Below are 57,671 nucleotides of genomic sequence, written 5' to 3' on the forward strand. Positions count from 1 at the left end.
GGCAATTCACTGCCGAGGATGCCAGGATAAAACTACGCCGCCTCTATCCGACAATTGATGGTTGACGAGACACTAGTGAACAACAGCGTTAAGATTTTCCATTCCGCAAAATTAAAAGATATCACCAAAGGACCGAAGGCCTTGACCGTCACACTGGAATTTGCCGAAAACCGCACCAAAAGGCTCCAGGTGGATGCAGTTCTTGTTTCAGTCGGCCGCACGCCCAATCTTGCGCCGCTCAATTTGCAGAATCTGTCGCTTTCACCCGATAGCCAGGGAGAACTGCCCACCGACCATCATTGTCGTGTCCGGCAGAACATCTATGCTGCCGGCGACGTGACGCAACACCCCGATCTGGTAAACATTGCCGAAATGGAAGGCCGCTATGCGGTCAAACACATGTTCAATATCCAGCAGCGTCCGCTGAGCTACCACAATATGTCTACCGTCATGTTTTTTTACCCGGCCGTGGCTGCCGTCGGTCTGAACGAAAGAAACTGCCAGGAGCAGAAAATACCCTACCGAGTGGCCAACTACGCCAATGCCTTGCTGCCTAGAGCCATAGCCATGCGGGCACTGAACGGATTTGTTAAAATCATCGTCAGCAATGATGGCGACCAACTGATTCTGGGCATGCGGGCCGCCGGACCTCAGGTTTCCCATACCATCATGTCCATTGCTTTCCTGATGGATCTGGGCCAGGGCATCCAAGATGTGTTGAAAACCCTCCATCCCCACCCCACCATGTCGGAAGGAATACAGGAGTGTATCCGATTGCTCTTGGGAGAATCGATTTTCAAGCCCCACACCTTTCCACAATACCTGAAAATCAAGAACTGGCACCCCGAAAGGGGTTTTGAAAAAGACTGAAAGGTTCTTCTATCAACACCCATAACCCCCTGATAGGGGGCCGGTTAGGTTTAAAAGCCTTGACCTGTAGTAGCTATCGTGCTATTCTTATTGAGAAAAATTAAAGGTTTGGCCATGGATTTTTTAAGAAAAATCGCCGATTCTTCCCCGCTTCCGGCCGGAGGTGCGGCGGTTGCTTATACCTTGGGACTGGCCATCGGGCTGCTCAATAAAATTATCCTGCTGGAAATACACCGGCAGGCCGATCAGCCGGAACTTGAAAAAAATCTCATGACCGCCAAGAAAGAACTTGAACAGTTATTGAAGGATGTCGAACTGCTGGTGAAACAGGATGCTGAAACCTTTGAAAGATTCCGCCATTCCCGGCGAACGGGCGACCGGGTTATAATCGAACAGGAGTTTAACGGTGTCATCGAAGTGAGCATGAAAGTCATGCAAAATTCAGACGCCGCCTTTGAATGGATCCGGCGGTTATACCCCATCGTTCCGAATCGGATGCTCCCCCATCTGCTGGTTGCATCTGAATTGATTATGGGTTCCATCAACGGCAGCGCCCATGTGGTGCGCGCCAATCTTCAAGGGATCAAATCATCACAAAAGAAAAATAATTATTTGAAAATGCTGGCTAATCTGCAGACGGACTATCAACAAAAGTATAGCGATATTTTAGATAAGCTGTTGCCAGAGTCTTGATAATTGAACGGATCCGTCTGTCCATCAATAATTTCAACAAAAGAAAAGGTTGATGAAAGTGGCCAAAGAAAAAAAAGAAAAAAAAGGGACCGATTCCACTGCTGATTCCATTAATGCCAAAGTCAAATTCGAAATTTACGGCGAAGAAATGATCGAAAAGATGGTTAAACTCAGCGGCAACAGCGGCAGGGTTTACCTGCCGCCCGACTGGGTCGGGCATCAGGTCAAAATAATCCGGATTGATTAATAATTTATTAACAAAGGAGCCTGTCCGTGCAAAAAGTCCTTATCAGAAGACTAAAAAAAGAGGATGTCCAGGATATTCGTAAAATTCATGCTGCTATTACAAAAACTTCCGTTAAGGCGGATTTTACGCGAACCGTTAAAGAACAGGCCATGCAGAAGGAGGGCGCCAGTTTTGCCGCCGAAATCAACGGCAAGGTGGTGGGTTATATGGTCAGCTATATCCTTTCCGGCGGATTCGGGATCGGTAAAAGCGCCTGGATTGCCATGCTGGGAGTAGACCCCCAATACATGGGCCAGGGCATCGGCGCGAGCCTGGCCGAGGAAATTATCAAATTCTATAAGAAAAAAGGAATCAAGGATATCTATACTTCCGTAAGGTGGGACTCGGCGGACCTGTTGTCATTTTTCAAAACGCTTGGGTTCGACCGCAGCAACTTTATCAATCTCCGCCTCCGAAAAAACATAAAATAACTTACTTATATTATATTGTATTTTACCATATACCCGTGTGGGAAAAGGTTGAAATGGGGTGACCGGATGGTACGCTTTCCCCTCATTATCCCACGGCTTGACCCGGGGCGGAAATTTAAGGCACTGACGGTGGCAAAGCCGTTTCCAGCGCCCTCGTTATTTTTTTCATTCTATTTTTTTACTTCGTCAACAAAAACCCTGATGTATCTCAAGCTTGACAATATCAGCGCCAATCCGATGCCGGTGTACAAAATGGCCAGATAGCGCTTTGGAATCGCTGAATGACGAAGCCATATCCCCGCCGTGGCCATCACCATAATGACCAGGTAACTTTTCCAGGTAATAAAAGAGAACAGGCATTTCTTCTCAACCATCGGAAGTATGCGCTCGATATTTTTATCGACAATCTTGAGAAATCCAAGATGATGTATCAACAACGCCAACACGACTCCGAAACCGAAAAACACAAAAGCGATTGTTCCGGGGGATTCCGACAGCCATGAATAGGCGAAAACCAAAAGCATTGCGCCGACACAGAGCCAGATAAAGCCTGCCAGAAACAACAGGACCCCTTTCGTCACAGCAGGTTTAAATATGTCTCTTTTTCTCAAGTTGCCTTATTTCTCTGAAACCTTGCATTATACACGATGAAGAATTCTGCCTTCTTGCTAGCGTCAAGTTTGAAATCAAATCTTCAGATCCGTGTCAGGTACCGTTTTTTTTAAATACCACACGCACATCTGACATTGCAACATGCCATGAGATCATGCAACCTTTATAGCGGTTGTCAAAAAAACGTTCCGTTATTCCAACGTTTTTTTCTACAACCGCTTATACCGCAATTCATTTTTTCGGAACTTTATTATGGAAAGCGGTATAAAGTCCGGAAAGTGCAAATGAGAGCATTCAAGAGGCCAGCGCACATTATCTTAAGATGCTGCCGAGCGCCCGTGCAATCGCGTTCTCGATTAAGAGCAGAAAATTTCGATCGGTATTATCTGAAATGCCGCTGACTGTTTTTTCCTTGACACTCTTTGGCCTTTGGTTTAGTTATTTTATAGCTATAATGTAGTCAATTCGGCCATCAAGCCAAGACAGTCGAATCGATCAACACTCGAATAAAACATTTGAAAATCCGTCGCATTTAGGCTAGAGGGTGATGATAGCGCTCAGGGGCTTAAATGTGACCGAACCAAAGCTAAATAAAGGATCAGGAGGGCAACTTGAAAATTCTCACAACAGTAAAAAAAGTAGTTGATGTGGAGTTGAACATCCACGTAGAGAACGGGGCCATAGTTGAAAAAGGGCTGCAGTATGTCATGAATGCCTGGGATGAAAATGCTGTGGAATCCTCTGTCCAACTTAAGGAAAAAAACGGAGCGGAAACGACCCTGGTGAGCATCGGAGGCGGCGACAACACCGACATCATCCGTAAAGGATACGCCATGGGTATTGAAAACGGAATTCATATCGATGATCCGTCGCTGGTCAAAGCAGATTCCTTTGCGTATGCCAGGGTATTGCAGAAGGTGTATGAAAAGGGAAATTATGATCTTGTTATCGCCGGCAAACAAGCCCAGGATACGGATAATGGTCAGACCGGAATTATTTTGGCCGAGTACCTGGGATTGCCTTGTGTCAGCAATGTGATTGCCATCGAAGTGATGGACGATAAGCACATTAAAGTATCCCGGTTGGGGGACACCGGAACCGAAACAGTCGAACTGGCGCTGCCGGCTGTCGTCACGGTTGATGTTACGATTAATGAACCGCGACTGCCCCAAATGCGCGGTATCATGATGGCAAAGAAAAAAGCCATCAATGTGATGGACCTGGCGGCTCTCGGTCTGTCGCCTGATGAAGTCGGAGGCGCTGCACCAAAATCGGAGATTGTTGAATTTATCGCACCGGAATCGCGCAAAGGCGGGCAAAAATTTGAAGGCGAAGCCGCCCAAATTACCGCCCAGGTCGTGGCGCTTTTGGCCAATGAAGCAAAGGTGATATAACGAAATCAAAATATCATTTACGATTATCTTTGGATACTAACCGAATCTATAAAAGGAAAACAATATTATGGCTAAAGTACTCGTAATTGCAGACATCAAACAAGGTGAGCTAAAGGGCAGCACCGCTGAACTTTTGTCAAAGGCCAAAGCCATGGGGGCGGAAACGGCAGTGGTGGCGATTGGCAGTAATATCGAATCGTTGATTCCCGGCCTGGTAAACGCCGGCTCCGATACGCAATATGTCGCCGATGACCCCGGACTGGAGCTGTTTTCAGCCGGTCCATACGCATCCTGTGTAGTCGACGCTGCCAAACAATTTGACGCCAATCTGATCTGGTTCGGTTTTTCCGAAAGCGGCAAAGCCGTCGCCCCGAGGGTTGCGGCTCAGATGGATGCCGCCTGTGCCACCGATATTACCGACGTGACGCTCCAGGGAGATCAAATCGAAGTCAAAAGACCCGCCATCACAAATAAAGTGATTCAACGCGTCAAGGTCAATACCGGGCAACTGGTGGCAGTCGTCAGAGCGGGCGCATTCGAAGCCACGGAAGGAACCACCGGAACCGAAAACGTCATCAAGCTCTCCCCCCCGGCGCCTGATCTAAAGGCCGTTATCAAGGAAATCGTATCGGAAGCAAGCGGTGAAATCGATCTTACGGATGCCAATGTCGTCATCTCAGTGGGCAGAGGCGCAAAGGACCAAACCGGTGTCGATATCGTAAAAGATCTGGCCAACGATTTAAACGCCGGTTTTGGCTCTTCCCGTGCGATGGTGGATGCGGGGTTCATGCCCCATTATAAGCAAGTCGGACAAACCGGTAAAATTGTAGCGCCCGCCCTATATATGGCAATCGGTATTTCTGGGTCCATCCAGCACCTCGCGGGCATGAAAGGCTCTAAAGTGATTCTGGCTGTTAATAAAGACCCAGAAGCTCCCATATTCAATGTGGCTGACTATGGTATCGTCGGAGACCTCTTCGAGGTGGTTCCGATTCTCCGCGAAGAGATTAAAAAGGTTAGAACAACCGGTTAATTTCGATATTGCAAACATGCCCCTCAGGTCCAGGGCCCCAATGAATACCCGTGTCGGAAAAAACGCCATGGGGCGTTGGAATAGTGGAATGTTGGAACAATGGGTTGAACGGGTTAACTATAGTTGATGAGGTAACGATGAATCCTCTCTTGATGTCTCTCCTGCTCATTGTGGCGCTAACGGTTTTCGGCCGTACGATGCTTCGCAAGATTCAACTGTTGATGGCGCTCGAGCCCGCCGACAGAGCCAATCATCTGAAGGACCGACTGAAAAACATGGTCATTATAGCCATCGGTCAAAAACGCTTGGCCGGAAGGGCAAAAGAAAGAAGTTCGGGGTTGATGCATGCGTTCATTTTCTGGGGATTCTGCGTTTTATTGATTCGCAGCATAAATTTATACGGGCAGGGTTATCACGAAGGATTTCAGTTGCCGTTTTTAGGCGACGGCTATCTGCTCGGGTATCTCTATGCGGCCTTAAAAGATATCACGGAAGGGATCGTCTTATTGATGATCATCTGGGCGATTTTTCGTCGGGCCGTTCTAAAACCAGTGCGGATGCACAACACCATCGAGGCCTATCTGGTCTTAGGTCTGATCGGAATTTTGATGGTATCCGATCTGCTGCACGACGGCGCGCGCTACAATCTAATTCAATTATATAATAACCCGGACAGCATTCATTATTTTAATAATCCGCAATATGGTTCCGAATTTCTTTGGACGCCCATATCGACGGGAGCGGCCGCCCTGATATCAGGATTAAGCGCGGAAGCCAACACCCATATTATGGTCTTCATGTTTTGGCTTCACATCTGTACGCAGCTCACATTTTTGAATATCCTTCCTTTGGGAAAACATTTTCATGTGATCACCGCACTTCCCAACGTATTTCTCAAAAGCCTGGGCTACCCCCATGAAAAACCCAGACTGCTGGAATTGGAAAATGAGGCCGCCTGGGAGGAAGAGTCCCTGGGAATCAACCATATTCATCAACTTAACTGGAAACAGGGCCTGGACCTTTACACCTGCACCGAATGCGGACGTTGCAAAGAAGTCTGCCCGACCTATACCACCGACAAACCGCTGAATTTGCATGAATTCAATGACAACCTGAAGCGCGAGCTATTAGAGAATGCAGACAATATCGTCAAAAGAGCCCGGTTGTCCGCCACCATCAAGCAAAACCAGGATCCCGCACAGATTGAAACCCTTAAGGAGCAGATCACCGCACTTAACAGCAAAAAGCAGTTGGTCGGCGAGGTCATCGCCGAAGACACGCTTTGGGCATGCACGACCTGTCGTGCCTGCGAAGAAGTTTGCCCGGTGACCATTGAACATGTGCCCAGAATCATCGCCATGCGGCAGGGGCAAACCTTGATGGCGGAAGCGTATCCCAAGGAGCTGAACACGGCCCTGAAAGGACTTGAACGCAACGGCAACCCGTGGGGAATCGGGTATGACAAACGCGCTGATTGGGCCCAAGGATTGGACGTCAAAATAATGGCGGACGATTCGAACGTCGATTATCTCCTTTGGGTCGGATGTGCCGGTTCGTTCGATGATCGATCTAAAAAAGTATCGACGAGCCTGGTCAAGATTCTGCAAAAGGCCAGGATCAGCTTCGCGATCCTGGGCGTGGAAGAAAAATGTACCGGCGATTTTGCCAGGCGTGTCGGCAATGAAATGTTGTTCCAAATGATGGCCCAGGAAAACATTGAAACCCTGAACAACTATAACGTCAAAAAAATCATCACGGCGTGTCCCCATTGTCTCAATGCGTTGAAGCATGACTATCCCCAAATGGGGGGAATTTACGAGGTGATCCATCATGCCGAATTCATCCATGGACTCGTTAAAGCGGGAAAAATCAAATTAAAACAATCGCTGGAAGGCGCCCTGACCTATCACGATCCCTGTTACCTGGGGCGATATCATAACGTTTTCGAACAACCCAGATCGATCCTGCGCTCCGTTTCCAAGGAGGGGCTTAAAGAACTCGACCGCCATGGCCGGGAAAGCTTTTGCTGCGGCGCCGGCGGGGGCAGGATGTGGATGGAGGAGACCATCGGCAAACGGATTAATCGGGAGCGTTCCGAAGAAATCGTCGGAAAGGGGGTCTCAACCGTTGCGGTGGGCTGCCCCTTCTGCCTGACGATGATCGAAGACGGCATGAAAGATCTGGGCAAGGAAGAAGAGATTCGAACGCTGGATCTTGCCGAGATAGTCGAAAAAAATATGGTGTAAAAGATGCCGCCCGTCTGCAGAAAATCGGAGCGCGATGATGGCAACTGACCCCAAACCGGTTCGGATCATTCCCAAAGAAAAAGCCGTATTCCGGCTCGATAAGCACGGCAACTGGCTGTCCGATGATGAAAAATTCACGAATCAGCGGATCATCCGTTATTTTCACTCCTGCATCAAAAAGGACCCGGACGGATTCTATTTAGAACAGGAACATTCGCATCATATTGAAAAAGTATATTTCCCGGTTGAAGATACCGCTTTTTTTGTCACGCACATCATCGAAAAAGACGGGCTGATCCTGGATACCAACACCGGACAGCACATCCCCCTTGACCCGCAGGACTTATTCATCCAAAACGACGATCTGTATCTCCAGCGCGGCGAGGACCGCATCAAGTTCACCGAAAAGGCCCTGTTTTCCCTGTCCGCTTACCTGGAAGAGGCGGACGACCAATTCTTCATCAAAATAGATGGAAAAAAACGCCTCATTCCCCAAACGGAATAAAACCTGCGACAACCGTACCTGAATCTCTTGACCCAAATTCATCGAAGCAGTTTTCCAGGGGCAGGGGTTAAAACCGATTGGGGGGATATCTCTCGCGCCTTATATTCTCTTATCGAATGTTTACAAATTGCAGTGATAGACAGCAAGTATCCCAGCAATTATTCTGACGATTTGGAACCACAATCATAACAACTGGCAGGGCATCTCGATTTCAACAGTCAAGGCAGTAAGCGTGAATCGCGCTACTTCAACGATTTCGCGACAATATCAATGATGAAATAGTTGAAAATTCTACTGTAACCTCGACCAGGGTCTCTTTATATACAAAAGGATCTGACTGCGTTTAAAGAACCAACACATAAGATTTTACAACTATTTGAAATCATAAATTACTTGACTCTGCTTGGATAACTCTTTATATTGAAATAAAGCTCGTTAGGGGGGCTGCTTCGTGCGGCTGAGAATCCAGCGCAATTTTCACGGGAACCCTTAACAACCTGATCAGGATAATGCCTGCGAAGGGAAACGAGTAGATACCTGAGCATTTCATTCTACCCGAATACTTAAAGCCGTTTTCCCTTCAGGGATTACGGTTTTTTTAAATCCGCCGATTCCTTCCTTTCATTATCATCAGCACGAAGCTTATCCTTTAAAACAACAGGAGGTCATATGACTCAGTTGGATCAAGCCAAATCTGGAAAAGTCACCGAGGCCATGGTTCAAGTTTCTGAATATGAAGGGATTCCAATTGAAGATATCCGTGAAAAAGTTGCAAACGGACAGATCATTATTCCGAAAAATATCAACCATGATTTTATAGCAAGGGGAATTGGAAAGGGCCTGAAAACCAAGGTAAATGCCAATATCGGAACCTCTCCGAGCCATTTTGACTTAAATGAGGAACTGGAAAAACTTGACATAGCGGTTAAGGCAGGAGTCGATGCAATTATGAACCTTTCAACCGGCGGCGATCTTGATTTGATTTTACACCAAATTTTGAATCATTCTCCGGTAATGGTTGGTACAGTTCCGATCTATAAATCCGTGAGTAGGTTATTCTCTGAAGGAAAATCCGGTCCGGAACTAAGTGCCGATGATATTTTTAATGAAATTGAAAATCAAGCCAAAGCCGGTGTTGATTTTATTACGGTTCACTGTGGGATTACCCGTCATACGGTCAGCGCTTTGGAAAACTGTATACGTATTATGGGAGTTGTCTCGCGTGGGGGCAGTTTAATGATTGAATGGATGAAGAAAAACGAAAAGGAAAACCCTCTTTATGAATACTATGACCGGCTTTTGGAAATTGCCCATGAATACGATGTAACTTTATCTTTGGGAGATGGTCTTCGACCTGGCAGCATATGTGATGCTGAAGATCGGGCTCAGATTTCGGAGCTGATTATACTGGGCGAATTGGCCCAAAAGGCTCGCAGAGCGGGGGTTCAAGTTATGATTGAAGGACCTGGACATGTACCCCTGAATCGAATCGCCGGTGACATGAGACTTCAGAAACAGATCTGCGAAGAAGCACCTTACTATGTGCTGGGACCGCTTCCCACGGATATTGCCCCGGGATATGATCATATTGTGGGCGCCATCGGCGGGGCTATCGCAGCCGCATCCGGAGCTGATTTTTTATGCTATGTAACCCCGGCTGAGCATTTGAAGCTTCCAGATATTTCCGATGCAAGAGAGGGGGTGATTGCCTCAAAAATTGCCGCACACATTGGGGATATCGAAAAAGGGGTTAAAGGAGCCATAGAGCAGGATTTAAAAATGTCTGAAGCTCGAAAACGGTTTGATTGGAATGCGATGTTTGAAACAGCTATCGACCCGGTTAAGGCCCGGCATTTTCGGCTGCAAAGTGAAGACCGTGACAGGGAGGTCTGTACGATGTGTGGGGATCTATGTGCCATGAAAACTTTTCAAAGAGCGATGGAGTAATGAAAGATCAGAAAAAGACAGAACAACATGCGAATCATCCGGGCCAATAAGGCAGCCAATGCCACGTTCAACGCGTCAACTGAGCGTTTTTACGGCCAAACATGTTATAAACTTTTTCACGATAGTGACACCCCGTGTGAAGGGTGCCCGACAATTAAAGCAGAGGAAACCGGCCAAATTGAAAGGGCCGTTATGTATAAACCAAAGATAAGGGGATCAAAAGGTGAAAGGTATTGGGATGTATACTGCGTTCCGCTTAAAAATGAATTTGGGGCGGTTGATAGCTATATTTAGAATTCTAAAGATATCACTGAAGAAAAAAAAGCTGAAGATCTTGTTCATAATCTTTCCCAACAACTTTTGCATGTCCAGGAACGTGAGCGCCAAATGATTTCCTATGAGCTTCATGATCGCATCGCCCAAGATCTTTCTGTAATAAAAATTGGCTTTGATAACAACGCATGAATGCCTTATGCTATCAATGAAATCCTCCCATCCCTATCAGGAAAAATTCCCGCATATTAAAGTTCACCTTAGTAAAAATGAAGTCCTTCCACTATAGACATAATTAAAATTCTCAGTAATAAGTAAACTGTCCATCAATTCAATTGGTATCCATTAATAAATGACGGCGTCGGGTTGCCGGATGGTAACCCTTGCTACCGTCAAATGGTGCAATCAAATTGAAGATGCAGACACGGTGTCATATTGAGTCGGTGCAAAATATTTTTAGACTACTGGTTATGTAATCGGAAGGTGAACTGAATCACGGAATTGTTATGAACTATCCAGGCAGGATTTGACCAGTTCCGGATTCAATAAGGTACAAGTACGGGTTCTTGTGAAGAAAGGCGATATTGAAGTTAATAGGTCTAAAAAGGGAGGTGAATATGTTTAAAAAGATTATGGTTCCATTAGACGGTTCTGAGCTGGCTGAGTGTGTCATCCCTTATGTAGAAGGTCTTATCGACCAAGGCGAGGTTGAGGTCATCGTATTTGTACGAGTCGTAAGACCCGTCATCAATCCCGCCAGTTTTGATGAGGGCATGTCATATATACCGGAAGATTGGAGCAAATTGGAATCTGAAAAGAAAACTTCCGCCGAAAACTATCTTAAAAAGGTGGTGAGTCAACTTAAAAAGAATGGGGTGAAATTTCAAACAGAAGTTCTTGTTGGCAGAGTAGGTGATAGACTTATCGATTACATAAAAACCAATGATTACGATTTAATTTTAATTGCAACCCATGGTCGTTCCGGGTTACGGCGCTGGGTAAGAGGTAATGTCGCCGACAAAATTCTTTCTGGTTCCCACATTCCAATATTAATGGTACGGGCACCCGGCACAATGAGCGAAGGCCAAGACTGAAGCTTTTGGAGCAAGAGAAATAGAATAATCTCAAGCTAAAAATGGTGAAGCTTTTCAATAATATTTTTCATTAGATCAAAAAAAGGAGGGAATATGTATCAAAAGATTATGGTCCCGTTGGATGGTTCAGAGCTGGCCGAATGTATACTCCCGCATGTTGAGGCCTTTATTTCAGGATGCCAATTGAACACTATCGTAAGGGAAAGGAGGTTAAATCATGTTTATCAAACAATCTGAACTTTTTTGGAGCCTGAGCCATGAATTTGTTAAAAAAGTCATGGACAGGGTTGAAAAGGAATCCTTTGATACAGGTCATTTTATTTTTTCCGAGGGCAAACCTGCGATTTATTTTTATACGCTGATTAAGGGTCGTGTTAAGCTGAGATTCGGCGAAGCCGGAATATCGGTCTTCACCGTCAGTCATGCAGGGGAATCATTTGGATGGTCAAGCCTAGTTGCTCGGGATGTATATTCCGCATCAGCCGAATGTATGGAACCGACTACGATAATAAAAATCGACCGAGAGATTTTCTGGGAAATACTTACAGAATACCCTAACGATGGTCTTGTTTTCATGAAACGCCTTGCCGCCTTGCTGGGACAACGTCTGCTTTGGAGTTATGAGATGGTGAACTCATCGATGAAAACCGGCGTTCAGCGTTCCTTCGGCACCGGTCAGGTTTTGGAGACCGTTGCCGAAGAATGATTAGATCAGCGAAGTGATTTCCAGATGATCGCCTTCTACTTGAAAATGAAAGGGCCGGTATGAATTTACCCTAACGTTGCAGGTAGCGGCCGATAAGGCTGCAACTATAAGATTAGATTTTAAATAAATCTAAAAGGAGGTGCTGCCATGACAATCAAACCAACTGCTGATCAAAACAGTGAATTCTTTTCCGCGGAACAGTTTGAAAATATAGCCATCCTACGGTTTAAAGGGCACTTCCTATACAGCACTACCGATTTAACTTCGAGAGACAAATTGCTGGACTATTTTGACCGTATTTCAAAAAACGAAACCATCAAAGTCATTGTAATCATCTCATCGCCGGAGAAAACCGGAAATGAGGAACTGTTGGATTTTTATCGGCAGATATTAATTTCAAAATTAGGAATTAATGCGATCCACCGGATGTTTAACGTCGTTGACCAATTCATTTTGAAGCTTGTTGATTAAATAAAATCGTTGTTCATGCCAACAGGGGTGAGAATATCCTCCTTTTTTTAAATATCAGTCTCTCCTGCGATTACAGAATTGTGTCCAACACCACCGTATTTCAAAACCCCTATCCCGAATTCAAACTGATTCCCAAGGGTGGCGGTGGTTATTTTCTGCCTAAACGTCTGGGTCGTAAAAAAGCGTTCGAACTGCTGCTGTCCGGAAAGGATATTGATGCAACTGAAGCCTTGTCACTGGGACTTGTGGACGAGATTGTACCTCCCGAAAAAATAGAAGAAGCCACAGTAAGTACCGCGCTTCGATTTGCCGAAAAACCAGCAGGTTCTCTTTTCGGAATCAAACAGCTGCTGAAATACTCCCATAAAGATATTCGGGAATATTTGGAACTGGAAAACCAGGTTCTTTTGAGGATCGTCCAATCACCGGATTTAAAATCGGACTTTTGGAAAAAGATATCGGAATTCAGCCCTATATAGCCCTGAGGCTTTTTGTTCGACTTTCCTCATGTTCCAGACAAAAAAATTGGAATTTCAGATTTATTGAGAGTATCAAAAGTGGAGACTATCTGGTACCTTTCCGAGAGACAGATGTTGGGGAGGCGAGCGAGCCTTTTAGGTGAGCTCGCGGAGCCTTGCCAGTTCCGGTAATAGTGCATTCAAGCAGAAAATTTCAAGCATGATTCCGACAATCCTCAAAATATCGGTGTCTGAAATACTGTCAGATAGCCGTGAACTTCAGGTAGTCAATCGTGCAGGTATAAATTCAAACGAAATAAAGGGACATCCGATCTCATATCGAAGGGATGCCCTTTTTAATCAGAAATAAGAAGTCAAATTACAGTGACATTTGCAGCAGAAGGGCCTTTTGGTCCTTGTTCTATGTCAAAGGTAACCTTATCACCTTCTTTTAGGGATTTAAAACCGGCCGCATTGATTGCGCTATGATGCACAAACACATCCGATCCATCTTCCTGCTCAATAAATCCAAAACCTTTTTTGTCATTAAACCACTTAACAGTTCCATTTGCCATGATAACACCCTCCTTTTTAACAGTTTTAAAGTCGCGTACTGGAGGTGTCGCATTTAAAAATGGGTCGTTATTTCAGAACAAAAACCGTCTCTCCAGTTAAAAAAAACAGGACTTTATTGATTTGGAAGATGATAAACCATAATTTTGGTTGAAAGCAAGCCAAATTTCAATAATAGGAATACTTTACTTTTATCCGATAATCTTAAATTTTAAAAGACTAAGTTACTGTATCTTAATCGCCTTGATTCATTTTAGCTTGCCAATAGATTGCTCCCCATATGGTAGGTACAAGAAATTATTGGGCTCGCTGGAAGATCCACTTATTAAAAGGAACATATTTTGAGAATGACTGTAATAAATTTTGAAATAATTTGACAATCATCCTGCAATAACTGATAATTTTTATCACAAATGCTTCTGTTTGTGATATTTTATAAAAATATTCTGATTTTGCATACCGTGTCGACAGTTGCTTCGGTATGGTGTATGGGTTTTTAACCTTCAACAGCCACAAAGATATCGAATTATAAATAAGTTAGGAACATATCCAAATGCTCCAAATTAACGCTTACAAAAGCCACAACCATAAATGGTGATTCTCATGCCCACTAAGAAAATAACGCTCTCATCCAAACTAAAAATCACTGAAGACGCCCTGCGGGAAAGCGAAGTACGATACCGCCATCTTTTTGAAAACGGATCCGATGCGGTGATGGTTTTCGACGCTGAAACACAGCGGTTCGAAGACGCGAATCAGGCGGTGCTGGATCTTTACGGATATTCTAAAAAAGAATTTTTAACATTAACGGTTGCGAATATCTGTGCTAAGGAGCCAGCCTCGGAGGCTTCTATGCCAAAGGTTCAGAATGCGGAATACGCCCACGACGAAACAGCGTTACGCTATTTTAAAAAGAAAGATGGTTCTGTCTTCCCGGGTGAAATACTTGAGACAACGTACATTTCAGGAAGACAGCACAAGATCATCGCTGCGGTGCGCGACATCAGCGAACGCGAACTGGCGTCAAAAAAATTGAGAGAATCTGAAGAACGATACAGAAGTCTGGTGGATCACATCGCCATCGGTGTGGCGCTCATCAGCCCGGCCATGGAAATTTTGACCTTAAATAATCAGATGAAAAAATGGTATCCCCAGATAGATCCTTTAGAGCAGCCGTTATGTTATCGGTCTTTTAATGATCCCCCCGGCAAGGCGTGTGTTCTTACTGCCCGACGGTTAAAACATTAGATGATGGCGAAGTGCACGAGTCGATCACCTTAACCCCTGCCGGTGGTGAAATCAGAAACTATCGAATTGTCTCCTCTCCCATTAAGGATGATAAAGACAATGTAGTGGCCGTCATAGAGATGGTTGAAGACATCACCGAACGCCTGCGGACCGAAGAACAGGTACACACGCTTTCCCAACAGCTCTTGCAGGCTCAGGAAATTGAGCGCCAGATGATTTCATATGAACTGCATGACCGCATCGCCCAGAATCTATCCGCGCTGAAAATCAGTAGTGATATGTTTTGTAAAGACGTCCAGACCGGATTGCATGAATCAGATGAATTAAGAGAAAAAATGGCAATGTATTCCAGCCTTGTTGAAAAGTTAAGAGAAAAAATGGCAACGTATTCCAGTCTTATCGAAGACACCATTACGTCGGTCAGGGGCCTGGCCCATGAGTTGCAACCTATCGGTCTGAAAGAAATGGGTATCATCAAAGCGCTTGAAATGTATTGCGGTGAGTTTTCCGAAAACAACGGAATAAAGGTTGACTTTCAGTCGACCGGCATGCAGGCGGTAAAGCTGGATCCCGAGATCGCCATCCAGATTTACCGTCTGGTGCAGGAAGGTCTGAATAATATTAAGAAACACGCCGACGCAGGTCTTGCGACCATCAGGGTGATCGGCGCCTCCCCTTATATTATCCTTCGCATCGAAGACGACGGCAAAGGTTTTGATGTGGAGGCGCGCGAAAAGGCATTAACCAGAGAAAAACGGATGGGCTTTCGAAGCATGCGCGAAAGAACCCATCTGCTGGACGGTCAAATGAGGCTTCGCTCCCGCCCAAAGGCAGGCACGCACGTCGTTATAAAAATCCCTGTTAAGGAGTAAACCGGTGAATCAGAAGAAACGCATTATCATTATTGATGACCACCCCCTTTTCAGGGAAGGCCTGAAGTCCATCATCGGACGCAGCACCCGGTACGAGGTGGCGGGAGAGGCGGGCAACGGGCGCAATGGCCTTCAACTGGCCGGAAAACTCAAACCCGATATCGCTTTGGTGGATATTTCCCTGCCGGACCAGAGCGGTCTTGAACTCATCCGTGATATGCTCAAATCCTCCCCCCGCACCCGTATTCTGATAGTCAGCGTGCATTCAAATATCGACTATATTGTGAAAGCATTTCAATCCGGCGCTTTTGGCTATATCGTAAAGGCGTCAGCCGCCGATAAACTTCTGGAAGGAATTGAGCATGTCTTAAAAGGCGATTATTATATGGACACGGCTGTTTCGCAGCAGGTTGTCAAAAAGCTTGCCGGATTGAAGGCTGCCGAAAAGATCGTGACCGGCAGCGGTTATGACGCCCTGACCCCCCGCGAGCAGGAGGTTATGGTCCTGTTGGCAGAAGGACTGTCCCCACAACAAGTGGCGGACAAACTGTTCATCAGCCCTAAAACGGCTGAAAACCACCGTGCCAATATTATGCGCAAGCTCGAATTGCACAGCACGTTGGAATTGGTGCGCTACGCTGCAAAGCTCGGCATCATCGATATCGATAGCTGGAAAGTATAACTCCCGCAACAACACCCTCTTTTTCAGAAAACCTGTCAATTAAACGCGCTCTAATTTGTTCAGACAGTTTGCCGATTGAAACGAAATCATCCGGTGGCTGTCTGAAAAATTCCCATGGGTACGATTCAATCGAAACATATTTATAAGGCCCGCCATAATCCAGCAATAGATTCACAAAAACAACCGGAAATCTTAACAGGCGTTTAGGTTTCAATCCCGCATAGGTAATTTCCCTATGAAAATTGAAGTCTTCCCCCTATGGACAAATTCAATAAAGTCCATATTAATACACCATAAAACGTTACTGAGACAGATTGAAATGGTGAATATGGAAGACCCTGTTCCAAATGACACTCGGTTCGATTTAACGCACCTTATACGGAGCGTTCAGCGCATTGAGGGAAACCCGGATTGCTTCGGTAAGACGAATGGGCGTTGTGATCAGGCAGACTGCTGTTGGAAATCATACTGCCTGCAACCCCCCGAGGTTTCAACAAAACAGATAACCTTAACATGGACAAATAAGGAGGTGAAACATGGCAAAAGCAAAGGTAAAAACTAAACATAAGCTTCGGAAAGTTAAATTTTCGTATGAATCAGCCGATGCCAGGGAGGTTTTCTTATTGGGAGATTTTAACAAGTGGGACCCCCAGGCCCATCCCATGAAAAATGATGGAAACGGCAGATGGAACCGGACGGTAGTGGTTCCCTCGGGAAAATACGAGTATAAGTTTTTAGCCGATGGGCAATGGTTGGTGGATCCCTGCAACGACCAGTGTTGCCCGAATTGTTTCGGGAGCGACAACAGTGTGATTGACCTGGGGTTAAAATAGACTGCGGGATGAAAAAATTGCAGCACACTGGCTATGCGCCTTGATGGTCTTTAACCGTATCAAAGGTGATTGAACGGGAGCCGATCAATGGCATTAAATTTCAGGATCTTTCATCATCGAAACAGTGACAACCTTAATCTCAGGCTGGTGGGTGATTTTGACGGGTCATCTGCTCTTGAACTGGTAAACACACTGAATGAACACAGCGACAAGGTTAAAAAAATTGTTATTCACACCAACCGGCTATCATCCATCCACCCCTTCGGCCTGAGTGTTTTTCAGAAAAAGTGTGCGATAAATAATCTGTCCCATACAGTGACGTTCACGGGGAAATACAGCCGTCAAATGGCACTCTAATAGAGCCATGTGTTTTGATTTCTTACAATTTTACGAAACTTGAGACAAATTCTCTATTACGGCAGGATTTATGATGGGCATATTAAGATCGGATCAAAGCGTAACCTTTTAAGCGTACGAAAGGCGCCAGTATGGCTCAAATTTATGAAAAAAGAAAAGAATCCCGGCATAGATTGAACGCTTCATTAGTCTGCCAGACAAATCTGTCGGGGGTCAATTGTCATGCCAAAAAACTGGATCACAGCCAGACCGGCATATCTTTTATGAGCAGCCATGATTTAAGACCCGGGACCATCGTTTATATCAGGCGTGAAAGCTGCCCCCCGAATTGTCGGGCCGGAAAAACATGTAAATGCTGCCGAATGGTGGCGCTTGCAACTGTCAAATGGTGTCGGCAAGGCGAAACCGCAGGGATGGGTTCATACTGCGCCGGTGCAAAATATTTTTCATAAATAATACCAAAGGCAGTTTGGGAAAGGAGGGTGTATGTATAAAAAAGTTATGGTCCCACTGGATGGTTCGAAGCTGGCTGAATGTATCCTCCCGCATGTTGAAGCATTTATTTCAGGCTGCCAATTGAACACTATCGTATTTGTCCGGGTCACAGAGCCTGTTTCCATGAGTTCCCATGGAGGATATCAGATAAGCGAAATGGATGATAAGTTAATAGAAGAAAACGCAAAAAGGATTAAAGCAGAAAGAATATCTTCGGCTGATGAATACCTTAAAGGTGTGGTGAATCGACTGGAACATACCGGAGTGAAATTCCAGACGGAGGTTCTTGTCGGTAACGTTGCGGATAGGCTTATAGATTACGCTGAAGCCAACGAAGTCGATATGATTTTGATGGCAACACACGGGCGATCAGGGGTCAGCCGGTGGGTAAGGGGGAGTATTGCCGATCGAATCCTGCGGGCATCGCGCGTACCGGTTTTAATGGTCAGGGCGCCCGGCACAATGGGTGAAGGCAAGGACTGAAGTTCTTGGAATAAGGAGGAAGAATATAGCCCTTTTGCTCTATAAGCCATGACAGTATATTTATCCCGAATTCTCGACAGCCAATAGAAGAGGAGGAGCTATGAAAGAGCTGATTAAGCGCATTGCCCAGGCACTGGTTGACAATCCGGAACAGGTAAAGGTTGAAGAGATAACGGGAAATCATACCGCTGTTTTAGAATTAAGAGTGGCCAAAAAGGATCTGGGGAAAGTTATCGGGAAACAGGGGCGAACGGCTCACGCCATGCGAACGATCTTGGGCGCCACGTCCGCTAAGGGAAAGAAAAGAATTGTTTTAGAAATTATTGAATAATAGGGTGCATGACTAAAATGGCCAAGAGCGGAAAAAAATATGTGCCGGGAGGGTATGCGGTGAAAAAGTCAAATCCCTCTGAAATTGCCGGCAGATACATCTGGGAATGGGAACAAAAGCGAAGTAAAACACAGAAGGAAGAACCCCCCCAGGAGATGCCGTCGGCAATTTGTTTTTCCCGCGAAATTGGTGTCGGGGCATTAGAAGTTGCGGATATCCTGGCAAAGAAGACCGGCTTTCATGTACATGACAAGTCAATTTTATCTTACATTGCCCAGGAAGCCAACATCCGTGAACAGACGGTGGCAATTTTTGACGAACTTTACCCGGGAAAAACAAATGAAATTCTGTGGTACCTTATCAGCGACAAATCTTTTACCAAGAGCGATTATGCCAGGCATCTGTTCCGGGTGGTCGTATCGCTGTCCTTTTTAGGGTCTGCCATTTTTGTTGGTAGAGGGACACATCTTATTTTGCCGCGCGATCGCATCCTGGCGGTTCGATTTATCAGCGGCAGGGAATACCGGATCAAACGCCTGGTTAGGATTCATAATATCAACGCGCATGAGGCAAACCGCAAAATAGATCAAATTGATAAAGAACAACGGGATTTTTTCAAAAAAGTTTTCAAGAAAAAGGATATTACCCCGTACGAATTTGATCTTGTCATCAATTTTGACTACCTCACCAACCCGCAACACGCAGCTGAAATTGTGGCCACAGCCTTTTCAAAAAAGTTCGCAAAAGAACTTGCAATCAAGACGCCTGATTCAAGTTTTGATACGACTTCTAAGGATATGTAAAAAATGGAGGGGCTATGTATCAGAAGATAATGGTTCCATTGGATGGTTCACAGCTGGCAGAATGTGTATTGCCGCATGTTGAGGCCTTTGTTCAAGGTTGCCAGGTACACACCGTAATATTTGTAAGGGTTGTTGAAGCTGTATCCACACTATTTTTGGGAGCGCCAACTGCAACCAGCAAAGTGGATTATGGCCAAGTGCTTGAATATACCAGGAGAATTGAAGATGAAAGAAAAGCCTCTGCAGCGGAATACCTTCAAGCGGTGCTGGGGCGACTGCAACGTGATGGGGTTAAATTTCAGAAAGAGGTCCTCGTCGGGAATGTAGCGGATTGTCTTGTGGATTTTGCGGAGACCAGGGATATTGACCTGATTATTATGGCAACGCACGGTCGATCCGGAGTGAGCCGGTGGGTCAGGGGAAGTGTCGCTGATAGAATCCTGCGGGCATCCAGCGTGCCGGTTTTAATGGTCAGGGCGCCCGGCCCGATGAGTGAACGCAAGGGCTGAAAACTTTAGGACAAAAGGGCTATGTTCCATCAGCGGCCGGCGTCTATCTTTTGGGGCAAGAAGTACTAAATGAGAGCTGTGTCCACTTCAAGCCTTGTGAGAATTTCAGACATAACGATTCGGATTCGGTCGTGCCGTATCCGAACGGGAAGGGGATTAAACCATGTTTATCAAACAAGCTGAGCTTTTTTGGAACCTGAGCCATGAATTCGTTAAAAAAGTCATGGACAAGGTTGAAAAGGAATCCTTTGACAAAGGTCATCTTATTTTTTCCGAGGGTGACCCCGCGATTTATTTTTATACACTGATTAAGGGTCGTGTTAAGCTGAGAGTCGGTAAGGCTGGAATATCGGTCTTTATTGTCAATCATGCTGGGGATTCATTCGGATGGTCGAGTTTAGTTGCTCGCGATGTATATTCCGCATCAGCCGAATGTATAGAACCGACCACGGTTATCAAAGTCAACCGGAAAGTTCTTGAGGAAATAATTTCAGAATACCCGAACGATGGTCTTGTTTTCATGAAACGCCTTGCCGCATTGCTGGGACAACGTCTGCTCTGGAGTTATGAGATGGTAAGCTCTTCGATGAAAGCCGGCGATCACCGCTCGTTCGGCACCGGTCAAGTTCTGGAGACCATTGCAGAAGAATGATTCGTTCTAAGCTTTTTGCAGAAAAGAATCGTTTTAAAATCTAATGTCATGGAAAGTAACGGTAAAGTAAATGATAAAAAAATGCTTATTCCCTGTGGCGGGCTATGGAACCCGCTTTTTGCCTGCGACGAAAGCCATGTGCAAGGAAATGATGCCTATCGTGAACAAACCTTTGATCCATTATGGGGTTGAAGAAGCTTCCGAGGCCGGCATCCACAGATTCGGATTTGTCACTTCCCGAGGTAAACGTGCTGTTGCGGATTATTTTGATGTATTTTACGAATTGGAACATCAGATCGAGGGATCTGGCAAAGAAAAATTACTGGCATCCACTAACGACCTGATTGAGAATAACGAATTCGCGTATACACGCCAGAACCAGATGCGAGGGCTTGGTCACGCGATCCTTTCCGGACGTATTTTGGTTGGGGACAACAACCCGTTTGCCGTCATATTGGCAGATGATCTTTGTATGGCGGACGAAGGTGATGTGGGGGTATTATCTCAGATGGTAGCAATTTATGACACGTACGGATGCAATGTTGTTGCCATTGAGGAGGTCCCCAAAGATAAAACCCACAAATACGGTGTCATTGCAGGCGAACCAATTGAAGACAGTCTATTTAGGGTGTCCAGAATGGTTGAAAAACCGAAACCGGAAGAGGCGCCCAGCAACATGGCGGTGATTGGTCGATACATCTTGACTCCCAATATATTTGACATCATCAGCCGGACAAAGCCGGGGATCGGCGGCGAAGTACAGATCACGGATGCACTGGACAAACAGGCCCAAAAAGGGTGTGTGCTGGCCTATAAATTCAGAGGACGTCGTTTTGACTGCGGCAGTATTGATGGTTTTGTGGAAGCGACCAATTATGTTTATGAACATATGTATAAGAATAAAACTTGAAGTTCTGACTACTCTTTATTAATCAAATCCAAGCACAAAATACTATTTGCTCTTTTTCTAATCGGATAAACAGGACAATTCTATGAAAAAGTCAAATGAAAAACAAGTTGTACAGGAAACTTTTGATCTTGCAGATGTTCAGATTAATGGAAACAGATCCTGGGACATCCAGGTACACAATCCCGATTTTTATGAACGAGTTTTAGCCGGCGGCTCTCTTGCTCTGGGGGAAAGCTATATGGATGGCTGGTGGGACTGTGAAGCTCTTGATCAATTTTTTGACAGAATCCTGAGCGCCGGACTGGAAAAGAAAGTGAAAAAAGCAAAGCGGATCCTGTGGCCTGTTCTCAAAGCGAAGATAATAAATGCTCAAAGTAGATCAAAAGCCTATGTGATTGGAAAGCGGCATTATGACATCGGCAATAGCTTCTTCTCAATTATACTGGACAAAAGGATGAACTATTCGTGCGGCTATTGGGATAAAGCGGAAACACTCGATGATGCTCAGGAAGCCAAGCTGGATTTAATTTGCCGAAAGATGTTGTTAAAACCAGGTATGACTGTTTTAGACATTGGGTGCGGCTGGGGCGGCTTTGCCAAATGGGCAGCCAAAAAATACGATGTTAAGGTATTTGGCATAACCGTGTCCCGGGAGCAGATGAAATTTGCTATGGAATACTGCCAAGAGCTTGACGTTAAAATCGAACTTCGGGATTACCGAGAGCTAAAGGAAAAATTCGACCGCATTGTTTCGATAGGAATGTTTGAACACGTGGGTTCCAGATACTACAGGACTTATATGGAGGTAGTCCACCGCTGTTTGAAAGCAGATGGTCTGTTTTTGTTGCATACGATTGCGGGAAACACCTCTGTGAATTCAACAGATCCGTGGATTAGTAAATATATTTTCCCGAATTCGATGCTGCCATCGGCAAAACAGATTTTCTCAGCTGCCGAAAGATTATTGATGCTTGAAGACTGGCATAGCTTTGGGCAATATTATGACCAAACCTTGATGGCTTGGCACCAAAACTTCATAAAGGGCTGGAATAAAATCAAAGGTATGTATGATGATAGGTTTTATCGCATGTGGATCTATTATCTCCTTTCATGTGCGGGCGGTTTTAGGTCAAGAAGGAATCAGTTGTGGCAGATTGTATTTTCGAGAACTGGAATAAAAGGCGGTTATCAATACAAGGGGCATTTTCGATTGACCTGCCGGGCCGAACCGACAATTGCCCGTGCTTAACTTTCATCCGCAGGTATCTTGCGACTTCGTGGCGCACACATATTTTATGGTCTAACAGTTTCCCTACCTCAATCTTTTATATTATTCGATCGGAAGATAGATATGTTAAACCCATCTTCACTTATAGACGGTCCATAAAATTTATGATGGCTTGCCTGAATCAATTCCCGCTTGTGATAGAATTTTACAAACGATTTGTTTCCGAAATTGAAATTATTTTCACGCAAAAAATATGAGGATATCAAGGAAGTCCTGGATTCCAGATATCATTCCAACCCCTAAAGATATCGGTCTGCTGAAAATCCATCGATATGTCTGACTTGTGGGTACTTTGGCAATAGCCTGTATAAAATCCGGAAGATTTAAAAGTTGAACGCTGAGGACTGTTGTCTAACCGGCAATTCAGTCGTCACAAATGATTTTGGACTGAATCGCAATGATTGTGAATCGCTGTCTATGTTCCCGAACCGGTTTCGGGTGAAGGTGGGGGAGAACTCAGGGCCTTGGATAAAACGTAAGCGGCTTGCAGGGCCGATGTCGGACAAAGCGGAAAACATTCCTTGCAGTCCCAGCACTCCTTGGATGCTATTTCCGGAATGAAACTGATCTCTTTTCTTGTTCCTCTGTCAACAAATCCGACCGCGTTCTTCATCTTGACTTCGGCACAGTATCTGACACACAGGCCGCAATGAATGCAAAACGAGGCGTCTTTTTCAAAACGGTCTCTGTCTGCACCGTATTCTTTAGCCAAAGCCTGCAATTCAAAGCTATCCGGAGCATGCGCCAGCAATAGCTCCAAAATGGTTTTGCGAATTCGATCTATCTTCTCAGAGCGGGTCTTTACGACCAAATCTTGTGCGGCCGGGTAAACGCAGGAAACAACGAGATTGGTCCGGCCGCGAACGTCTACCTCTACGATGCAAAGCCGGCACCCGCCATAAGGTTCCAGTTTTTCATGGTGACAGAGGGTGGGAATCGATATCCCCGCACCTTGGGCGGCCTCCAGGACGGTCATTCCTTCCCTAGCTTTGACTTCTTTGCCATCGATCTGTAAAAGTATATCGCTCATTTTTCTTTGTTCTTTCTGCTTATAGTTCTTTCTTCTTCAGGAATTGGAGACGGAACCGGCTCGCCGGAAATCTTCTTTACGGCAGCAAACCGAGCAGGGCAAACTTCAAAGCAGGTTCCGCAATTTGTGCATTTCTCCTGGTCAATCACATGGATCTTGTTCTTGCCTCCGTCAATCGCCTCGGCAGGACATTTTCTCGCGCAAATCAAACAGGCCTGACACTTGGCCGGATCAATATGGTACGCGATCAGCTCCTTGCAGGACAACGCCGGGCAGCGCTTCTCCTTGATGTGGGCCTCATACTCATCCCTGAAGTAGCGCAGCGTGCTTAAAAACGGGTTGGGGGCGCTTTTGCCTAAAGCACACAGTGAAGCCTCCTTGGCTACCTCGGACAGCCCCTCTAAAAGTTCAAGGTCACCCGCTTTTCCCTTTCCCTCGGTGATATTCGTAAGAATCTTATGCATCTGCCTTAAGCCTTCCCGGCAGGGAACACATTTGCCGCAGGATTCGTCCGTGAGAAAGTGAATAAAGTACCGGGCGACATCGACCATACAGGTATCTTCATCCATGACGATCATCCCGCCGGACCCCATCATGGAGCCGGCCTGGGTGAGTTCATCAAAACCGACTTTTAAACCCAGCTGTTCCTCGGGGATACATCCGCCGGACGGACCCCCGGTCTGCACGGCTTTGAACTTCTTTCCGCCGGGGATGCCGCCGCCTATCTTGAAGATAATATCTTTCAGGGTAATGCCCATGGGTACTTCCACAAGACCGGTATTGGTAATTTTACCGACCAGCGAGAATATTTTCGTGCCTTTGCTGCTTTCAGTTCCAATTTGCGTAAACCAGTCAGCGCCTTTATTGATGATCAGCGGCACATTCGCCCATGTCTCAACATTATTGAGCACGCTGGGTCTTTCCCAAAGGCCCTTGATGTTGGAGCGAACATACTTGGGTCTGGGCTCTCCCACCCTGCCTTCCAGTGCCGTCATCAGGGCCGTTGACTCACCACAGACAAAAGCACCGGCCCCCTGGTGCACGACAACTTTAAAATCAAAGCCTGAGTCAAGGATATTTTTCCCGAGCAACCCATACGCTTCCGCCTGCCTAATCGCGAGGTTTATATTCACTACCGCCAGGGGGTATTCCTGTCGAACGTAAATATAGCCCTCGTGTGCGCCGATGGCATAGCCGCCGATAATCAAGCCCTCTAAGATTGAATGCGGATTTCCTTCAAGCAGTGCTCTGTCCATAAATGCGCCGGGGTCACCCTCGTCGGCATTCACAATCACATATTTTATCGGTTCAGGGGCATTGCGGGATCCTTCCCACTTTTTTCCCGCAGGAAAACCGGCGCCGCCCCTTCCTCTCAGGTTCGATTTTTTGACTTCCTCCACGACCTGCTCGGCGGTCATCTTGAAAAGCGCTTTGATTAAGGCGGAATAACCGCCGATTGCCAGATAATCTTCGATGCTTTTCGGATCAATTTTAATGTTGCTGCCGATGATGTTTCGTTCCTGATTCTTATAAAAGGATATATCGGATTCATGGATTGCTTTTTCGCCTGTGGTCGGGTCTTCAAAGAGCAGGCGATCAACGACCTTTTTCTCTTTTATGGTCCGGGAGACTATCTCGGGAACATCTTGTGGCGTCACCTGGAGATAGCATATCTCCTCGGGATAAATTACCACAACGGGTCCTCTCTCGCAAAAACCGGGACACCCGGTACCCTTGGTATCCACATCAGCCGTTAAGCCCTGTTTTTCAAGCTCTGCCTTAAAAGCGGCAATGACTTCATCTGCACCGGATGCAATGCAACCGGCCCCGGCACAGATTGAGATGCAGGGTGTGTTCGGGTCTCTTTTGGACACTATCTCTTGTCTGAAGTTCTCTAAAGCTTCAGGCGAATTCAACCGCGCCATATTTTTCCCCTACTCGTAGTTTTTTAATACGTCTGCCGTCTTGGTCGGCGCCATCTTCCCGTGAGTCTTCCCATCGATTTCCACCACCGGTCCCAAGGCGCAGCAGCCGAGGCAGTTAACGGTCTCCAGGCTGAACTTCAACTCTAGGTCCGTTTCGCCGGGTTTAATCCCCGTCAGGTCCTGCACCGTATCGAGGACGCGCCCGGCGCCACGGACATGACAGGCCGTCCCCATGCAAACGTGAATGCCATGACGCCCCTTGGGGACTAAGCTAAAGGCTTTATAAAAGGTGGCAATGTGCTGTATCCGGGTCAACGGGACGTGCAACTTCTCGCTGACCCTCTCTAACGCTTCCTTGGGAAGCCAATTGTTTTCACTCTGAATCTCCAGTAGTACTTGAATGAGTGAACTGGCTTCGCCCTGATGTTTATCAATGATCTGATCGATTCTTTCATTATCCATAGCCACTGTCCTAATATTATTCTTACGCTGGTCTGTTTCCCGCACTATCACCGATAAAGTCATATTAATAACCCCGAAGATTTAAAACTGACCCTACGCGAGCGTATAGCAGTTCCGGCTTGCATCGTACCGGACGAATCCATGCCTTGATGAACTGTTCATGTGCCTGGACACTTCAGACGGATTCAGGCCTAAACGCTCGGCGATTTCTCCGGTGGAAAGGGGTCTTTCCCCCAGGAGCGACGTGATCTGGCTGACGGCCAATTGATCGCCGATTAATTCATCAAAGAGCCTGTTAAATTCGTCGCTGTTGAAAAATTGATGATACATTTCTTCCGATTTAACAGGGATTCTCAGCCGCTCTCTTTCAACCAGTCGAATGTAAGGGACTAATTTTCTAGCGGCTTCAAGCTTGAATTTTAATCCCTTTTCATCGATGCCTTCGCCCTTGCCGAGAGGGCCCAATTCCTTCACCTTGCGGGTAAAATCATTAATAACTTCAGCCAAAAGGATCCCGTCGGCACCGGACATGAATGCGATCCGCAACCTTTCCGGGTCCAGGCCGATGTGTTCCATTATTTTTTTACATAGATGCGTATTGCTTAATGCATCGTAATTTCCATGGGTAATATAATTACATTCATTTAAGCGGCAGCCGCCGATTAAGACGCCATCCTGTCCATTTGAGAAGGCCCTGAGTATGAATTCCAGGTCGACTCTGCCGGAACACATGACGCGAATAAGCCTGATCTCATTGGTATATTGTAGTCTGGAAACTCCAGCCAGGTCCGCAGCGCCGTACGCTCACCAATGGCAGACAAAACCTAATATTCTTGGTTTAAATTTAAGACCCGTACTCATTTGATTTCACCACCTTTGTCAGTCATTCCGGCCTAATTCATTCGTAGACGTCTACACCGCTCCAATTGCCGCATCAATTTGTTTTATGATCTCTTCCGCTGAAACCGCTGCATCAATCTGGCTACAGAGCGCTTCATCTGTAAAGTGCTTGAGGGCAATCGCTCCGGTTGGACACTTTGCGTTACAGACCCCGTCCCCTTTACAGATAACAGGATTCACCCAGGCCTTTTTGCCCCGGGGCGTATCACGAAACGCGATGGCGTCATAGGTACAAGCTGTAATACAAGCCCCGCACGATACGCAATCGTCGTCTGTTACCACGGCAACCGAGGCTGAGGCTGTGACGGTATCTTTTGAAAGAAGCGTTAAGACCCGGCCGGCAGCGCCATAAGCCTGGTTGATCGTTTCCGGTATATGCTTGGGATAGTGAGCGGTTCCACAAAGAAAAACGCCGTCTGCAGCAAACTCAACCGGTTTTAATTTGACATGAGCCTCTTTGAAAAAATTATCCGGGCTCAAGGTTACCTTGAATAATCCGGCCACTTTATTGGTTTCTGCAGAGGGAATGACAGCGGCGGCCAAAGAAAGAACATCGGCATCTATTGCAAGCCTGTCACCCAAAATAGGATCAGGAACGGTTACCCTTAAAATGGACTTGCCCCCCCCTTCCACCGCTTCCACCCGGGGCGGGTCCTCCGGCTCATAACGGATGAACTTTACATCTTTGTCCGACGCCTCCCGGTAAAAGTCCTCTCTGAACCCATACGTTCGCATGTCCCTGAAAAGGATATAGATCAGCATCCCAGGGTTTATCTCTTTCAGTTTCAAGGCGTTCTTTACGGCATGGCTGCAACAGACCCTGCTGCAGTAATTTCTGTCCTCATTCCTGCAGCCGACGCATTGGATCATTACCAGACTCTCGGCCTGGGTGACCTTTTCATTTCCTTTGGCGATCTGCTCCCCCAGCTCAAGGTGGGTGAACACCTTGTCGTTTTCGCCATACAGGTATTCGGTTGGTTTATATACATCCGCACCGATGGCAATGACGGAGGCGCCATGTTTTATCTCCTTGACGCTGCCTTCGGTTTCCACCGTGGTTATAAAATTTCCCACATACCCGGAAACGTCCGTGATGGTGGCGTTATGAGATACATGTATCAAGGGGTTCTTATAAACCGCGCGTATCATGTCATCTAAATATGCCTGAACATCCATTCCTTCCAGGATGGTGTGAATCCTTCGCGCCATTCCCCCCAGGGCTGCCACCTTTTCCACCAGGTGAACCGGATGTCCCTGCCTGGCGATGGAGAGGGCGCACGTCATGCCGGCAACACCGCCGCCGACCACTAAGGCCGTCTTGTTAACCGGCAGATCAAATTCCTGCAACGGCTCCAGATAGCGCGCCCGCGCCACCGACATCCGGACGATATCCTTGGCCTTCCGGGTGGCCGCTTCCTTTTCCTTGGTGTGAACCCAGGAGTTATGCTCCCTGATATTCGCCATCTCACAGTAATATTGATTCAGTCCCGCCTCTCGAAGGGTGTCCCGGAATAACGGTTCAAGGGTCCTGGGAGAGCAGGCGCCGATAACCACCCGATTGAGCCCTTTTTCCTTTGCCAGGTCGGTTATTTCCCTGGCGGAATTGGTCGCACATGAAAACAGCTGTTCCGTGGCATAAACGACATCGGGTAAGGTCAAGACATATTCAACGATGGAAGGAACGTTTACCACGCTTCCGATATTCGCTCCGCAATGGCACACAAAAACGCCTATCTTCGGCGCTTCCCTGGAGACATCCTTCTCGGGGGGATATATTCTTTCCGTGGACAGCTTCCCCCGCCGGTAGTCAAGGAATTCACCGCATTGATCGCCGGCCCCGCTAGCGCTAAAAACCGATTCGGGGATATCCGTAGGACCCTGGAAGGCCCCGCTTACAAAAATCCCCGGCCTGTTGGTTAACATGGGATTGGAAGGGCTTGTTTTACAGAATCCGTGTGAATCAAGCTCGATGCCGAACGTGTTTGCCAGGCCCTTCACATCAGCGGGCGGGTTCAATCCAACGGACAATACCACCAGCTCGAATTCTTCCTCTTTTACGCCCTCGTCGTTGGTCGCATATCTTACGACGACATTCTTGCTTTCCGGTATCTCTCTATCGATGGCGACGTAGCTTCTGATAAATCGAACCCCGGGGAGTTTCTCCGCTCTTTGATAGTATCGTTCAAAATCCTTGCCATGGGAACGAATATCGTTATGGAATATCGTACATGCTGCGTCTGCGTAATGGTCTTTTGTCAGAATGACCTGTTTCTGGGTATAGGTGCAGCACACGCCTGAACAATAGCTGTTCTCACCCGGGGTTACCCGTCTGGAACCGACGCATTGAACCCAGGCGATTTTGCGGGGATGCGCTTTGTCGGAGGTACGCAGCACTTCGCCGCCGTATGGACCGGTGGAGGACAGCAGCCGTTCATAGTCCATACTGGTTACCACGTTCTGCATCTTTCCGTAGCCATATTCATCCCTCACCTTGGGATCAAACGGCTCAACGCCGGAAGACAGTATGATCGCCCCTACGTTTACCTCGACCTCCTCCGCCGTTTGATTGAAATCTATGGCGTCATTCTGGCATACGCCCCGGCAGATATCACATTTCTTTTCCTTCAGGAAGAGACAGTTTTCATCAATATACGTGACAAGGGGAATGGCCTGGGAAAAGTATACATGGACGGCTTTATTCTTGGATATTTCCTGATTAAATGGATCAGGGTATTCCACCGGGCAGTATTTTACACAGGTTGTACAACCCGTGCATTTATCCTCTAAAATATACCGGGGCTTCTTCGTCAGGGTTACCTTGAAGTCACCTGCTTCTCCTTTTACCCTGTCGACTTCAGTAAGGGTCAGGATTTCTATGTTGGGATGCCGGCCGACCTCGACCAGTTTGGGCGAGAGTATTCACATGGAGCAGTCATTGGTGGGAAAGGTCTTGTCCAGCTGGGCCATATGGCCGCCGATGCTCGGCCCTTTCTCGACCAGATAAACCTTAAAGCCCGCGGTGGCAAGGTCAAGGGAGGCTTGAATACCGCTGACCCCGCCACCCACAACCAAAACGTCCCCAAAATTACTGTCGCCAAGGCTTCCGGAAAATTGTTGAATGATTTCTGTCGGCAATACTTCATTTTCCACGTTCTATCTCCTCATCAGGGGTCTGAGATTCCTCAATATGGTTATCCAAAAAGTTCAGTCAGCCGCTTGGCCGCCATCTTGACTTGAAATAAACTTGTGTTTTGCAGATAATTAAGTTTTCCAATTCGTGTCCGTCTGTAAACGGTAAATTTTGGTATAGGGCAAGGCCCGAACCTGTATGCAACCGCAAGCATAGCATAGCATGCCTATTCCGAGGATTGCAAAAAGGTGAGAACGCCGCCCTGGGCCAAAAGGTGCCGTTTACGGACGGACACTAAATTACTTCCTGGATAATTTCTGTTATATCCTTAACCTCCAGGACATCCTCAACCTCCAAGTTTAACCTGCTTTCCTCGAAATTGGTGATGCAGTAAGGACAGGCCGTCACCAGCACCTCAGCCCCGACCGCATTGGCTTGTTGTAATCTGAGGTCCGAAAATCTTTCACTCTTGGGTGTATCCATCCAGATCCGGCCGCCGCCGCCGCCGCAGCAGAGGCTGTTTTTGCGTGAATCAGGCATCTCAATCAGTCTAAGTCCCGGTATCTTCTGGAGAACCTCCCGGGGCGCGTCGTACATGTCATTATGACGCCCCAGGTAACAGGGGTCATGATACGTGACTTTTTTCCCATACTCACCGGCGAGTTGAAGTCTGCCCGTATTGATAAGGTCCAAAATATATTGAGAGGCATGAACCACCTCAAAGTTCACCATAAATTCGGGATATTCGTTTTTGAAGGTGTGGTAGCAGTGGGGGGACGAGACCAATATTTTCTTTACGCCATTTTCGATGAACGTTTTGATGTTTTCCCTGGCCAGGGTTTTAAATACCTCTTCGCTGCCGGTCTTGCGGATGCTTTCGCCGCAGCAATTCTCCTTGTCGCCTAATATCCCAAAATCGATCCCGGCTTTTTTAAGGATATCGGCTGTGGCAGCAGCGACTTTTTTCATTCTGGGATCATAGCTGAGGTAACAGCCGACGAAATATAACACCTCCATACCTTCCGTGAACGGTTTCACAGAAAGATCTTTTGCCCAATCCCCTCGCTTTTTTCGTTCAAACTGCAGGGGGTTGCCTTCAGAAATAAGACTGGCTCTGGCCGTGCGGGCGGGACGGACAGAAGCGGGGAAAACCTCATAAGCCGAAGCGATCCGGCGCAAGGACACCCCCATTTCTATCTGTTTTACGCCCCTGGGGCAATGCCGGGGGCAATTTCCGCAGGTCGTACATCGCCATATATCTTCGCCGTCTATCTCCGTCAAACCGAACGTGGCTTGACGGATGATCTTGCGAATGCTGAATTGTCTGACCCGATTCCAAGGACAAACCGTATCGCACAGTCCGCACTGAAAGCACAGCTTGAAAACCTCTCCACCGGCCTCTTTTATCTCGTCGATAACTTCTATGAAGGGGGCTACAGTCTCCACTGAATTTTCAATCCTCTTTTTTTACCCTGGGGTTTTCGCCCTTCTTTGACAGCCGGGCAATGGTGTCCCTTACCTTCTGTACACCAAATTTGCTTGCAAGGGATTCCAGTCCGACCTCCAACTCCTCCTGCTCCACCTGTTCTTCGGCCTCTTCTTCCCTTTCCTCATATGTCAGGGCATCAACAAGGCACCACTTCACACACAAAGGCTCATCTTCGCCCTCGCACATATCACATTTTAGCGGCAGACCGGAATCAGGTTCTTTGAACTCCTTTCTGGATGGGCAGGAAGCCCTGCAGAAGGAACACTCATCGTATTCCTTTCCGTCAATCGTATATTTGTCTCTGCCGGCACATTCGGCAACGGCATAATCTCCTGCCTTTACAGGGACATATACGTCTCTGAGGGGGTCTCGGATCACCCGGATACGAGACCTCGCCGGATTGTTGCTGCTATATTTCGGCGCGGCGTGAAAGGCGGAGCAGATTACCTCACAGGCCCGGCACCCATTACATTTATCCACATCAATTTTTATGGTTTTGACTAGTTTCTTTTTTTTCTCGGCCGTCACGGCAATCACCCCCTAAGCGTTATTACTACTCTTTTTTCGCCGAATCCTCTTCGGAAGGAGCGTCTTCACTGTCCGTCAAGATACCCCGCTTCAAAAAATCTTTTGCAACGTAATCCAGCCCCATCTCATGTAAATACGATTTGGTAGGAATACCGTCATTGTTCCACCCTTTGAATTTGTAATAGGTATCCAGAAGCTCCTTTTCAAGTTCGGGAAATCTTTTCTTCCAGTGGTTCTCCGGAGGCTTTTCATCTTTTCTGCGCATCCCCCTTCTGATATTAATGGCTCTGACTAAAGTCCGGTATCTTTTGGCTGCCTGGGTCAGTTTTTCTTCATCCATATCGAAGCCGGCCCCTGCTGAGATAAATTTCGGGTAATTGTGTATATGATAGGGAGGCTTCAGGGGAAATGAAGACAGACCGGAGCACATCCCCAAGGCGTCATCAATGTAGTGCATCCGCTCCTGCCAGTCGACAATATCGCAGCACATTTGGACCGTCGGGTAATAAGGAATTGAGTTTTCTCCCCGCAGCTCCCAGTCCAGAAGGTATTGCTTGAATTTTTCGTCGGGAACCTGGAACCAATCCTTTACAAACGCTTCGCGCTCCTCTCTTGTGGGCCAAGGCGCCTGGGGGAACTGCCCTTCGATCTGTGTGATGTTTATTTTCTCTCCTGTGCTGTACATCAGGAAATAAATGGGATTCAGCATGGATAGCTTAAGGGGCAGCTGCTCGTGCTTCTTGATGTTGTTATGGGCATATGCTTCGGCGCCGTTACCGATCTCTTTAGCCGCCCAATACGTCCCGTTGGCCAGAACATCGCCTATCCCTTCCCGCCGGACAATTCTATCAAGCAGCCAATAAAATCTCCCCTCGTTATCGGACGGCATCCCCTGGAAGTGTTCGTCCGTCAAAATGCCGTTTTCGTAGAGCTCAAGGGCGAAAGCCATGACTTGCGGGGCTGAGAATCCGTCCACACCATACTCTGTAGCGCTTTGGGCGATTCGCAAACCAAAATCCAGATCCGACATGGCCGCCATGGTGTACGTAAGCTTCGAGAAGCATTTCATCATATATGTCGGAAGTCCCGGCATGGAAATGGTTGCCCCGCATGTCATCGGACAGTTATAGCAACTGATCAGCCGCGTCCGGGCATTGTTCATGGTCTCGGTCCACGCCTGTGCAACTTCATCATTCCAAAAATCCTTTCTGCGGGTGCGGGAATTCCCCCACATGAAATTCTCGGTATGCCACTTCTCGTCATGGATGGCCATCTCCTGGGGCGACCCAAGCCCGGCTAAAATGGGCATTACCCCCGGCACCGGATTTTCGTTTCTGAATTTGATATATTCCAGCACTTCATTGCAAAGCCCCAGGTATTCAGCCGGTTGGGAAATATTGATGTCCTTTGTTCCGCGAACAGCGATGGCCTTCACCCCTTTGTCGCCCATAACGGCCCCTATCCCGCCGCGGCTGGCGCTGGACCGGCCCTGCTCGATGGACGCAAAATAGACCCTGTTTTCACCGGCCAGGCCGATGGCAGCCACCTGGGCTTTGGGTTCCGCCAGCTCCTTGCGAATGAGTTCTGCGGTTTCAACAGTCCCTTTACCCTTCAAATGGGCGGCATCCCGTATTTCGACTTTGTCATCGTTTATCCACAAATAAACCAGGTCAGGGGACTTGCCGCGCAGGATCACTTTGTCATAACCGGCATACTTCAATTCCGGCGCCCAAAATCCCCCCATCATTGAAAATGCCATTAACTGAGTCTGGGGAGAAATGGTGGAAACAATGGTACGGTTACAACCGGTAGCCGGTGTGCCGCATAAAAGACCGGCGCTGAATATGAGCAGATTATCAGGAGAAAAAGGTTCTACTTCAGGAGGAACCCTATCCCACAATATCTTGGCATTCGTACCTAAACCTCCCAGGTAAAGTTCGGTGTCTCTGGGGTCGGTTTCTACCCTTTCGATATTTCCCCGGGTTAAATCGATTTCCAAATTAAACCCTGTTTCTGCGTACCTCATTTTTTTCCCCTTTTAATTGCCTATATCCGTGACATATTTTAGCAAACAGCTAAGGTTGTTGTTCTATCAATCTGTATGCCATGAGTCCAAAAAATAGACGCTTTTAAATTGATTTTTTTCTTTAAAAGCTACAATGCAACTATACCCCCGGCTTGCACCTGTCAAGGAATATTTGTATTTTCAAATTAGTTATATTATAGCTATATATTAGCTTTATTGAAAAGGGCTGTCAAGAAAATAATTAACAAAGGAATTCCAATGATTTCACCACGCGAAAGCGTGGTTGGATGACGGCCGAAGTTTATCCCGCACGCGATGCGGGGCAGGCATGACGGGATTTAGAACTTTTTACGAATATGTCAAATTCATGTTAAGGATTTTTCGGGCTATCCTTATGAAAAATACTGAACATTTTTATAAAAGAACCGGGTTAGTGCTATCCCCCTTGATTATTCATTTCCTTTTTGTAATATTACCGACATGATGAAGCCCGACGAGCCTGAGCATCAATCAAACCGTGAATCCCCGCAGCCCTTCACCGTCCCTGCCGGGGAAATAGCCCAGCGGCTGCTGAACATCCAGACGATATTACAACAAAAGGAAATCGGCGGCCTTTTTATTGTTCAACGGGTGGATCTGTTTTACTTTTCAGGCACCGCCCAGAATGGTTTTCTCTTTATCCCGGCCGAAGGAGAGCCCCTTCTATTCATCAAACGCTACCTGCCGCGGGCCCGGGCGGAATCTCCCTTGAAACAGATTGTGGGAATCGAATCCATCAAGGAAGTACCGGGCCTTATATCCGATTATTATGGACAGCTTCCGGAAGTCAACGGGTTTGAGTTTGACGTACTGCCGGTCAAAACATTCTATTTTTACCGGCGCCTGTTCCCCGCTAAAGATTTTGTCGACGGCTCTCGCTTCATTCTCCAGGTCCGCATGATCAAGTCGGATTGGGAAATCGAACAACTGGAGCGGACCGCCGACATGTCCTGCCGGACATTTGAATACATGCAAACCATCATCCGGCCTGGACTCAGCGAAATGGAATTTGCCGGCATGTTCGAAACCTTTGCCCGCAAGCTGGGACACGGCGCCAAGCTGCGGGTGCGGGATTTTCTGACCGAGGGGTATCCCTGGCACGTCCTCAGCGGAAAGAGCGGCGGGCTGGTGGGGCTGCTGGATTCGCCGGCCAGTGGCGCAGGCACGTCGGCGGCGTTTCCCTGCGGCGGCAGCGCAAAACCGCTTGCGCCGAACGAACCCATCATGGTGGATCTGGGGTTTGTCTTAAACGGCTATCACATGGACGAAACCCGCATGTTCGCCATCGGGTCCATTCCCGCCCATGCCCTGAGAGCCTGCCGGGCGGCAATCGAAATCCACAACGCCGTATTGGCATCTGTAAAGCCTGGAATGACTGTGGCAGCGCTTTTCCAGTGTTCTCTGAAAACGGCTGAATCGCTGGGCTATGCCGACCCCTATCTGGGACCGCCGGGACTCAAGGTCACCTTTGTGGGCCACGGCATCGGTCTGGAACTGATCGAACCCCCTTTTATCGCCCGGGACAAGGAAGATTGTTTAAAACCGGGAATGGTTTTTGCCCTGGAACCCAAAATGGTCTTTCAGAACGAATTTGCCGCCGGAGTCGAAAGCGTTTTCGTGGTGACCGAAACCGGCGCCCGCCTGATCAGCAAAGTACCGGTAGACATCTTTATCTGCTGAGGCACTGGTATTTTTCCAAAACCCATTTCGGTAAAGGAAAGATCCGGAGCCAGAAAGCCCGGCTTTGGTCTAAGCCCATAGGGCATGGTTTACACAAATGCCACTGGCAAATCCGAAATCCCTGGCCCAGACCGTTACATCCAACGTCAGGATCAAATAAACTTTTAGGAGCAGAAAAATCCGTTCCGGTAAATAAGCCTGATATGTCGCACCAAGGCAGGCCGAATATCGAAATTCGAAACAAATTCTAATATCGAATGCACGAATGACAAAAACAGGATACATTCGTACCGATATTGTCATGTTTGGATTATTAGAAATTTGGTCATTAAGTATTGTTTCGGTTTTCGGATTTAGTGCTTCGGATTTATTGCCTTTCATTGCTTAAGGCAGAACCACTAAACGATAGCTTGTCCTAAGGAACAGACTTTTCTTAAAATAAAATCAGGCGGGCGGATTCAAAAGATTCGGCGGTGTTTCCCCGGTTAGGGCCGCCACCAGATTTTGGGCGGCCAGCATTGCCATTTTATGCCGCGTGACCCTCGATGAACTGGCGATGTGGGGGGTTAAGACGACATTTTTAAGCCCGAGAAATTCCGGATTTAATTTCGGTTCATTTTCAAACACATCGAGACCGGCAGCGGCAATCGTTCCGTCCCGGAGCGCCGCGACCAGCGCCGTATCGTCCACCACGCCGCCCCGGGCGGTGTTGATCAGAATCGCCGTGGATTTCATCTGCGCCAGTTCCGTCCGGCCGATGAGATGGTGGGTTTCCGCTGAATAAGGGACATGCAGCGTCACGATATCCGCCTGGGACAGCAGTTCCTCCTTGCTCACAAACTTCGCCCGGCAGGTCTTCTCGACATCTTTAGGCGCCCGCCGGGTATTGTGATAGACCACCGTCATATCGAACCCAAGCGCCCGCCGGGCCACCACCCGGCCGATGCCGCCCATCCCCAAAATCCCCAATGTGGCATGGTGGACATCCGTGCCCAGCAATTGCTTTAGCTTCCAGCGGTCCCAGGCGCCATTGCGCAGATAGGCCTCTGCTTCGGTTACCCTGCGGGCAGCAGCAAGGATTAAAGCCCAGGTAAAATCCGCAGTGCTGTCTTCCAGAACCCCGGGGGTATTGGTGGCCATGACGCCGGCGTTGCGACAGGCCTCCAGGTCAATGTTGTTGGTTCCCACAGCCACATTGCAAACGACCTTTAAATTCGGACAGCGCTTCAGCAGCGCCTCGTCAATCCGGTCCGCAATGGTAATGACGGCCCCCTGCTTATCGGAAAGCGCGGCGGCCAGCGCCTGCGGGTTCATCGGCCTGTCCGACTGATTGGATTGTACTTCAACGTACTGAGATAGGTATTCCAGTACATCATCGAACACCTCGCGCGTAACCAGCACTTTCGGCTTCATGTTCTTAACCTCCATATTTTTTTGCGTCCGCCACACCATGGCCTGACAGGCGACAACAGTTAATAAGACAGTTCGTTTTTTTTCGATACGTTGTTTTAGGTATGGCTGTCAACACCAAATATCTACACCGTATGGCAGCATTGCTTTGTTATAAACGCCCGGTCCAAGTGTCCGTGAAAAACATGATGGCGGTCTCATCCCCATGGTTTTAGGCGTTGACAATCATAGGCACTTTTATGATACTGGGGGCGGTCGCAAGCAAATTACGTCTATAGGATAATTCAGCATAATAAACAGGTCGAAAAATCAAGGAGGATTCAACCATGAAGCCCGTCGTACTTGTTACCCGCAAACTTCCGAATAGCGTCGAGGAACGTCTTTGCAGAGACTACACCCCCATCCTGAATCCCGATGATGCCCTCTACTCAAGCAATGAGATCATCGAACGCGCCAAGGGAGCCGATGCCATTATGCCCTGCCACACTGAAAGCTTTAACGCCGATGTTATCGCCCGTCTGCCTGAAAGCGTGCGCATCATCGCCAATTTTTCCGTGGGCTACGATCATGTGGATACCGAAGCCGCCAAGAAACGGAAAATGGTGGTAACCAATACGCCCGAGGTCTTGTCCGATGCCACGGCGGAACTGACTATGATGCTGATGCTGGGCGCAGCGCGCCGGGCCAGCGAGGGCGAACGCCTGGTGCGCAGTAGGGAGTGGAAAGACTGGAGCCCCAGTTTCATGGTGGGTACCCAGGTGACGGGCAAGCGCCTGGGAATTCTCGGATTCGGACGGGTCGGACAGGTGGTCGCCCGGCGTGCCCGCGGATTCGACATGGAAGTCCACTATAACGATATCAAAAGACTGCCCCCGGAGCTTGAAGAAGGCGCCGTCTTTCATCAAACGCCCGCGGAACTGATGCCGCACTGCGACTTTCTGACGCTCCACACAGTGGCGTCCCCGCAAACCGTAAAGCTCTTGAACGCAGAGATGATTGCGCTTCTGCCGGACGGGGCGATCGTGGTCAATGCCAGCCGCGGCGTGGTCATCGACGACGAGGCCCTGATCGCGGCGCTCAAATCCGGCAAGCTTACCGCCGCCGGACTGGACGTGTACAATAACGAACCCGACATCCATCCGGAATACAGGAAGTTGACCAACGTGTTTTTGATGCCGCACATCGGCAGCGCCACCAGGGAAACCCGGGACGCCATGGGTTTCAGGGCCCTTGACAATCTGGATGCTTTTTTCGCCGGTCGCGAACCCAAAGACCGGGTGGCCTGAGCAACCCTTTAGCGTTCATGGAGGGGGTGTCAAAACTATATTCCAGGTGAAATAAAATTGTCCGGCGGCTGAGCCGGAACGGGATTTTGACAACGGCTATAACATGTTGTTGCTGTAAGAGGGGTACCGGCCATAAGAAACGGCCCGGCAGACAGCGATTGCTGTCTGCCGGGCCGTTATTTTAATCTCCGCGCCTGCGCCTAACGCTGCATTATTTCAGGATCAATATCTCGAGCCAACGCAAATCCGAACACCGGTATGATCGTATTCCCATACCGGTGGTGACCAGATCGCTTTGCTAAATATGCTCCTCGCCTTCCTTGATCGATTTATAGAAGTCGTATACGAGTAAGACAAGATTGGCCACAATGATGATCCAAAGCGGAATGGAATGCAGCCGGATGGCATAGTAAAGCAAAAATACCAAGGCCAATGACACTGCGATTCCTCCGCTGATTATATTGCTTATATTGCTCATGAGTTACGATGCTCCTTTCAAAAACTTTCTTCTGAAACCACTGTTTTTTTCTGCCTGTTGCGTTAGTCGCCGGCAACATACGCCGTCAGCCAGCGGGCCGTTCTGAGCAGCCGGGCATCATCCCCTTTCACACCGACCAGCTGCACCCCCAGCGGCATGCCGGCTGCGCCCTGCAGGATGGGCAGCGTAATGGCCGGCATTCCGCACAGCGTCCAAATGGTGCAAAAAACCGGGCTGCCCGTCGATTCCAGACCGACAGGCGCCACCCCGGTCGTGGCAGGCGTCAATATGGCGTCATGCCAGTCAAATATATTATCGAACGCACGGTTGAGAACCGGTATCCGGCCCAGCGCATGGTTGTAATCTTTTGCCAACACCTTCTGCCCGCGCTCGATCATCTCCCGCAGGATGGCACTCAGCTTGTCCTTGCCGCGGTCATATTCCGGCGCAAAGCTCCGGGCCAGGTCCGCTTCCATGATCGTACGATGCAGCAAAACCGCATCGTTGAAAATTTCCGGAAGTGCGACTTCATCTGCAATTTCACCCAGATGCGTGACCAGTTCCGTAAAGGCTTCCCGGGTGTCAGACTCAGCCTGATCCCACATGGGCGTTTTGACGAATGCCAGCCGCGGCTGAAAAGGCGGGTCCTCGGCTGCGGTCTTAACCAGCGGCGGACGGGCCCGCAGCCGCGTATCGGGGTCGTGTTCGTCAAACCCCATGAGCTGTTCCGTGATCAGCGCCGTATCTTCCACAGTTCGGGCAAACACCCCGATCTGGTCCAGGGGACGGGACTGCTGAAGCACCCGGTGCCGGGAAATACGGCCGTAACTGGGTTTGAAGCCGAATATCCCGCAGTAAGATGCCGGCCGGATGACCGATCCGTTGGTCTGCGTGCCGACAGCCAACGTCACCATGCCCGCCGCCACCGCTGCGGCCGAACCGCTCGAAGAACCGCCGGGCGACCGCTCCAGATCATGCGGGTTGCGGGTCTTGCCCGGTGCGTATACCGCCAGCTCGGTGGTAACGGTCTTTCCCAGAATAACCGCACCGGCTGCCCGCAACCGGGCGACGGCCGCGGCATCCTGTTGGGGCTGCCGTCCGGCATGCAGCACCGTACCGTCCTCGGTGGGCATGTCATGGGTATCGAAAATATCCTTGACGCCCACCGGAACGCCATGGAGCGCACCCAGGGGCTTGCCTTCCCGCTGCAGGCGATCCACAGCCCGGGCCTGTTCCAAGGCATGCGCCGGGTCCAGATGGGCCCAGGCGCAGACCTTATCTTCAGTCGTCGCGATGTGATCGAGGCAGGCCTGCACCAGCTCTTCAGAGGTGATCCGACCGTCACGGATGGCTGCTGCCGCTTCAACGGCACTGATCAGAGGCAAATCCATTTTTGTATTTATCCATAAACCCCAAAAGGGGCTTTTCTTTCGCTACTTGGGCACGCCGTAGACCATGTCCGGCAGCCAGGTTGTTATGATCGGGAATTGATACAAAACAACCATGGCAATGATCACCATGAACAGAAACGGCAACGCCCCTTTAAAAATCGTGGTCAGCTGGATATGGGGCGGCGCGATTCCTTTCAGATAATAGCACGACATTGCCATGGGCGGCGTCAGGAACGAAGTCTGCAGGTTGAGTGCCACCAGAATCCCGAAAAACAAGGGGTCGATCTTGAAGGCATCCAGCAGCGGCAGAAAAATCGGAACAAAAATGATGATGATTTCGCTCCACTCCAGGGGCCAGCCCAAAAGAAAGATGATGACCTGGGCCAGCAGCAGAAACAAGACCGGCGGAAGGTTCAGGCCGATCACAAATTCTTCGATGACATGATGGCCGCCGAGGTAGGAAAAGACCGATGAAAAAGTCCAGGAGCCCACGAACAGCCAGCAGACCATGGCCGAGGTGCGCGTCGTCAGATAGACCGACTGTTTCAGGCGGTCCCAGGTAAGTTCGCGATAGCTCGCCGCCAGGACGATGCTGCCGAAGGCCCCCACGGATGCGGCCTCGGAGGGGGTCGCCAGCCCGAACAGAATGGCCCCCAGAACCGACAGGATCAGAACGGCCAGCGGCACAAACGACGTCAGCAGCATCACGAAAAGCTCTTTGGTCGGAATATCCCACTGTTCCTTGGGCGGTTTGGGCGCCAGCTTGGGGTTCAGAACGGCCCGACCGATCACGTACATAATATAGAGACTGGCCAGCATAAACCCGGGAATCAACGCACCGGCATACAGCCTTACCACGGAGACGCCGGACACCGCACCATAAACGATCAGCATGATGCTCGGCGGGATCAGGATGCCGAGGCAGCCGCCGGCGCAAACGACACCGGCCGCCAGCTTCTCATCATAGCCGGCTTTCAAGAGGGCCGGAAACGCCAAGAGGCCCATCAGGGTCACCACGGCGCCGACAATGCCGACGGCGGTGGCAAAGACGGCACAGGTCACCAGGGCTGCAACCGCCATGGCGCCGGGTACGACGCGGGCGGCAATATTCAGAGAATAGAACAGCCGCTCCACGATGTTGGCGCGTTCAACGATATACCCCATGAAAAGGAACAGCGGGACCGCCACCAAAACGTCGTTGATCATAACCGAATAGGTCTGGTTGACCAGCAGATCGAAAATCTGGTTCTGGAAGATATGCGACATCTGGTCCGGTGAGGCATAGGCGTAATAGCCGAAGCCCACGCCCATGGCGACCAGCGTAAAACAAATGGGAAAGCCCAGGAGGATGCACAGGATAAAGGACCCCATCATCAACATGGCGACTTGCGGATCAGTCATATGGCCTCCTCCTTTCCTTCTGCGCTCTGGCCGGCAGCCTGCTCAGCCGCCAGCCGGGCCTCTTCTTCCTTGCGATGCTTTTCGATCAGTTCTTTTTCCATTTCTTCTACGTCCGCCAACCGCGTCGGCCACGCGCCGGTTTTAATGCACTGCACGCAGCGTATGGCTTCCGCGATTCCCTGCAGCAGTAGAAAGAACGCGGCCACGGGTATGACGGTCTTCAGGGGAAACACCGGCACCCCGGCGGGGCTGTTGATGCTGATTTCCCCGATCGGCCCGGTGAATCCATAGGGCCTGTACCCCCAGGATTCGGCGGCATAATCATATCCGGCATAGATTAAAGCCAGGACGCCGGGAAAGAAAAATATAAAGTACAGCACGATTTCGATGGAGGCCTGTATCCGGGGCGGCCACAGCCGGTAGACAAAATCGCCGCGCACATGCGCATTTCGTGAAAGCGCGTAGGCGCCCGCCATCATGAACAGGGTGCCGTACATGATGTAACTGACATCAAACGCCCAGGCAGTGGGATTTCGCAAGACGTAGCGGACAAACACCTCGTAAGTGGTCGCCAGGCACAGCACCAGGATGGTCCAGGCAAAGGCTTTACCCACCCACTGGCTCATGCGGTCGATAAAAAATAGAAAACGATTCATGTTGTGATCCTTATAGTCCTGACTATAAATGTATTGCGGTTTATACGTACAAGTTCGGCGCGGCGCCCGTCAGCGCCGCGCCGTCCCTGTATTCAACAATTTTGTTCAGGTACAAAACCGGCGCATTAGAATCCCAGCTCGCCGGGGAAGTAATGATCGAAGGCCAGCTTGTAATCGCATGAGTTGAGAATATCGTAGTATGCCGTACGATAAGCGAATTCCTTCTGTGACGCCACAACCTTCTTGAAGAACGGATCTTTCTCCAGATCCGGCAGGAGTTTGTCCCAAGCTTCCAACTGCTTTTTCATAACCGATGTCGGCGTGCGGTAAATGCCGACGCCCGCTGATTTCTTCAGCCACTGCAGATCCTTGGAGTACTGATCCTGTCCGCGCCAGTAATTGGCCGAAGAGGCCGCTTCGGCTGCATATCTCAGAATGGCCTGGTGCTCCTTCGGCAGGGCATCGTACTTGGTCTTGTTGAAGAGAATCTCGAAGAATTCCGCGGCCTGATGGAAGCTTCCCAGCATGTAGACCTTGCTCACGTCCTGGGCGCCGAAGCTTCTGTCCGAGGTCGGGTTGTTGAACTCGAAAGCCTCGATAACGCCGCGTTCCAGGGCCGGCACGATTTCGCCGCCGGGAAGCTGGGTAACCTTCAACCCCATGGCCTGCATCAGGTCGGCTGCCAGACCCACGGTGCGGTACTTGAGGCCGACCATGTCGTCGGCGCTCTTGATCGGTTTCTTGAACCAGCCCAGCGGCTGGGTCGGCATCGGCATGGCAAAGAAGCCGACGATGTTGAGCCCCAGCGCCTTGAGGAGTTCCTGATAGAGTTCCAAGCCGCCGCCGTAATAAATCCATGCCAGTCCCTGGTGAGCATTCTGGCCGAAGACGGGGCCGGTGCCGAACAGCGATGCCACCTTGCTCTTGCCGTACCAGTAAACCGACACCTGATGTCCGGCATCAAGCACGCCCTTATCAACGGCATCCTGAACGCGGAAGGCGGCAACCACGGCGCCTGAAATCAGATACTGAATCTTCAGCCGGCCGCCGGCCATCGCGTTGACGCGATCTACATAGTCCATGGCCATGTCGTTGAAGATGTCCTTTGCGCCCCAGGCGCCTTGCATCTTCAAGGTGACTGTCTGTGCCCGGGATACCATCGGAAAACCCAGTGTTGACGCGGCTGCAACCCCTCCGACTACCGCTGCATTCTTGATAAACTTACGACGTCCGATCTTCTCGCTCTTCACTTCTTTCATAACCATACCCCCTTCTCAAAAGTTAATGGTTTGTTTTCCCGATTGGCAATGAAGGTCAGGAAAACGTCCGACGCTTGCCCGCATTAATGGGCAAGCAGCATCTTTCCGACAACGAAAATCATCATACGCCTTCCACAGCAAACCGGATATTCAACAACCCGGTCATGGCTTACTCAAATATCCTAATATTTCACAATTTATGCAATTTGATCTTTTCTTAAAGTCATAGATTGTCTTATACACAGTGTCAAGTGCTTTTTTACAACGATCCTTTACCATCGCTTTTGTCGTAGCACAAACCCAATCTGTTATATTTTTTCAAGCTGTCTGATGAAAGTTTCCTGCATCGGAGCCAGAAACGCTTCAACCCTTGAGACATCTTTATACATTTCGCTGAAAGCTTTTTCAGCGTCCCCTTCGGCAAGGGCGTCATAAATGCGTATGTGGGCCGCCAACACCGACTGAAAAAAATCATTGTCGGGTCTCAACTGCTTTTTGATGTCTTCCAGCAGATCTTCAACGAAGGCTAAAATGAATACGAGAATGGGATTTTCCGAGCAATTGGCGATGACGCGATGGAACCGGATAATATCCTTTTCGACCTTTTCCGTATCCCCCTGCTCCAGGGCCTGGGTACACCTGTCGTTGATATCTTTCAACGCCATAAGTTTTTCCGGTCGAATGGCATCGGCGGCTATCTTAGCGACATATGGCTCCAGGACTTTTCTAATTTCCGACAGATGATATACTGAGACATTTTTAAAATAAAGAAAGTTGACCAGACTCTGCTGGGTTGTCTTCATATCCACTTCGGAAACAAAGACTCCCCCCTTGGCCCCTTTTTTGATTTCGATCAACCCCATGACTTCCAGGGTTCTCAATGCTTCCCTGAGGGTGGACTTGCTGACGGCGAACTCTTCCATCAGTTTTTTTTCAGAATAAAGTTTTTGCCCCGGGCCGATCTCTCCTTTTAAAATCGCATTTCGTATCTGGTTGATGATTTTCTGGGGCGCCTTGCTGCTGGTGATGGATTTGAACATAATTCCTCAGAGAGTCTGGGGCGAATTGTTGTTTGGATACCGATTATTTATTAGGGCAAACTTCAATTGTCAACAAATATTCTAATATTTCACAATTTTAATATTTGTATTGCAATAAGCCTTGTCGTTTTGTATGAACAGAAAGCTGATTTATCCGCGCGCACCCTTGAAGATCCTGCGCCGATACTATTTTGCAGATCGAACCGAAAAAAATACTGTTGCCTTTAAGTAAGCGAAAGGAGTGAATATAATGCCTGCGAATCCCAAAAAGTTAAAATATTGCTCGGATGGAAAGTGGCTGGAATCCAAGACTTCCAGTTATATGGATTGTTACAACCCGTCTACGGGTGAAGTGATTGCCCGGGCGCCCCAGTGTACGGCGGACGAAGTGGAATCCGCCATTCTGGCAGCCCAGAGGGCCTATCCGGCCTGGGCGGACACGCCGGTCAACAACCGGGTGCAGGTGCTTTTCAGAATGAAGGCCCTGGTGGAAAAACATCTGGATGAACTGACCCGTCTGCTGGCGATGGAGCAGGGCAAAAAATGGGATGAAGCCATGGGCGACGTCCTCAAGGTCAACGAAGTGATCGAGTTTGCCTGCGGCGCGCCCCATATCATGAAAGGCGAATCCCTGATGAACGTTTCCCGGGGCTATGATACCACGCTTTACCATCACCCCGTCGGCGTTTTCGCCGGGATTGCCCCCTGGAACTTTCCGGCCATGATTCCCCACGGCTGGATGACCCCCATTTGCCTGGGCGCCGGAAATACCATGGTGTTAAAGGCCGCCAGTTTCGTGCCCCAGAGTTCCCTGCGTCTGATGGAATTGTGGCAGGAAGCCGGACTCCCGGATGGCGTACTAAACGTCCTTACCACAGGACGCGAACAGGCTGAGATTCTGCTCAGGCATCCGGCGGTCAAGGGCGTATCCTTTGTGGGTTCAACCAAGGTTGGGCAGCATATTTACGCCACAGCAGCGGCAAACGGCAAACGGGTGCAGGCCCTGTGTGAAGCCAAGAATCATGCCCTGGTCCTGCGAGACTGCAAGCTGGAGCGCACCGCCCGCGGTATTATCAATGCGTTTTGCGGCTGCGCCGGGGAACGCTGCATGGCGCTTCCGGCCGTCGTGGTGGAAAACGCCATTGCCGATGAACTGGCTCAGCTGCTGGTCAAGTTTGCTTCCGAGATGAAGCTGGGGCCTGCCTACGAAAAAATCACCGACCTGGGTCCGGTGGTAAATGCCGGGCATCTCAAATTCGTAACCGACTGGATTCAAACCGGCGTGGATGAGGGCGCCCGGCTGTTGCTGGACGGGCGCAATCCCAAGGTCCCCGGCTATGAAGGCGGCTTCTACATCGCCCCCACGATTTTTGACCATGTAACCGAGGAAATGTCCATCGGCCGGGAAGAGGTTTTCGGGCCGGTGCTCTGCATCAAACGGGTGGACAATTTTGAGGAAGGGCTTGCGATCATGAACAGCAGCCGCTTTGCCAACGGTTCGGCCATTTATACCCAGAACGGTCATTACGCCCGGGAATTCGCCAAACGGACCGACGGCGGCATGGTGGGGATCAATGTGGGCATCCCGGTGCCGGTGGGGATCTTCGGATTCACCGGTCACAAGGATTCCTTTTTCGGAGATCTGCACGTTATGGGAAAGGACGGTTTTTCGTTTTACACCGAAACCAAATGCGTTACCAGCACCTGGTTCCCGGAGGATGACTCTGGATGTAAAAAAGTCGACACCTGGGATGGCACCATGGCCTGCCTGCCGGAAGCGGGTAAAAAATGAAGCTCCCCGCAGCCCCGATAAACCGGGATCTTCGACAAGCTGCGGGGTATCAAAGCGGAATTGCGCCGTAGCTTTAACCCGCCTTCGCTCAGTTGAGCTTCGGTCGCGGTTCACCTCGCCTTTCATCCCTGCTGCAAGCAGCAGGGTACTCAGGCGAAGGCGAATAAACAATCCTTCCAAAAATCAAAAAAGCAGGCGGGCTTTTGTGTCACAAGCCCGCCTGTCGTATCATCAGAACTTTTTATCGATCCTATTCTTTCGGTTTTCCCAGCACTTCGGCGAACATATCCATATCCCAAGCTTTCATGTCGGCCACATTCTGTCGGAACTTGATAAAATCGATGGTATCCTGGCCGGTGATTTTCTTGGTATTGAATGCGCCGAAACCCAAAAAGGCTTCGCCGCTCATATTTGCGGCCAGCCAATGTCTGTGGTCATTTTTCATTGTATCCCAGAAGAATTTCTTTTTCTGACGGATACCGTCAATGGATTTAATCAGGCAACCCGGGAACAGGTTGGCAAACTTCCAGATGACATTGTTGACCTCTTTGTCAAGAAGTTCAAAGTCGGCTTTTTCCTGATGCTGTTTGAGAATCTCCCGGCCGTCTTTGAAGGCCTGTCCGGATTTATATTCGCCGTAAACGATCTCTCCGTCTTCAACATATTTGTCAGTGACAATCGTGGGGTTTCTGACCCATTGACCGTCGATTTTAAGAACCGGAACCACCTTGGAAAGCATTCCTTTTGCTTTCATTTTATAGGCCGACCACATCTCGCAGGATACGCAGTTCCACATGGCATCTTCTGCACTCAGGAACCAGGGAAGGAAATCCGAGGAACCGCCGGCCGGGGCTGAACCGTGCCTGGGACCGGCCTGGCCGAAAATGGCAAGGTCGGAAGCTACGGCGATGTCACATGCCAGTCCGATCTCCTGACCACCGGCAACCCGCATGCCGTTAACCCGGCAAATCACCGGTTTTTTACACGCCAGGATGGAATCGACCATGTGGTTGAACAGCTCCATGTACTGACCATATTCATCACATCTTCTGGAATAGAATTCAGAATATTCTTTTGTATTGCCGCCGGTGCAGAATGCATAGGGGCCTGTACCGGTAAAAACAACCGCCACCACGCTTCTGTCCAGAGAAGCATTTTCAAAACCGGCGATAACACCTTTAACCATTTCCGTGGTGTACGAATTGTACTGCCGAGGATTGTTCAGGCGAATCCAGGATACGAACAGTTTGTCCACAACCTTGCCGCCCGGGTCCGTCAGGGGGCGCTTCTCGTAGACCACGCAGGGGGCTTCCGTCCCCCAGTGACCGTCGGTATGCAGGGCATGGTCTTTTGCGTGATTGTCTCGCGGCATCCATTCTAAAGCCATAGTTTTTCTCCTTTATTAATTGTTTTCGGTTTTTAATTGCGTTGCCAAATAAACTTCATCTGTTAAAAATCAGGCGTCAAAACGATCCGCTGATCAGGAGACACCTTGTGGGCCTCTTCGAACGTTGCGTCGATGGTGCTCATGGGACGGGTTTGAACAAATGCTTCAATGTTGATCTGCTTCTTCAAGATCATCTCCAATACAATGGGGTAGTATTCGGGCAGACATCCCCAGGTCCCCAAAATATCCGCGTCAAATGCCATTAAGCGACCGACGGCATATTCAACCTTGGCCATGCCGAAGCCGACGACGACCAGCTTGCCGACGAAGCTGAGCAGGGTCAGGGCGATCTCCTGTCCGGCTTTGGCGCCGGTAATTTCAAATATTTTCCAGCCGAAGCTCGGCAGGCCGTTCTTCTTGCAGTATCCTCTGAACTCATCCGAAACCGCCCGGGAGTCTTTGCCGGTTGAATTGATACAAAAATCAGCGCCGTACTGAAGCGCCCGATCCAGCTTTTCCTGATTCCGGGCAATTCCGACAACGGTTTTGGCCCCCAGCGCCTTGGCTGTCTGGCCCATGTACTGCCCCACCCCGCCGGTAATCCCGATAACGATCACATTGTCGCCCGGCTGCAGATCGGCCCGTTTGGCGGCCTGATAAGGGGTCGTGGCCGCATCGGCCACCACCGCCAGATGCGCCAGCGGTATATCGCCGCGGTTTTTGACTTCGCACAGATCAACGCTGGGGACCGGAATGTGGCTGGCAAAACCGCCGTAAATTCCCAGGCTGTTTCCCGGCATCTTCTGATTCAGGCAGCGGTTTCCCCGGCGGGTCTTGCATAAAATGCACTGGCGGCAGGGCATGACGGCGGGAATAATCACCTCTTTGCCCATCCAGGCGGCATCGCCGGCCACAACCGTGCCGGAAATTTCATGACCCAATGTAAGCGGTGGTTTAGATACCGTGGGAACGCCGTCGTAAAAATACCCCAGATCCGTATGGCAAACGCCGCACCCGGCAACTTCCACAAGGACCTCTCCGGGCTTTAATTCCGGAACCGGTATCTCCGATTTTTGGATTTTACCGGGCGTCACCTCGCCGGTTTCCTTGTTGCGGGAGGCCGGTTGAATCATTTGCCAGGTCATAATTTTGTCCGGTGTTGCTGTCATCTTATCCCTCCTTTATATGTTTTTGTTTTGTTAGCTATCGTCTTATCCTGTATTAAAAATTAATTATTTCAGATGATTGGCAATTGGGCTGCAATGCCCATCCCCATTACTGATACGAACGGCCGGCAACACCGACTGTTGATTGGAAAATTACAATTTAGCTACAATAGCTACAATGTAATTATAAGCATCCGTGATTGTCAATATTTTTTTGTAAGCGCCTTAATTTTTAAAACACTCAAATATTACTGATATATTATCTCAAGCCGCTTGACGTCCAGCAGCCCGCCGGGTGTCAGCCGTATCCAGGGCAGGGCTGAAAAAGTTAAAAATCCGACAGTAAAAACCGGATCTTCCAAGGGGCATCCCATGGCGGTGAGGATGTCTTTTAAGGAACGCATCTGGTCTGCAAGAACCGGCAAAGACTCCGTCGACATCAGCCCTCCGATGGGGAGGGGTATTTGCGCCCGCACCTTTTTTTCTTCTACCAGGACGATTCCGCCGCCGATTCTTTTCAGATGCCGCAGTGCTGCGGCCATATCGTCTTCGCGGCAGCCCATGACGATGGGCTGATGCATCTCATGGGCGACACTGGCGGCAAGGCCCCCGATTTTTGCACCGAAACCGGTCAGAAAAGCGGTAACAAAGCCGGATCTGTCCCGTCTTCGCAGGCTGATCTTTAATATGTCCCTGTCCTCGGGCAGCAATACCCGGCCCGCACTGACCTGAAGGGTGACATCTATCCGCCGGGTGATGGTTTTGTCGACGATGGCGATGGCCGGCAGGGTAACATGGTCCTTTTGCGAACCCGACCTGACCGTAAAATCTTCAGGATTGATTCCGGCCGGAATCGCCCGGTGGGGCAGCCAGGTAATCCGGGTTGCCGACGGCGGCAACGGCGGAGAGGTAAAAAGCATCTCTCCGTCTCTACTAACCATCCTCCCATCGGCAATCACAACCCGCGGCGTCGGTTCAGCCAGATCATCAACCAGCAGAATATCCGCCCGCCGCCCCGGCGCCAGGCCGCCGACCTTGCGATCCAGCCCCAGATAAACAGCCGGGTTCAAGGTGGCCATCTGAATCGCCCGGATGGGGGCAACCCCCTTTTCGATCGCCAGGCGGATTAAGTGGTCCAGGTAGCCTTGGGAAAGTATGTCCCCAGGACTTTTCCAGTCCGGAGTAAACATGATGCGATGGGAAGCGGATCCGCCGCCGTCTGTGAGCAAACCGATCAATGCCGCCATGTCGCTGCGGATCGACCCATGCCGCAACATAACGGATAGTCCCAACCGCAGACGTTCCCGTGCTTCTTCAGCAGTAATGGCCTCGTGGCAGGAGGTCAGACCGGCTGCCACCAGTGCATTCAGTTTACTGAATGAAGCGCCGGCGGTGTGCCCTTCAATCCGCCGGCCGTTTGTTTCGCCCAGTCTGAACTTCTGAAGCAGCTCTGTTTCTCCCTCAATCAGTCGAACCCACGGCGTCACTTCACCCAGAGCCAGAATTTCTTCCCGTTGCAAATAGCCGGCCATACTGGCCAGAGGTACCACGTCTTCCCCTTCGATTTTTGGAAACGGCGGCGAGGAAACCGGCAGGCTGAAATAGAACTTGAGTGGAAGGTTCCGGGTCATTGCCAGGAGCAGTTCCAGGCCCGGCAGACCGGTTGCGCCGACGATATCGTGGGGGTCGGCCATGACCGTGGTCGTACCGCCGGCCAGCAGGTACGGTGTCAGGGCCAGGGGATTCGCCCAAAAATCGATGTGGGCATGGGGGTCGATATACCCCGGCACCAGGTAAGCCCCTTCGGCATCCAAAACGGTTGTGGCCGGGCCCATCATCTCTCTGGCCGGACCCACATAGGCGATCGAGCGGCCTTTTACGGCAATATTCCAATTATCCAGAATTTCACCGGAATAGACGTTCAGCAAACGTCCATTTTGAATATAAAGGTCCACCGGCTGCTGCCCCAGGGCAGACTGAATCAGGTCCCTTCGGCCCGAAATGTTGGGTCGCTTAAGGTTCAAGAAACTACCTTTCCTAAATGTATCGTTAAGTATAACTGATTGAAATCCTGTTAATCTTAATGCAGTCTCTGGCAACGCCACACACTTGGAATAATGGAATGTTGGAATATTGGATAATAAAACTGACAGTTCCTGTTAAGCCCCTTTCCATCATTCCATAAATCCAATATGCCATTGCTCCACTCAGAAACGAACTAAGTTCATGCCGAAATCACGTATTCAACAAATTAAACCGCAGCCACTTGAAACTATCCCTCTGTTCTTTGGTTACATTGCGGCCGATTCGCCCCAGCATGATATTTTCCGGTTTCAGGCAAATATTCGGTTCGTTGGTTTGATACTCCTGGAATCCACAGGGCTCAAAAAGCCTGATGAGCATCCGGCGATAGGCCTGTGCCGATTGGCCGGCGCCGTCCAGATCCCAGGTCCATGAGTAGCCCACCATATAAATTATTTTATCTTCGATCATGGGCTGGCTCATCATGATCTGGATGATACCCCTGGCCACCCCGGCCGACCGCCAGCTCCGGCTGACCTCGATGGCTTTAACTTCCATCATCAGCCGCGGCCCCAGCCTGTTCCAGCGTTCACCCGGTTCGGGATATGCCAGGACGCCAAAACCGATGATGTGGTTGTGATCCGTCAAGGCAAGGGTGACGTCGGCATCCGGCAAAGCGGCGTTTTTTTCCAGGCTGTCACGCCGGGTGTAAAGGGATTTGTAATGGGCGTGGGTGCCGAACTGCTTGTCGAAAATTAACGTACGAATTTCCTGGGTTGTACACCGGGAGCGGATCGCCACACTCCCCTGGGGTGTTTGCCATCTGATGAAGCGAGGGATATCGTTCATAAAGGCACCCGGTCCGGAATGATCAATAGTCTCCCCAGCGTTTATGCAGCCGTTTGATCATGATTAACAGGTCGTGATGATTCCCCTGCTGATCCTTGACATAGTCTTTCAAAACCGCTTTTTCAAAAAAATCAAACTTGTGGGCGGCCTCAATGGCGGCTTCTTCGATACCCACGACAAAATCGGAGCGGACCTCGCTCAGCCCTTTGTCCATGGCCAGTTGAATGAGATCCAGCAGCAGCCAGGTCCCCAGTCGTATGTATCGGAATTCCGGCAGTACCATCAGGCGAAAGCGGCCGATATGCCGGGTGGAGCCGAACTTCCGCATATGCAGGGTGGCATGGCCGACGATGCGCTCTTCCGAAAGTGCAATGATCGAAAAAACTTTGTCTTTATCGATTTCATCCATCCACTTGGCGATCACCCCGGGGTCCATGACATCATGGCGCATGAACCACCGGTCTCCCTCCGGAATGCCGGCATAAAACCGGCGCAGAGATGCCTCATCATCCTTTTGCAAAGGACGAATAACGGCCTCACGGCCCTCTTTCAACACGACTTCTTTGGGATACCTCACCGCCGATCCTCCTTAATTTATGGCACGATTGGTATTTGCTCCAGTGATTTCTTCTAACAACCCTGCGCCGGTTCTGTCAACTGAATTAGCCGTGATAGTCACGCCACCGGACAAATAGCTGATTTCTGTCGTTAATACCGCATTATTTAACTTTAATGGGAAATTCTTTGCAAAAAGCTTTATCAGCTGATATTCAGACTTTTCTCTTGACTAACTCAGAATTGTACGAATATATTTTTACTTTAAATTTATGGGTATTGTTCTTTTTATATAATTTTCCGGCAAGCAAGTTCCGGCGGTCATCAATAGTAACGTGCTGAATATCTGATCGATTTCAACTTCAGAATAATTTCGACATCATACTTAGACTCGTATCAGTGGAGGATGCAATGCTTTTAGAAGGAAAAAACGCAATCGTCACCGGCGGTTCCCAGGGGATCGGAACCGCAGCTTCTGTTGAACTTGCCCGGGAAGGCGCCAATGTATGCCTGACGTACCGCAAACATGAGACTGAAGCACAACAAGTCGCCGATGAAATCCGCCAACTGGGGCGCAACGCCCTGGCCCTGCAATGTGATATTTCCTCTTTTGCCGATGCCGAGCGGGTTGTTCAGGCCGCCCTGGCTGAATTCGGCCGTATTGACATCCTCGTGAACAACGCCGGCATGAACTGGGACGGTGTCTCCTGGAAAATGACCGAGGAGCAGTGGGACCGGGTCATTGAGGTCAATCTCAAAGGCTACTTCAACTTTACCCGTCAGGTTGCGCCGCTCTTCAAAGACCAAAAATCCGGCAAAATCATCAACATAACCTCCATCAACGGCCTGCGCGGCAAATTCGGCCAGACCAACTACTCGGCTTCCAAGGCCGGGATTATCGGTTTTACCAAGGCCCTGGCGCGGGAACTGGGCGCCTTTAACGTCAACGTCAACGCCGTGGCCCCGGGCCTGATCGAAACCGCAATGCTCAGGGACTCCGATTCGCGCGACAAGATCGTTGAAATGGCCTTGAACGAAATCGTCTTAAAGCGCGTGGGGCAGCCGGAAGACCTGGCCCATGTGGTCTCTTTTCTGGCATCCGACAAAGCCCGGCACATTACCGGCGAGGTCATAAAGGTCGATGGCGGACAGTACATATAGCGGATAACAGATTCATCGTTACCGCTGATTTTTTGTCTTTTTTTTTAATACGGCAATTAAACAAACTTTTCATTACCTTTTGTCATTCCCGCGCAGGCGGGAATCCAGTATTCTCAAAACGTTTCTGGCTTCCGGCTCTCCTCCCGCAGGGCGGGATGCGGCCGGAAAGACATATTTAATTGTCGGGTTGTTAACTCAGCTTCATCGCTGTTTTTAGCTGAACAGGAGAATGCCTATGGGAAAGGTTGCAATTATCGGTGTGGGTCAGAGTACCTTTTATCGAAGCTATCCGGGTTCCGTCCGCGAACTCGTATTCGAAGGCTTTAAAGAGGCGCTGCAGGACGCCGCCATCACAAGCAGGGACATCGGTGCGTCGGTGGTCTGTTCCGCCCCCGAATATGATAAGCAGCGGTCACCGGCCGGGGTTCTGGCTGAATATCTGGGTCTTAATCCGCAACCGACATTTTATGTCGAAACCCTCTGTTCCTCCAGCAGCATGGGCCTGCGGCTGGCTTATTCGCTTGTCAAATCCGGACTTCATGACGTGGTGGCGGTTCTCGGATTCCAGAAAATGTCCGAAATTTCTTCCTCGGAGTCCCAGGAGCGGATGGGGCGCGGTGCAGACATTCAGTGGGAAAGCCCGTTCGGCACCATGATGCCGGCCTACTACGCAATGTACGCCCGGTCCCACATGGCAACTTACGGGACAACGCCCGATGATCTGGCACGAATCCGGGTAAAAGCCGCCACCTACGGCCAGATAAATCCTAAGGCAATCTACCGCAAACCGGTCACATTTGACATGTTCCATAATCCCGAGGACAGAATGGCCGGTCCGGTGGCCAGCCCCCTGCGCGTCGGCGATTGCTGCGCCAACGCCGACGGCAGTTCCTGCATCATTGTCGCCGGTGAAGAAAAAGCCAGGGCATTTTCAAAGAAACCGGTCTGGATCATGGGCCTGGGCGCCGCCACTACCAGCGTGAATCTGGCCGGACGCAATCTTTTTAACGGATTGACCGTGGCTCGGGAAGCATCGGGGCAGGCATACAAAATGGCCGGCATCGGGCCCAAAGATATCGATGTCGCTGAAGTACACGACTGTTTTACCATCGCTGAAATGATGGCGTATGAAGACCTCGGTTTTACCAAACCGGGCGAGGGAAAAGAGTTGATACAATCTAAAGAGACCTACAAGGAAGGATCCATACCGGTCAATATTGACGGCGGCCTGTTGTCCAAGGGACATCCCATCGGCGCCACCGGCGGCTCACAGGTCAGGACCATCGTCCTGCAACTCCGGGATGAAGCCGGTGACATGCAGGTCAAAGACCCCCAGATCGGTCTGGTCCATAACATCGGCGGCGTGGGACTATACGGAAACGTTACGATTTTAGGAAGGTAAACATGAATGCTAAAAAAGAAACAGACGACCGATTCAAAAAGTTCGGAACGGTAACTTTTACCGCCATTACCAAGATAAATGATTTTGTTGATTTTCTGGAAGACGGAAAAGTCATGGGCACCCGCTGCAAGTCCTGCGGGCTGGTATTCTTTCCGCCGCGCTGCGACTGTTATCAGTGTCTTTCCAGTGACATGGAGTGGTTCGAAGTTGCCGGCAAAGGCAAGCTGGTGACTTACAGCAAACTGCAATATGCGCCGGTGGGGTTCGAAGGGGATCTGCCCTACGCGATCGCCCTGCTGGATTACGATGATTTCAAAGTTTTCGGCAGGATTTCAGGCGATCTTCCTGAAAATGAAATCAAAGTCGGCATGGAAATGAAAACAGCGGCCAACCACTTGCCCGGCGGCCAATTAAACTATGTTTTTCAAAAAGCATGAAGAGAGGGAAAATGACCGAATATCGACATATAAAAGCAGTCAAGGATAACGGTGTTGCCCGTATCACCCTGGCCCGGCCGAAGCACAATGTTTTCAATATTGAGATGCTGAACGAGATCAACACCGAACTTGCATCGCTGGCAGCCGACGACAGCCTGAAATGTGTCGTCCTATTGGGCGAAGGCAAAAGCTGGTGCGCCGGCGTCGAGGTCGGCGATCACAAACCCGAAGCCGTCCATGAGATGATTGCCACATTCGATCGCGTCTTCGAGCTGATTGAAACGCTCGAAGTGCCTGTCATTGCCGCGGTCCACGGCGCCTGCCTCGGCGGGGGAATGGAAGTGGCCATCGCCTGTGACATTATCATCGCATCCAAACAGGCCGTCTTCGGACAGCCCGAAATCAAGCTGGGTTTCCTGCCGCCGTATGCCGCCATTCGCCTGCCCCAGCTCGTGGGCCCGTCCAAGGCGATTGAAATCTGTACCACCGGTCGGCGCTATACGGCCAAAGAAGGACTTTGCTTGGGATTTGTCTCCCAGGCCGTTGATGACGAACAGCTTCCCGGGGCGGTTGAAAAAATGATTAAAGAGATTACGGACAACAGCCCGCTGATCATCCGCCTGAACAAGCGGGCCGTCAAAGCGCATATCGGCATGAGTTTTTCAAAAGCCCTGCAGGGTGTCAGCGACCTGTTTCTGAATACCCTCATGAAAACCGAAGATACCCTTGAAGGTATCAAAAGTTTCGAAGAAAAACGAAAACCGGAGTGGAAAAATCGGTAGAGGGAGGAAATCGATATGACCCAAATAAATAAAATCGGCGTCATCGGCGCCGGCAACATGGGCAGCGGCATTGCTCAGAAATTGGCCCAGGAAGGACTCCCGGTTGTGATGATCGACACGCAATCGGAGTTCGTCGAGCGCGGACTTGCCAATATCACAAAGACCCTTCAAGATGGCGTCCAGCGCAAAATCATCAAACCGGCTCAGGTGGATGAAATTCTCGGCCGCATCCAGGCCACCACCAATTTAGAGTCTGTCGCGGACGCAGACCTGGTCATTGAGGCGATATTTGAAGATAAAGCCGTAAAATCCGAACTCTTCAAAAAACTGGACCGGATCTGTTCGGACAGGACGATCCTATCCACCAACACATCCAGTTTTTACGTCAGAGAATTTGCCGATCAGACGTCGCGTCCGGACCGGTTTATCGGCCTGCATTATTTTTATCATCCGGCCAAAAACCGCCTGCTGGAGGTCATTCCCCATGACGGAACCAGCCCTGAAACCATTGAAACTTCCCTGCTGGTTGCCAAACTCCACGGCAAAACCGCCATTGTCGTCAAAGACGAACCGGGTTTTGCGGTCAACCGCTTTTTTGTTCCCTTCTTAAATGAAGCGGTCCGCATGCTGGAAGAAGGACTGGCCGGCATCGCCACCATTGAGGAAGGCGCCAAGCGTGCCTTCAGAATCGGCATGGGACCCTTTGAACTGATGAATGTGACCGGTATCCCCATTGCCGTGCATGCTTCCACGACCCTTGGAAACGAACTGGGGGATTTTTATGCTCCGGCCAAGGCCCTGCAGGCCCAGCTGCAAAAGAAAAAAAACTGGGATTTAACAGGGGAAGTCGACGAATCCCGGATCCAGACTGTGATCGACCGGTTTTACGGCGTTTGTCTGGGGGTGGCCGCCGCCCTGGTGGATGAAGGCGTC

At 49.5% G+C, this 57,671-nt stretch carries 56 protein-coding genes and 1 riboswitch (1 of these 57 running past the window's edge); of the genes, 34 read left to right on the forward strand and 22 right to left on the reverse strand.

What is annotated here, in order from left to right; genetic code table 11:
• Positions 1 to 57: 57 nt before the first annotated feature.
• The 4 genes from P1P89_03105 (at position 58) to P1P89_03120 (ending at position 2,280) form a co-directional block, all read left to right on the forward strand.
• Positions 58 to 870 (forward strand): FAD-dependent oxidoreductase, encoded by an 813-nt coding sequence (locus P1P89_03105; GenBank protein ID MDF1590480.1) that lies wholly within the window; start codon positions 58 to 60, stop codon positions 868 to 870.
• A gap of 114 nt (positions 871 to 984) precedes the next feature.
• Positions 985 to 1,563 (forward strand): cyclodeaminase/cyclohydrolase family protein, encoded by a 579-nt coding sequence (locus P1P89_03110; GenBank protein ID MDF1590481.1) that lies wholly within the window; start codon positions 985 to 987, stop codon positions 1,561 to 1,563.
• Between the two features lie 52 nt (positions 1,564 to 1,615).
• Entirely contained in the window at positions 1,616 to 1,810 is a 195-nt protein-coding gene (locus tag P1P89_03115) for a DUF2080 family transposase-associated protein (GenBank protein ID MDF1590482.1), read from the forward strand.
• Positions 1,811 to 1,836: 26 nt separating this feature from the next.
• Positions 1,837 to 2,280: a GNAT family N-acetyltransferase gene (locus P1P89_03120; protein ID MDF1590483.1), complete on the forward strand. Its 444-nt coding sequence runs from the start codon at positions 1,837 to 1,839 to the stop codon at positions 2,278 to 2,280.
• 170 nt (positions 2,281 to 2,450) lie between these two features.
• Here P1P89_03120 and P1P89_03125 read toward each other — a convergent pair whose 3' ends face one another.
• Positions 2,451 to 2,843: a hypothetical protein gene (locus tag P1P89_03125; GenBank protein ID MDF1590484.1), complete on the reverse strand. Its 393-nt coding sequence runs from the start codon at positions 2,841 to 2,843 to the stop codon at positions 2,451 to 2,453.
• A gap of 660 nt (positions 2,844 to 3,503) precedes the next feature.
• Between P1P89_03125 and P1P89_03130 the strand changes: the two genes are divergently transcribed.
• The 9 genes from P1P89_03130 (at position 3,504) to P1P89_03170 (ending at position 13,040) form a co-directional block, all read left to right on the forward strand.
• Positions 3,504 to 4,286: an electron transfer flavoprotein subunit beta/FixA family protein gene (locus tag P1P89_03130; GenBank protein ID MDF1590485.1), complete on the forward strand. Its 783-nt coding sequence runs from the start codon at positions 3,504 to 3,506 to the stop codon at positions 4,284 to 4,286.
• Between the two features lie 67 nt (positions 4,287 to 4,353).
• A complete protein-coding gene (locus tag P1P89_03135; protein ID MDF1590486.1) occupies positions 4,354 to 5,319 on the forward strand; it encodes an electron transfer flavoprotein subunit alpha/FixB family protein in 966 nt (321 codons plus the stop codon).
• A 137-nt stretch (positions 5,320 to 5,456) separates the two neighbouring features.
• Positions 5,457 to 7,565 (forward strand): (Fe-S)-binding protein, encoded by a 2,109-nt coding sequence (locus P1P89_03140; protein MDF1590487.1) that lies wholly within the window; start codon positions 5,457 to 5,459, stop codon positions 7,563 to 7,565.
• Between the two features lie 34 nt (positions 7,566 to 7,599).
• Entirely contained in the window at positions 7,600 to 8,070 is a 471-nt protein-coding gene (locus tag P1P89_03145; GenBank protein MDF1590488.1) for a DUF1285 domain-containing protein, read from the forward strand.
• 427 nt (positions 8,071 to 8,497) lie between these two features.
• Positions 8,498 to 8,611: riboswitch (TPP riboswitch) on the forward strand.
• Positions 8,612 to 8,739: 128 nt separating this feature from the next.
• Positions 8,740 to 10,017, forward strand: a complete 1,278-nt coding sequence (gene thiC / locus P1P89_03150; GenBank protein MDF1590489.1) for a phosphomethylpyrimidine synthase ThiC — start codon at positions 8,740 to 8,742, stop codon at positions 10,015 to 10,017.
• 890 nt (positions 10,018 to 10,907) lie between these two features.
• Entirely contained in the window at positions 10,908 to 11,384 is a 477-nt protein-coding gene (locus P1P89_03155) for a universal stress protein (GenBank protein MDF1590490.1), read from the forward strand.
• Between the two features lie 217 nt (positions 11,385 to 11,601).
• On the forward strand, positions 11,602 to 12,090 hold the full coding sequence (locus P1P89_03160) for a Crp/Fnr family transcriptional regulator (GenBank protein MDF1590491.1): 489 nt from the start codon (positions 11,602 to 11,604) through the stop codon (positions 12,088 to 12,090).
• 147 nt (positions 12,091 to 12,237) lie between these two features.
• On the forward strand, positions 12,238 to 12,561 hold the full coding sequence (locus tag P1P89_03165; protein ID MDF1590492.1) for a hypothetical protein: 324 nt from the start codon (positions 12,238 to 12,240) through the stop codon (positions 12,559 to 12,561).
• A gap of 5 nt (positions 12,562 to 12,566) precedes the next feature.
• Positions 12,567 to 13,040 (forward strand): enoyl-CoA hydratase/isomerase family protein, encoded by a 474-nt coding sequence (locus P1P89_03170; protein ID MDF1590493.1) that lies wholly within the window; start codon positions 12,567 to 12,569, stop codon positions 13,038 to 13,040.
• 353 nt (positions 13,041 to 13,393) lie between these two features.
• On the opposite strand, the gene P1P89_03175 is transcribed toward P1P89_03170, so the two are convergent.
• Positions 13,394 to 13,594, reverse strand: a complete 201-nt coding sequence (locus P1P89_03175) for a cold-shock protein (protein MDF1590494.1) — start codon at positions 13,592 to 13,594, stop codon at positions 13,394 to 13,396.
• Between the two features lie 601 nt (positions 13,595 to 14,195).
• Here P1P89_03175 and P1P89_03180 point away from each other — a divergent pair.
• From P1P89_03180 to cfa, 13 genes are all read left to right on the forward strand, one after another.
• Positions 14,196 to 14,840, forward strand: a complete 645-nt coding sequence (locus P1P89_03180) for a PAS domain S-box protein (GenBank protein ID MDF1590495.1) — start codon at positions 14,196 to 14,198, stop codon at positions 14,838 to 14,840.
• An 11-nt stretch (positions 14,841 to 14,851) separates the two neighbouring features.
• Positions 14,852 to 15,712, forward strand: coding sequence for a sensor histidine kinase (locus tag P1P89_03185; GenBank protein MDF1590496.1), 861 nt, complete (start codon positions 14,852 to 14,854; stop codon positions 15,710 to 15,712).
• Between the two features lie 4 nt (positions 15,713 to 15,716).
• Complete coding sequence (locus tag P1P89_03190) at positions 15,717 to 16,394, forward strand: response regulator transcription factor (protein MDF1590497.1); 678 nt, start codon at positions 15,717 to 15,719, stop codon at positions 16,392 to 16,394.
• A 536-nt stretch (positions 16,395 to 16,930) separates the two neighbouring features.
• Positions 16,931 to 17,227, forward strand: coding sequence for an isoamylase early set domain-containing protein (locus tag P1P89_03195; GenBank protein MDF1590498.1), 297 nt, complete (start codon positions 16,931 to 16,933; stop codon positions 17,225 to 17,227).
• Between the two features lie 87 nt (positions 17,228 to 17,314).
• Positions 17,315 to 17,584, forward strand: coding sequence for a hypothetical protein (locus P1P89_03200; GenBank protein MDF1590499.1), 270 nt, complete (start codon positions 17,315 to 17,317; stop codon positions 17,582 to 17,584).
• A 131-nt stretch (positions 17,585 to 17,715) separates the two neighbouring features.
• Positions 17,716 to 18,036: a hypothetical protein gene (locus P1P89_03205; GenBank protein MDF1590500.1), complete on the forward strand. Its 321-nt coding sequence runs from the start codon at positions 17,716 to 17,718 to the stop codon at positions 18,034 to 18,036.
• 34 nt (positions 18,037 to 18,070) lie between these two features.
• Positions 18,071 to 18,562, forward strand: a complete 492-nt coding sequence (locus tag P1P89_03210; GenBank protein MDF1590501.1) for a universal stress protein — start codon at positions 18,071 to 18,073, stop codon at positions 18,560 to 18,562.
• Between the two features lie 100 nt (positions 18,563 to 18,662).
• Entirely contained in the window at positions 18,663 to 18,893 is a 231-nt protein-coding gene (locus P1P89_03215; protein MDF1590502.1) for a KH domain-containing protein, read from the forward strand.
• A 59-nt stretch (positions 18,894 to 18,952) separates the two neighbouring features.
• A complete protein-coding gene (locus tag P1P89_03220; protein MDF1590503.1) occupies positions 18,953 to 19,696 on the forward strand; it encodes a cytidylate kinase-like family protein in 744 nt (247 codons plus the stop codon).
• Positions 19,697 to 19,710: 14 nt separating this feature from the next.
• On the forward strand, positions 19,711 to 20,205 hold the full coding sequence (locus P1P89_03225; GenBank protein MDF1590504.1) for a universal stress protein: 495 nt from the start codon (positions 19,711 to 19,713) through the stop codon (positions 20,203 to 20,205).
• Positions 20,206 to 20,368: 163 nt separating this feature from the next.
• Entirely contained in the window at positions 20,369 to 20,857 is a 489-nt protein-coding gene (locus tag P1P89_03230; GenBank protein ID MDF1590505.1) for a Crp/Fnr family transcriptional regulator, read from the forward strand.
• Between the two features lie 70 nt (positions 20,858 to 20,927).
• Positions 20,928 to 21,767 (forward strand): UTP--glucose-1-phosphate uridylyltransferase GalU, encoded by an 840-nt coding sequence (galU, locus tag P1P89_03235; GenBank protein MDF1590506.1) that lies wholly within the window; start codon positions 20,928 to 20,930, stop codon positions 21,765 to 21,767.
• An 82-nt stretch (positions 21,768 to 21,849) separates the two neighbouring features.
• Entirely contained in the window at positions 21,850 to 23,016 is a 1,167-nt protein-coding gene (gene cfa / locus P1P89_03240) for a cyclopropane fatty acyl phospholipid synthase (GenBank protein MDF1590507.1), read from the forward strand.
• Between the two features lie 454 nt (positions 23,017 to 23,470).
• Here cfa and P1P89_03245 read toward each other — a convergent pair whose 3' ends face one another.
• The 8 genes from P1P89_03245 to P1P89_03280 form a co-directional block, all read right to left on the reverse strand.
• Positions 23,471 to 24,085, reverse strand: coding sequence for a 2Fe-2S iron-sulfur cluster-binding protein (locus tag P1P89_03245; protein MDF1590508.1), 615 nt, complete (start codon positions 24,083 to 24,085; stop codon positions 23,471 to 23,473).
• Positions 24,082 to 26,010 (reverse strand): NADH-ubiquinone oxidoreductase-F iron-sulfur binding region domain-containing protein, encoded by a 1,929-nt coding sequence (locus P1P89_03250; protein ID MDF1590509.1) that lies wholly within the window; start codon positions 26,008 to 26,010, stop codon positions 24,082 to 24,084. Before P1P89_03250 ends, P1P89_03245 begins: the two co-directional genes overlap by 4 nt.
• 9 nt (positions 26,011 to 26,019) lie before the next feature.
• On the reverse strand, positions 26,020 to 26,472 hold the full coding sequence (locus P1P89_03255; protein ID MDF1590510.1) for an NAD(P)H-dependent oxidoreductase subunit E: 453 nt from the start codon (positions 26,470 to 26,472) through the stop codon (positions 26,020 to 26,022).
• A 93-nt stretch (positions 26,473 to 26,565) separates the two neighbouring features.
• Complete coding sequence (locus P1P89_03260; GenBank protein ID MDF1590511.1) at positions 26,566 to 27,333, reverse strand: hydrogenase iron-sulfur subunit; 768 nt, start codon at positions 27,331 to 27,333, stop codon at positions 26,566 to 26,568.
• Between the two features lie 51 nt (positions 27,334 to 27,384).
• A complete protein-coding gene (locus P1P89_03265; protein ID MDF1590512.1) occupies positions 27,385 to 30,507 on the reverse strand; it encodes an FAD-dependent oxidoreductase in 3,123 nt (1,040 codons plus the stop codon).
• A 289-nt stretch (positions 30,508 to 30,796) separates the two neighbouring features.
• On the reverse strand, positions 30,797 to 31,948 hold the full coding sequence (locus tag P1P89_03270) for a (Fe-S)-binding protein (GenBank protein ID MDF1590513.1): 1,152 nt from the start codon (positions 31,946 to 31,948) through the stop codon (positions 30,797 to 30,799).
• Positions 31,949 to 31,955: 7 nt separating this feature from the next.
• A complete protein-coding gene (locus P1P89_03275) occupies positions 31,956 to 32,519 on the reverse strand; it encodes a (4Fe-4S)-binding protein (GenBank protein ID MDF1590514.1) in 564 nt (187 codons plus the stop codon).
• Between the two features lie 25 nt (positions 32,520 to 32,544).
• Positions 32,545 to 34,545: an aldehyde ferredoxin oxidoreductase N-terminal domain-containing protein gene (locus P1P89_03280; protein MDF1590515.1), complete on the reverse strand. Its 2,001-nt coding sequence runs from the start codon at positions 34,543 to 34,545 to the stop codon at positions 32,545 to 32,547.
• Positions 34,546 to 35,025: 480 nt separating this feature from the next.
• On the opposite strand from P1P89_03280, the gene P1P89_03285 reads away from it, so the two are divergent.
• Positions 35,026 to 36,264: a Xaa-Pro peptidase family protein gene (locus P1P89_03285; protein MDF1590516.1), complete on the forward strand. Its 1,239-nt coding sequence runs from the start codon at positions 35,026 to 35,028 to the stop codon at positions 36,262 to 36,264.
• 444 nt (positions 36,265 to 36,708) lie between these two features.
• On the opposite strand, the gene P1P89_03290 is transcribed toward P1P89_03285, so the two are convergent.
• The gene (locus P1P89_03290) at positions 36,709 to 37,677 is read right to left on the reverse strand and encodes a D-glycerate dehydrogenase (GenBank protein MDF1590517.1); all 969 of its coding nucleotides are present in this window, start codon (positions 37,675 to 37,677) and stop codon (positions 36,709 to 36,711) included.
• Between the two features lie 323 nt (positions 37,678 to 38,000).
• On the opposite strand from P1P89_03290, the gene P1P89_03295 reads away from it, so the two are divergent.
• Positions 38,001 to 38,960 (forward strand): D-glycerate dehydrogenase, encoded by a 960-nt coding sequence (locus tag P1P89_03295; protein MDF1590518.1) that lies wholly within the window; start codon positions 38,001 to 38,003, stop codon positions 38,958 to 38,960.
• Positions 38,961 to 39,258: 298 nt separating this feature from the next.
• Here P1P89_03295 and P1P89_03300 read toward each other — a convergent pair whose 3' ends face one another.
• The 6 genes from P1P89_03300 to P1P89_03325 all read right to left on the reverse strand — a co-directional run bounded on the left by P1P89_03300 (position 39,259) and on the right by P1P89_03325 (position 45,185).
• Complete coding sequence (locus P1P89_03300) at positions 39,259 to 39,438, reverse strand: hypothetical protein (protein MDF1590519.1); 180 nt, start codon at positions 39,436 to 39,438, stop codon at positions 39,259 to 39,261.
• A 62-nt stretch (positions 39,439 to 39,500) separates the two neighbouring features.
• Positions 39,501 to 40,829 carry an amidase gene (locus P1P89_03305; protein MDF1590520.1) on the reverse strand — a complete coding sequence of 443 codons (1,329 nt, stop codon included), beginning with the start codon at positions 40,827 to 40,829 and terminating at the stop codon, positions 39,501 to 39,503.
• A 42-nt stretch (positions 40,830 to 40,871) separates the two neighbouring features.
• On the reverse strand, positions 40,872 to 42,230 hold the full coding sequence (locus P1P89_03310) for a TRAP transporter large permease subunit (protein ID MDF1590521.1): 1,359 nt from the start codon (positions 42,228 to 42,230) through the stop codon (positions 40,872 to 40,874).
• Positions 42,227 to 42,886 carry a TRAP transporter small permease subunit gene (locus P1P89_03315; protein ID MDF1590522.1) on the reverse strand — a complete coding sequence of 220 codons (660 nt, stop codon included), beginning with the start codon at positions 42,884 to 42,886 and terminating at the stop codon, positions 42,227 to 42,229. The genes P1P89_03310 and P1P89_03315 overlap by 4 nt, the downstream gene beginning before the upstream one ends.
• Before the next feature lie 125 nt (positions 42,887 to 43,011).
• Entirely contained in the window at positions 43,012 to 44,145 is a 1,134-nt protein-coding gene (locus P1P89_03320) for a TRAP transporter substrate-binding protein (GenBank protein ID MDF1590523.1), read from the reverse strand.
• Between the two features lie 308 nt (positions 44,146 to 44,453).
• The gene (locus P1P89_03325; protein MDF1590524.1) at positions 44,454 to 45,185 is read right to left on the reverse strand and encodes a FadR/GntR family transcriptional regulator; all 732 of its coding nucleotides are present in this window, start codon (positions 45,183 to 45,185) and stop codon (positions 44,454 to 44,456) included.
• A gap of 250 nt (positions 45,186 to 45,435) precedes the next feature.
• On the opposite strand from P1P89_03325, the gene P1P89_03330 reads away from it, so the two are divergent.
• Positions 45,436 to 46,977: a CoA-acylating methylmalonate-semialdehyde dehydrogenase gene (locus P1P89_03330; protein MDF1590525.1), complete on the forward strand. Its 1,542-nt coding sequence runs from the start codon at positions 45,436 to 45,438 to the stop codon at positions 46,975 to 46,977.
• Positions 46,978 to 47,227: 250 nt separating this feature from the next.
• Here P1P89_03330 and oah read toward each other — a convergent pair whose 3' ends face one another.
• From oah to P1P89_03355, 5 genes are all read right to left on the reverse strand, one after another.
• Positions 47,228 to 48,364 carry a 6-oxocyclohex-1-ene-1-carbonyl-CoA hydratase gene (gene oah / locus P1P89_03335; GenBank protein MDF1590526.1) on the reverse strand — a complete coding sequence of 379 codons (1,137 nt, stop codon included), beginning with the start codon at positions 48,362 to 48,364 and terminating at the stop codon, positions 47,228 to 47,230.
• Positions 48,365 to 48,426: 62 nt separating this feature from the next.
• A complete protein-coding gene (had, locus tag P1P89_03340) occupies positions 48,427 to 49,533 on the reverse strand; it encodes a 6-hydroxycyclohex-1-ene-1-carbonyl-CoA dehydrogenase (GenBank protein ID MDF1590527.1) in 1,107 nt (368 codons plus the stop codon).
• 245 nt (positions 49,534 to 49,778) lie between these two features.
• Complete coding sequence (locus P1P89_03345; protein ID MDF1590528.1) at positions 49,779 to 51,554, reverse strand: adenine deaminase C-terminal domain-containing protein; 1,776 nt, start codon at positions 51,552 to 51,554, stop codon at positions 49,779 to 49,781.
• Positions 51,555 to 51,765: 211 nt separating this feature from the next.
• The gene (locus P1P89_03350) at positions 51,766 to 52,401 is read right to left on the reverse strand and encodes a hypothetical protein (GenBank protein MDF1590529.1); all 636 of its coding nucleotides are present in this window, start codon (positions 52,399 to 52,401) and stop codon (positions 51,766 to 51,768) included.
• 22 nt (positions 52,402 to 52,423) lie between these two features.
• The gene (locus P1P89_03355) at positions 52,424 to 52,978 is read right to left on the reverse strand and encodes a GNAT family N-acetyltransferase (protein ID MDF1590530.1); all 555 of its coding nucleotides are present in this window, start codon (positions 52,976 to 52,978) and stop codon (positions 52,424 to 52,426) included.
• Positions 52,979 to 53,367: 389 nt separating this feature from the next.
• Here P1P89_03355 and P1P89_03360 point away from each other — a divergent pair, with 389 nt between their 5' ends.
• From P1P89_03360 to P1P89_03380, 5 genes are all read left to right on the forward strand, one after another.
• A complete protein-coding gene (locus P1P89_03360; GenBank protein ID MDF1590531.1) occupies positions 53,368 to 54,117 on the forward strand; it encodes an SDR family NAD(P)-dependent oxidoreductase in 750 nt (249 codons plus the stop codon).
• A gap of 235 nt (positions 54,118 to 54,352) precedes the next feature.
• Entirely contained in the window at positions 54,353 to 55,519 is a 1,167-nt protein-coding gene (locus P1P89_03365) for an acetyl-CoA acetyltransferase (GenBank protein ID MDF1590532.1), read from the forward strand.
• Positions 55,520 to 55,521: 2 nt separating this feature from the next.
• Positions 55,522 to 55,956, forward strand: coding sequence for a Zn-ribbon domain-containing OB-fold protein (locus P1P89_03370; GenBank protein MDF1590533.1), 435 nt, complete (start codon positions 55,522 to 55,524; stop codon positions 55,954 to 55,956).
• An 11-nt stretch (positions 55,957 to 55,967) separates the two neighbouring features.
• On the forward strand, positions 55,968 to 56,738 hold the full coding sequence (locus P1P89_03375) for an enoyl-CoA hydratase/isomerase family protein (GenBank protein MDF1590534.1): 771 nt from the start codon (positions 55,968 to 55,970) through the stop codon (positions 56,736 to 56,738).
• A gap of 15 nt (positions 56,739 to 56,753) precedes the next feature.
• On the forward strand, positions 56,754 to 57,671 hold the 5' portion of the coding sequence (locus P1P89_03380; protein ID MDF1590535.1) for a 3-hydroxyacyl-CoA dehydrogenase NAD-binding domain-containing protein. It continues 1,122 nt past the right edge of the window; 918 of the gene's 2,040 nt are visible here — the first part of the coding sequence; its start codon is at positions 56,754 to 56,756; its stop codon lies off the right edge, out of view.

It is taken from the genome of Desulfobacterales bacterium (genome assembly GCA_029211065.1).
Lineage (GTDB): Bacteria > Desulfobacterota > Desulfobacteria > Desulfobacterales > JARGFK01 > JARGFK01.

Bases quoted from the DNA above. Each gene is read 5' to 3' on its own strand.
- oah (MDF1590526.1), bottom strand. From the start codon at position 48,364: ATGGCTTTAGAATGGATGCCGCGAGACAATCACGCAAAAGACCATGCC.
- P1P89_03290 (MDF1590517.1), bottom strand. From the start codon at position 37,677: ATGAAGCCGAAAGTGCTGGTTACGCGCGAGGTGTTCGATGATGTACTG.
- P1P89_03165 (MDF1590492.1), top strand. From the start codon at position 12,238: ATGACAATCAAACCAACTGCTGATCAAAACAGTGAATTCTTTTCCGCG.
- P1P89_03200 (MDF1590499.1), top strand. From the start codon at position 17,315: ATGGCATTAAATTTCAGGATCTTTCATCATCGAAACAGTGACAACCTT.
- P1P89_03250 (MDF1590509.1), bottom strand. From the start codon at position 26,010: ATGGCGCGGTTGAATTCGCCTGAAGCTTTAGAGAACTTCAGACAAGAG.
- P1P89_03115 (MDF1590482.1), top strand. From the start codon at position 1,616: ATGAAAGTGGCCAAAGAAAAAAAAGAAAAAAAAGGGACCGATTCCACT.
- P1P89_03255 (MDF1590510.1), bottom strand. From the start codon at position 26,472: ATGGATAATGAAAGAATCGATCAGATCATTGATAAACATCAGGGCGAA.
- P1P89_03375 (MDF1590534.1), top strand. From the start codon at position 55,968: ATGACCGAATATCGACATATAAAAGCAGTCAAGGATAACGGTGTTGCC.
- galU (MDF1590506.1), top strand. From the start codon at position 20,928: ATGATAAAAAAATGCTTATTCCCTGTGGCGGGCTATGGAACCCGCTTT.
- P1P89_03195 (MDF1590498.1), top strand. From the start codon at position 16,931: ATGGCAAAAGCAAAGGTAAAAACTAAACATAAGCTTCGGAAAGTTAAA.
- P1P89_03300 (MDF1590519.1), bottom strand. From the start codon at position 39,438: ATGAGCAATATAAGCAATATAATCAGCGGAGGAATCGCAGTGTCATTG.
- P1P89_03135 (MDF1590486.1), top strand. From the start codon at position 4,354: ATGGCTAAAGTACTCGTAATTGCAGACATCAAACAAGGTGAGCTAAAG.
- P1P89_03230 (MDF1590505.1), top strand. From the start codon at position 20,369: ATGTTTATCAAACAAGCTGAGCTTTTTTGGAACCTGAGCCATGAATTC.
- P1P89_03110 (MDF1590481.1), top strand. From the start codon at position 985: ATGGATTTTTTAAGAAAAATCGCCGATTCTTCCCCGCTTCCGGCCGGA.
- cfa (MDF1590507.1), top strand. From the start codon at position 21,850: ATGAAAAAGTCAAATGAAAAACAAGTTGTACAGGAAACTTTTGATCTT.
- P1P89_03310 (MDF1590521.1), bottom strand. From the start codon at position 42,230: ATGACTGATCCGCAAGTCGCCATGTTGATGATGGGGTCCTTTATCCTG.
- P1P89_03330 (MDF1590525.1), top strand. From the start codon at position 45,436: ATGCCTGCGAATCCCAAAAAGTTAAAATATTGCTCGGATGGAAAGTGG.
- P1P89_03320 (MDF1590523.1), bottom strand. From the start codon at position 44,145: ATGAAAGAAGTGAAGAGCGAGAAGATCGGACGTCGTAAGTTTATCAAG.
- P1P89_03225 (MDF1590504.1), top strand. From the start codon at position 19,711: ATGTATCAGAAGATAATGGTTCCATTGGATGGTTCACAGCTGGCAGAA.
- P1P89_03315 (MDF1590522.1), bottom strand. From the start codon at position 42,886: ATGAATCGTTTTCTATTTTTTATCGACCGCATGAGCCAGTGGGTGGGT.
- P1P89_03370 (MDF1590533.1), top strand. From the start codon at position 55,522: ATGAATGCTAAAAAAGAAACAGACGACCGATTCAAAAAGTTCGGAACG.
- P1P89_03280 (MDF1590515.1), bottom strand. From the start codon at position 34,545: ATGAGGTACGCAGAAACAGGGTTTAATTTGGAAATCGATTTAACCCGG.
- P1P89_03360 (MDF1590531.1), top strand. From the start codon at position 53,368: ATGCTTTTAGAAGGAAAAAACGCAATCGTCACCGGCGGTTCCCAGGGG.
- P1P89_03325 (MDF1590524.1), bottom strand. From the start codon at position 45,185: ATGTTCAAATCCATCACCAGCAGCAAGGCGCCCCAGAAAATCATCAAC.
- P1P89_03145 (MDF1590488.1), top strand. From the start codon at position 7,600: ATGATGGCAACTGACCCCAAACCGGTTCGGATCATTCCCAAAGAAAAA.
- P1P89_03215 (MDF1590502.1), top strand. From the start codon at position 18,663: ATGAAAGAGCTGATTAAGCGCATTGCCCAGGCACTGGTTGACAATCCG.
- P1P89_03175 (MDF1590494.1), bottom strand. From the start codon at position 13,594: ATGGCAAATGGAACTGTTAAGTGGTTTAATGACAAAAAAGGTTTTGGA.
- P1P89_03180 (MDF1590495.1), top strand. From the start codon at position 14,196: ATGCCCACTAAGAAAATAACGCTCTCATCCAAACTAAAAATCACTGAA.
- P1P89_03160 (MDF1590491.1), top strand. From the start codon at position 11,602: ATGTTTATCAAACAATCTGAACTTTTTTGGAGCCTGAGCCATGAATTT.
- P1P89_03105 (MDF1590480.1), top strand. From the start codon at position 58: ATGGTTGACGAGACACTAGTGAACAACAGCGTTAAGATTTTCCATTCC.
- P1P89_03365 (MDF1590532.1), top strand. From the start codon at position 54,353: ATGGGAAAGGTTGCAATTATCGGTGTGGGTCAGAGTACCTTTTATCGA.
- P1P89_03205 (MDF1590500.1), top strand. From the start codon at position 17,716: ATGGCTCAAATTTATGAAAAAAGAAAAGAATCCCGGCATAGATTGAAC.
- thiC (MDF1590489.1), top strand. From the start codon at position 8,740: ATGACTCAGTTGGATCAAGCCAAATCTGGAAAAGTCACCGAGGCCATG.
- had (MDF1590527.1), bottom strand. From the start codon at position 49,533: ATGACAGCAACACCGGACAAAATTATGACCTGGCAAATGATTCAACCG.
- P1P89_03350 (MDF1590529.1), bottom strand. From the start codon at position 52,401: ATGAACGATATCCCTCGCTTCATCAGATGGCAAACACCCCAGGGGAGT.
- P1P89_03155 (MDF1590490.1), top strand. From the start codon at position 10,908: ATGTTTAAAAAGATTATGGTTCCATTAGACGGTTCTGAGCTGGCTGAG.
- P1P89_03245 (MDF1590508.1), bottom strand. From the start codon at position 24,085: ATGAGCGATATACTTTTACAGATCGATGGCAAAGAAGTCAAAGCTAGG.
- P1P89_03285 (MDF1590516.1), top strand. From the start codon at position 35,026: ATGATGAAGCCCGACGAGCCTGAGCATCAATCAAACCGTGAATCCCCG.
- P1P89_03140 (MDF1590487.1), top strand. From the start codon at position 5,457: ATGAATCCTCTCTTGATGTCTCTCCTGCTCATTGTGGCGCTAACGGTT.
- P1P89_03210 (MDF1590501.1), top strand. From the start codon at position 18,071: ATGTATAAAAAAGTTATGGTCCCACTGGATGGTTCGAAGCTGGCTGAA.
- P1P89_03305 (MDF1590520.1), bottom strand. From the start codon at position 40,829: ATGGATTTGCCTCTGATCAGTGCCGTTGAAGCGGCAGCAGCCATCCGT.
- P1P89_03295 (MDF1590518.1), top strand. From the start codon at position 38,001: ATGAAGCCCGTCGTACTTGTTACCCGCAAACTTCCGAATAGCGTCGAG.